This window comes from Xanthomonas sp. WHRI 10204 (genome assembly GCF_040202875.1).
In the GTDB taxonomy this organism is placed as follows: domain Bacteria; phylum Pseudomonadota; class Gammaproteobacteria; order Xanthomonadales; family Xanthomonadaceae; genus Xanthomonas.
The window spans coordinates 1-57,248 of record NZ_JBEGDW010000001.1; the positions used below are offsets into that span (position 1 = coordinate 1).

Genomic DNA, 57,248 nt, shown 5'->3' on the forward strand with positions numbered 1-57,248 from the left:
CAGTCCAACTGGACTGAGGGTTTCTTTTTGCCTGGGCGTTAGGAAAATACTCCGCAAGCCCGCCAAATCCGCGCCGGGCCGCGTGCCGGCGCGGAAGTGGCAGGCCTGACGTCTGACTAGCCGTGGAGCCAGCGCGCTACAAGCGCGGTTGATGTAAGGGCAGTATTGATCGCGAAACTGCCGCAGCCAGGCGACGACGCACACATATGCGTCGCTTATAAACTCTCGATCGCAAACCCTCGGCTGCTCCTGGAGACCGCTATCTGATAGCTGGCCGACCGCCGCTCGATTGCTTTTCTGCATGCCGACCTCCAGCCGCACGCGACCTGCAAACAGAGAGGTGCTGCCCGTGAGGCGCCGCCCGCGCTGCAAGGGGCGACTTCATGCCAGCGGAAGGTGACGCTGCCGCTGCAACACGTCGGCGAGTGAGCTCGGCATAGCGTGTGACACTGACACTGACACTGACACTGAGGCATTGAGGCATTGAGGCATTGAGGCATTGAGGCATTGAGGCATTGAGGCATCGAGGCATCGAGGCAGACGAACGATCATCGATCGAACTTTATTGATCAACCTCGCTGCATTTGGTCGAATCCGACAGAGGTGAGGCTGCTGCCGGCATTCCACCAGCTAAAAAGCTTTTTAAACGAGGGCGTGCCGAACGGTGCCGCGAAACCAGGCCGCAGTGACCGGATGACCCGATACATTCCACGACGCCAACCTAGATTGGCGACCCAAGGCGCCTGGCTTGCTGGCCGCTTCATACGTGAATCGGCGGCACTTGATCGACCTGTTTCTCTCCCAGGCATAAAAAAACCCCGCTCTCGCGGGGTTTTTCTTGCCTGGCTGTGGATCAACCAGCCCTTCTTCAATCACCCAGTGTCAGCAGCGAGGCGTTGCCGCCTGCTGCGGTGGTGTTGACGGTGACAACCTTCTCTGTGGCGAAGCGCAGCAAATAGTGCGGGCCGCCGGCTTTTGGGCCGGTGCCGGAAAGGCCTTGACCGCCGAAGGGCTGGACACCGACGACGGCGCCAATCTGATTACGGTTGACGTAGACGTTGCCGACGGCGACGCGGGATGTAATGCGCTCGATGGTGTCGTCAATGCGCGAATGCACGCCCAATGTCAGGCCATAGCCAGTGGCGTTGATCTGGTCGATAACGGTGTCGAGCTGGTCGGCTTTCCAGCGAATCACATGCAGAACGGGACCGAAAACCTCGCGTTGCAACTGGGTGAGCGACGTCAGTTCATAGGCGCGCGGGGCAAAGAAGCTGCCTTGCGCGGTGACGTCTTCCAGCTTAGTGGTTCCGATGAGGCGTGCCTCACGGTCCATGCGAGATGCGTGATCGTCGAGGATCTTGAGCGCATCTGCATCGATTACTGGGCCAACGTCGGTCGAAAGCAAGCCAGGGTCGCCGATCTTCAGCTCGCCCATGGCACCGGCGAGCATGGTCATGACCTTGTCGGCGATGTCGTCCTGGACGAACAACACGCGCGCCGCCGAGCAGCGTTGCCCTGCGGAGATGAAGGCGCTGGAAATTGCATCCTTCACCACGGCTTCGGGCAGCGATGACGAGTCGGCGATAAAGGCATTCTGGCCACCGGTCTCGGCGATCAGCACGCCGATAGCGGCATCGCGCGCGGCCAGGGTGCGATTGATGATGCGCGCGGTTTCGGTGGAACCGGTGAACGCCACGCCCGCCACGCGCGGATCGTTGGTCAATGCAGCACCCACGGTGGCGCCGTCACCAGGCAGGAATTGCACGGCGGCTTCCGGTACGCCGGCTTCGTGCAGCAACTTCACTGCCGCGTAGCCGATCAGATTGGTCTGCTCGGCGGGTTTGGCGATCACGCTATTACCGGCAGCGAGCGCGGCGGCGACCTGGCCCAGGAAAATCGCGAGCGGGAAATTCCAGGGGCTGATGCAGACGAACACGCCGCGACCGTGTAATTGCAGTTCATTGGACTCGCCGGTCGGTCCGGGCAGGCGCTCGGGTGCGCCAAATTGTGCGCGTGCCTGGCCGGCGTAGTAGCGCAGGAAGTCGACTGCCTCACGGACTTCGGCCACAGCATCGGGCAGCGTCTTGCCGGCTTCCTTGACGCAGATCGCCATGAACTCGGGCATGCGCGCCTCTAACAAGTCGGCGGCGTGTTCCAGGATGGTGGCGCGGCTTGCCGCCGGGGTACGGTTCCAGCCCGGTTGGGCTGCAGCGGCTGACGCCAGCGCCTTCTGCACTGTTGCAGGGTCGGCCGGTTGCCAGTGCCCCACCGTCTCGCGGCGATCGGCCGGGTTCAGCACAGCTTCGCTCTGGGTACTGATCACCGCACCCGGTACCAGCGGCGCTGCCTTCCACGGTTTGACGGCGGCGTTGAGTTGCTCGGCCAGCTGCCGCAGATCGTTGTCGTTGGCGAGATTGGCGCCCATGGAGTTCTTCCTGTTCTGGTTCTGGCTGCGCAACAGATCGGTCGGCAGCGGGATCTTGGGGTGCGGGATGGAGACAAACGACGACACCGCCTCGACTGGATCGCGGATCAGGTCTTCGATGGCGACGTCCTCATCGGTAATGCGATTGACGAAGCTGGAGTTGGCGCCGTTTTCGAGCAAACGACGCACTAGGTAGGGCAGCAGATCTTCATGCGAGCCGACCGGTGCATACACACGACACGGCAGCCCCAGACGATCGGCAGGAATCACCTCGGCATACAGGTCATCGCCCATGCCGTGCAGTTTCTGATGCTCATAGGTCTTACCCACTGAAATCGCACGTACCGCAGCGATGGTCTGCGCGTTATGAGTGGCGAACATCGGATACAGCGCGTCGCTGTGCGCAAACATGCGACGTGCGCAGGCCAGGTAGGAGACGTCAGTGTTCTGCTTGCGCGTAAACACCGGGTAGCCGGGGTGGCCTTCGATCTGTGCACGCTTGATCTCCGCATCCCAATAGGCGCCCTTGACCAGACGCACCGGAATGCGTCGGCCAACGCGCCGCGCCAGGTCGGCCAGGAAGTCGATCGTATAGGGCGTGCGCTTCTGATACGCCTGCACCGCCAGGCCATAGCCTTCCCAGCCATCCAGCGACGGGTCGGAAAAGGTGGCCTCGATGATGTCCAGCGACAGCTCCAGGCGATCGGCCTCTTCGGCATCGACGGTGTAGCCGATGCCATACGACTTGGCCAGCTGCGCGAGTTCCAGCACGCCGGGCACAAGTTCGGCCATCACGCGTGCGCGCTTGGCATGTTCGTAGCGCGGATACAGCGCAGAGAGCTTGATCGAAATGCTGGGCGCGGCGAACACATCGGTGCCGACGAAACTGCCGCTACGGCCGATCGCATGGATGGCATCGCGATACGCCTGCAAATAGCGCTGCGCATCCTTCATGGTCAATGCGCCTTCGCCGAGCATGTCGAACGAATAGCGGTAATCGGCGTTGTCGCCCTTGCGCGAACGCGACAACGCCTCGCCGATCGTGCGTCCCATGACGAACTGGTGGCCCATGATCTTCATCGCCTGCCGCACGGCCAGACGAATCACCGGCTCGCCGACGCGGCCGATCAGGCGCTTGAAGGCACTGGGCACATCGGCGCGGGTAAGGTCGTTGAGCTGCACCAGCCTGCCGGTGAGCATCAAGCCCCAGGTCGATGCATTGACCAGCACCGAGTCGCTGCCGCCCATGTGCTTCTTCCAGTCCGCATCGCCGAGCTTGTCGCGGATCAGCTTGTCTGCGGTGTCCTGGTCGGGAATGCGCAGCAGCGCCTCGGCCACGCACATCAGCAGCACGCCTTCCTCGCTGCCCAGATCATACTGGCGCATGAAGGCTTCGATCGCGCCCTGATCCTGTGCGCGTGCACGCACCCGGGTGACCAGATCGGCGGCGAGTGCCTGCACCTTGGCCTGCTCTGCGGCCGGCAAGCGCGCCTGGTCGAGTAGTTCGTGCACGTGCTCGGCTTCGTCCTTGAGCCAGGCAGCGGTGATGGCAGCGCGCAATGCGCCGGGCGCGGCCGGTAACTCGGGCGCGAGCAGCGGGTGCGCGGCGGCGGTGGAGGCAAGCGAGTCGAGCTGAGCGTTCATGCGAAAGGTGCCTGGGAATCCTTGCGCATTCTAGAGAGCCGGAGCACCCGCACACTTGTGTGGAAGCGGCAGCTTTCCCGCCGTTTTGTGCAGGTCGCCCAAGGATGTGATGGTGGACCCGCTCACGGGCCTGTGCCGTCCGCTGTTTGAGTGAAGTATTTGATTTATGCGCATTTTTAGCTGCACTGCAGCAATTTGCTGATCGGCGGAAACGCTTGCCGCATGCGTTCGCGCGGGTCTACCATCGGGCTGTTCCCGCAGTCCGCTGCGTGTTGCCAATGATCGAAGTGCTGCCGTTGATGTCCGAAGGGGTTGGGACGCAATTGCGGTTGCGACCTCCGCGGGCGCTATCGGCCAGGCAATTCGTGCTGTTGTTCGCAGTTCTGTCCGGAACGATGTGGGTCTTTGCGGGCCTGGGGTGGTGGACCGGTAATGTATTCGCGCCGGTATTCGCCCTGTTGCACAGTGGAATGGTGGCGCTGGCGCTACGTCAGTTGTGGCGAAGTGGCGAGCGAGAAGAAGCGATCCGGGTAGGGGAGACCGCAGTTGAGGTGTTTCCGTCCGGGCATGCGCCACCAGCGTTTCAGGCACATCCGCACTGGGTGCGGTTATGCATGGAACGCGACGACAGGGTGCTGTTGGTGAGCAGCGGCAGGCAGATCGAGATCGGAAGTTTTCTCGGGCCGGCCGAACGTGTGGAACTGGCAGATACCCTGAAACGCTTGCTCGCGGCCGCCAATGGCCGTCACCGATGACGTAAGGGTCTAGGCAATGACGCAACGCAGCAGCTGGAAGTCGACGTACACAAGGTTGGGCCTGGCGATGGCAGCGCTGGTCGGCGCACCGGGCGCCTGGGCGCAATCGGCCGATCCCAAGGAATGGCAGCTCAATATGGGCCGCGGGGTGACGCAGACTGCACGTATGGCCTACGAGGCGCATATGGTGGCGCTGTGGGTGTGCGTGGTGATCGGCGTCCTGGTGTTCGGGGCGATGGGCTATGCGATGTTCAAGTTCCGCAAGTCCAAGGGCGCGGTGGCTGCACAGTTCAGCCACAACACGCGGGCCGAGGTGCTGTGGACGGTGATTCCGGTGTTGGTGCTGATTGCGATGGCGTGGCCGGCAACGGCCAAACTGATTGCGATGTACGACACCCGCGAGTCGGAAATGACCGTCAAGGTCACCGGCTATCAGTGGATGTGGAAGTACGAGTATCTGGGCCAGGGCGTGGAATTCACCAGCCGTCTGGCGCGCGAGTCGGACCGCATCCGGCAGAGCGGCGAGCGCCCTACTGCGGCGTCGCAACCGCATTATCTGCTCGATGTCGATAATCGCCTGGTGCTGCCGGTCAATACCAAGATCCGCTTCGTGATCACCGCCGACGACGTGATCCATGCGTGGTGGGTGCCTGCACTGGGTTGGAAGCAGGACGCCATCCCGGGCATCGTCAACGAGGCGTGGACCAATATCGAGCAGCCGGGCGTGTATCGCGGCCAGTGCGCGGAGTTGTGCGGCAAGGATCATGGCTTCATGCCGATCGTGGTCGAAGCGCTGCCCAAGGCCGAGTTCCAGCGTTGGCTGGCATCGCGTCGCAGCGCCACACCTGCAGCGCCCGCGGCATCGACGGCAGCAGCCCCAGCAGCAGCGCCCACGCCCGCAGCACCAGCGACAGCACCTACCGGTGAGGCTGCACCCGCGGTGGCACCGGCAGCACAAGCTGCCGCACCGACCGCCGCTCTCTAATACCGCTCGCAACCGCACCGCTTCACAGAGGTCGTTCCGTCATGGCGCATACCGCAGTCGATCACCACGGACACCATCAGCCCGGCTTCGTCGAGCGCTGGTTCTTTTCGACCAATCACAAGGACATCGGTACGCTGTACCTGCTGTTCTCCTTCGTGATGTTCATCATCGGCGCGGCGATGAGCGTGGTGATCCGCGCCGAACTCATGCAGCCCGGCCTGCAGTTCGTCAAGCCCGAATTCTTCAACCAGATGACCACCGTGCATGCGCTGGTGATGATCTTCGGTGGGGTGATGCCGGCCTTCGTCGGTCTGGCGAACTGGATGATTCCGTTGCAGATCGGCGCGCCGGACATGGCATTGCCGCGCATGAACAACTGGTCGTTCTGGTTGTTGCCGGTCGCCTTTACCTTGTTGTTGTTGACCTTGTTCCTGCCCGGTGGTGCACCAGCCGGCGGCTGGACGCTGTATCCACCGCTGTCGCTGCAAGGTGGCTACAACGTGGCCTTCAGCGTGTTTGCGATCCACGTGGCTGGTGTCAGCTCGATCATGGGGGCGATCAACATCATCGCCACCGTGCTCAACATGCGTGCGCCGGGCATCGATCTGCTCAAGATGCCGATCTTCTGCTGGGCCTGGTTGATCACCGCGTTCCTGCTGATCGCGGTCATGCCGGTGCTGGCCGGTGCGGTCACCATGTTGCTGACCGACAAGTTCTTTGGCACCAGTTTCTTCAACGCGGCCGGCGGCGGCGACCCGGTGATGTACCAGCACATCTTCTGGTTCTTCGGGCACCCGGAGGTGTACATCATGATCCTGCCGGCGTTCGGCGTGGTCAGCGAAATCATCCCCACCTTCAGCCGCAAGCCGCTGTTCGGCTATCAGGCGATGGTCTATGCGATCGCCGCGATCGCGTTTTTGAGCTTCATTGTGTGGGCGCACCACATGTTCACCGTGGGCATGCCGCTCGGTGGTGAGATCTATTTCATGTTCGCCACGATGTTGATCTCCATCCCGACCGGGGTGAAGGTGTTCAACTGGGTCAGCACGATGTGGAAAGGCTCGCTGACGTTCGAATCGCCGATGCTTTGGGCGGTGGCGTTTGTGATCCTCTTCAGCATCGGTGGTTTTTCCGGCCTGATGCTGGCGATCGTGCCGGCGGACTTCCAGTATCACGATACGTATTTTGTGGTGGCGCATTTCCATTACGTGTTGGTCACCGGCGCGGTGTTTGCCTTGATTGCAGCGGTGTACTACTGGTGGCCGAAGTGGACCGGGCGCATGTACAACGAGGCCTGGGCCAAGTTCCATTTCTGGTGGACGATGATCTTCGTCAACCTGTTGTTCTTCCCGCAGCACTTCCTCGGTCTGGCCGGCATGCCGCGGCGCATCCCCGACTACAACGTGGTGTTTGCCGACTGGAATCTGGTCAGTTCGATCGGTGCGTTCGGCATGTTTGCTACGCCGTTCCTGATGGCCGCCATTTTGCTTGCGTCGCTACGCAGCGGTGCCCGCGCCGAAGCGCGCGCCTGGGAAGGTGCAAAGGGGCTGGAGTGGACGGTGCCTTCGCCGGCGCCTGCACACACCTTCACCGTGCCGCCAGTCATCAAGCCTGGAGATCTTGCGCATGAAGACATCGGCCACTGAGTCGGCGTCGGAGCCGGCGGTGACGCGTCTACTTTCCGCTGCCGAACGGCAGGCGCAGCAGCGTCGCGCGGTACGCCGCACGGCAATCACGGTGGCGATCATTGCGTTGCTGATCTATGCCGGCTTCATTGCCTCGGGCGTCATCGGCCGATGACTGCGCGCGCGCCCACGCATGCGCCAACCGCCGGCTTGTTCAAGCTGCTGGGCGTGGTGCTAGGCGTCTTCGTGCTGACCTTTTCCCTGGTGCCGCTGTACCGCATCGCGTGCGAAAAAGTCTTCGGCATTCGCATGGAGCGCGCACCGGGTAGCACCCGCGAGGGTGCGTCCAATGCGGTGGGCGCTGGCAAACGCACGGTGCGGGTGGAGTTCGATGCCGGGGTCAATTCCAAACTGCCCTGGACGTTTCATCCGGAGCAAATGACGATGGACGTGGTGCCGGGCGAGCTCAACGAGGCACTGTATTTCGCGCGCAACGACAGCAAGCGGGCGGTGGTGGGTAGCGCAGTGCCGTCGGTTGCGCCGGCGCGTGCGTCGGGCTATTTCAACAAGACCGAATGTTTCTGTTTCACCGCGCAGACGTTGCAGGCCGGGGAGACGCGCGACATGCCGCTGCGTTTCATCGTGGACCCTGCGTTGCCTGCGGAAGTCACCACGATCACCTTGTCCTATACGTTCTATCGCAATGACGCGCTGACCTCGGAACTGCAGGGCGGTGCCGTGTCCGGCACGCCGCGCGCGGCGCCGTAACCTTCATCCACCCGTACCACGACACGGAAGCAACGCCATGGCCGATCACAGTCCCAACGCCGATGCGTATTTCGTCCCGACGCAGAGCAAATGGCCCTTTGTCGGGTCGATTGCGATGTTCGTGATGATGATTGGCGTGGCCAGCTGGCTCAACGACGCGGCATGGGGGCGCTGGACATTCTTCGCCGGCATGGCGATGTTGCTGGCGACCTTGTTCATGTGGTTTGGCGATGTCATCCGCGAGTCCAACGCCGGCAACTACAACCGCCAGGTGGACGGCTCGTTCCGCATGGGGATGGTGTGGTTCATTTTTTCCGAGGTGATGTTCTTCGGCGCCTTCTTCGGCGCCTTGTTCTACACGCGCGTGCTGACGCTGCCCTGGCTGGGTGGCGAAGGCGATGGCGTGATGACCAACGAGCTGTTGTGGAACGGCTATTCCGCTGCCTGGCCGACCAATGGTCCGGGCACGATCGGCGGGCAATTCCAGACCATTCCGGCCTGGGGATTGCCGCTGATCAATACGCTGATCCTGCTCAGCTCCGGTGTGACGCTGACCATTGCGCATCACGCACTGAAAGGCGGCCGGCGCGGTGCGCTGCTGCTGTGGTTGGGATTGACGGTGCTGCTGGGTTGCGTGTTTTTGTTCCTGCAGGCAGAGGAATACATCCACGCCTACACCGAACTCAATCTCACGCTGGGCTCGGGAATTTACGGCTCCACGTTCTTTATGCTCACCGGCTTCCACGGCATGCATGTGCTGTTGGGCACGATCATGCTGGCGGTAATGTGGCTACGCGCGGCCAAGGGCCACTTCAGCCGCGACAACCACTTCGCCTTTGAAGCGGCCGCATGGTACTGGCACTTCGTCGACGTGGTGTGGCTAGCGCTGTTCCTGTTCGTGTATGTGCTTTGAAGGCGGGGATTGGGGATTGGTGATTTGGGATTCTCAGAGGTGCTTCTGCGTTTGCGGTTACCAACCCCTAGTGCCGAATCCCTAATTCCAGCTCCTCAACGGCTGATGCCATGCAGTTCGGAGGGAAAGGATTGATGATTTGGGATTCGCAAAGGCGCTTCTGCGTTTGCTGTTACCAATCCCCAATGCCGAATGCCGAATGCCCAATGCCCAATCCCAGCTCCTCAGCGTCCGATGCCATGCGGCTTGATCCAGCCGGTGTAGATGCCGATGATCACGATGGCGATCAATGCGACTGACAATCCAATGCGCCAGGTCAGTGCATTGACGGTGCGTTTGGTCTGGCCGCGGTCGGTGAGCAGGTAATACAGACCGGCACCCAGGTTCCACAGGATCACGATCAGGAAGGCGACAATCAGCAGCGTCTTGAGCGAATCGTTCACAACAGCCCCGGTGGTCGTCGACGTGGTCCGGGCATTGCACGCTTTTTTGCGTCGCTTGTCATGACGCGCAAGCACACGGCGGTGTTGGGTTGGGCGCTGGCCGTGCTGGTCAGCGCGGGGTTTGTTGCGCTCGGGCAGTGGCAATTGCAGCGCATGCACAGCAAGCAAGCGTTGTTGGAACGCGCCGCGCATGTGCGCGAGACACCGTTGACCCTGGTGCAGGCAGTGGCCGCGCGGCAGGAGTTGGCGTGGGTGAGCGGACGCGTACGGTTCTTGCCGCAGCAGGTGCTGCTGGACAATCAATTGCATGCCGGACGTGCCGGTGTGCGCGTCTACCAGCTCGCCGCGGCGCAAGGCACATCGCATACGTTGCTGGTCGACCTGGGCTGGTTGCCGCTGCCGGCGAATCGGCAACTGCCGACCATCACTGCACTGGAAGGTACGCGCGACCTGCAGGGGTTGTTGAGCGCGCCGCCGTCATCCGGTCTGGCAATCGGGCCGGCGCTGGCGCCCACCGCCACGTCCAATACCTGGCTGGCGACACGGCTGGATGTGCAGGCGGTGCGCAGCACCCTGGGAAGGCGCGACATTTCGTCGCAGGTATTGCGCCTGGATCCAGTGGTGCCGGTCGGTTACGAGCGCGATCTGGAGATGCTGCCGAACACGTTGCCACCCGCGCGGCACTTGGGTTACGCGGTGCAATGGTTCGGTCTTGCCGCGGCGGTGCTGGCCACTGCAACGCTGCTGACGTGGCGTGCGCGGCGCCGTCGGCGGCGCGGGCACTGACCCGCGCGGCATGAGAAAATCGCCGGCATGACCTCTCCTACAACGGCCACGCCGCACTCGGTCAAACGCGGCCGCAGGATGCTGATTGCCCTGGCAGTGCTGTTCTTCGGCTCGATGTTGCTGGCCGGCGTGCTGCGCTTCTCCGGTTGGCAGCCGGCGTCGATGCGCAACAACGGACAATTGCTCAATCCGCCCGCCGACCTGCGTGCGCTGGTGCCGGTGCGCGCGGACGGGAAACCGTACGCGTGGGCACCTGGCGAGCGCATCTGGCGGATCGCGTTCGCACCACCGGCAGACTGTGCGCAGCAATGCGTGGCATTGGCCGCGGAACTGGACAAGGTCTGGCAGCTGCTTGGGCATCGCGCCGACAAGGTGGAGGTGCTGTGGATCGGCACGCCGCCTGCCGGTCTGCCGCCGATGCCGGCCTTGCGCGTCCTGCGTGACGATGCCTCGCTGCGGCGCGCACTGCCGCGTGGCAACGATGCGGCCGGCGTGCCGGTGTATGTGATCGACCCCAACGGCTTCGTGATCCTGCGCTATGCCCCGGGTTTTGACCCGGCCGGCTTGCGTGCGGATCTGGTCAAGCTGCTGAAATTGATGTGAGCCCGTCTCGATGAATCTGTTTGCGCCACCGGCATTGTTCCGCCACTTCCACCGCATGGCCTGGCTTGCGGCGCTGTTCACTGCGAGCACGATTTTGTTCGGCTCGTTCGTGCGCCTGTCCGATGCCGGCATGAGCTGCCCGGACTGGCCGACCTGCTATGGCCGCGTCACCTGGCCGCAGACTGCCGACGAAGCCAATACGCATGTGGCCAGCAAGATTCGCCCGCTGGAATCGCACAAGGCCTGGCGCGAGCAGGTGCACCGCTTCCTGGCCGGCGCGCTGGGCGTGGAAGTGTTGGTACTGGCGCTGCTGGCCGCGCGTCGCCGCCGCATGGGCATTGCGCAGGTTGTGTCGGCAGCGGCGCTGGTGGCGCTCTCGATCCCCTTGTACATGTCCGGCTGGCACACGCTGGCGATGGGTGTGGCAGCCGCGGGCGAGGCGATCCTGCTGCTGGCGGCGCTGCGCTGGAGCAATATCGATCTGGCACGTGCCGGCGTGCTGACGCTGGCGGTGGTGATCTTCCAGGCGCTGCTGGGCATGTGGACGGTGACGCTGCTGCTCAAACCCATCGTGGTGATGGGCCATCTGCTCGGCGGCATGCTGATGTTTTCGCTGCTTGTGTGGATGGCGTGGCGGGCGACCCATTTGCCGATCACGCTGGCCGACGCTTCGCGGCTGAAGTGGCTGCTGCGTCTGGGCGTGGCGGTGCTGGGCCTGCAGATCGCGCTGGGCGGCTGGGTCAGCTCCAACTATGCGGCGCTGGCCTGCGGCGGCGGTAGCTGGTCTGCGGACAACTTCCCGCGTTGCGTCAGCCAATGGTGGCCGACGCATGATTTCCGCGAAGGCTTCACGCTGTGGCGCGGGATCGGTGTGGATTACGAAGGTGGCGTGCTCGATGGCGCGGCGCGTATCGCCATCCAGATGGCGCATCGGTTGTGGGCAATCGCGACCGCGCTGTATCTGTGGTGGCTGGCGTGGCGCCTATCGCGTTCACCGGGGATGCGCGTCTGGGCGACGGCGCTGGCGGTGCTGGTGGCGGTGCAGGTGACGCTGGGCATGCTCAACGTCAAGCTGGCCTTGCCGCTGGAAGTGTCGGTGCTGCATAACGGTGGCGCGGTGGCATTGCTGTTCGTGCTGGTGTCGCTATTGGCGCGGCTGCGCGCGCCGGAATGAGCATGGCTGTCAGTGCACGCGATTATTGGGATCTGACCAAACCAAAGGTGGTGGCACTGATCGTGTTCACCGCGCTGGTGGGCATGTTCCTGGCCATTCCCGGCGTACCGACCTGGGCACAGGTGCGTGCGGGCACGTTGGGGTTTGTAGGGATCTGGCTGGCCGCCTCGGCGGCGGCAGCAATCAATCAATTACTCGATGCCAAGATCGACGCGCAGATGGCGCGCACGTCCTGGCGTCCATTGGTGGTGGGCAAGGTACGGCCGTGGCAGGTGATGGTGTTTGCCAGCGTACTGATCGTGATCTCCATGACCATGCTGGTGGTCTGGGTGAACGTCATCACCGCGGTGCTGACCTTCGCCTCGATGATCGGCTATGCGGTGATCTACACCGTCTACCTGAAACGGGCGACCTCGCAGAACATCGTGATCGGCGGGCTGGCCGGCGCCACGCCGCCGATGCTGGGCTGGGCGGCGGTGACCGGGCTGCCGACCACGGCCGACTGGATCAATGCCTCGATCCTGGTGCTGATCATCTTCATCTGGACGCCGCCGCACTTCTGGGCGCTGGCGATTTTCCGGCGTGCCGATTACGCCAAGGCGGCGATCCCGATGTTGCCGGTGACCCACGGGGTGCCGCACACGCGCAAGCAGATCCTCATCTATACGATCGTGTTGGCGATCGTGACGCTGCTGCCGGTGGCAGTGGGCATGAGTGGGGTGTTTTATCTCGGCGGCGCGGTGGTGCTCAACGCGGTGTTCCTCTGGTATGCGTGGCGCATGCTGGACCCGCCGGACGAATTGTTTTCGATGAAGATGTTCGGCTATTCCATCGTGTATCTGATGGCGTTGTTCGCCTTCCTGATGGTCGATCACCTGCTGTTGCCGTGGGTGCGGTGAGAACCGCGGCAGAAATCTGAGGCAGCCCGATTGCCGCTGCGCAGATGCCTGCCGGGTTGTGCTGGCTCAGCTTAGCCAGCTACTGCACGCGCTGGTGTTCTTGCTGTCGCAGCTGGCCTGCATTTTCTGCCGGAGTCGTGCCAGCACCGCGTTGCCTTCCTGGTGATGCTGCTTGCTCCAGGTTTTCAATGAGGCGCCCAGCCGGTCGAAGCGCTGACGGGTGCGCTGACGGTAGCCATCGGACTGTGCGGCCAGCTCGCCGATCACCTGGGTGGCGGCTGCTTCAATGCCGGCGGTGTCGTCGGGGCTAAGCCGGATCAGTCCGTCCACATACATCACGCCCCACTGCATGCGGGTCGCGGGGCCGTCGGCAGTTTCATAGCCCTTCTTGAGCCAGGACGCCGCGGTCTTGCGATCGCCGCGTTCTTCGGCGAGCTGGGAGAGTTCCGCCATGTAGTAGTACGGGGTCTTGCTGCGTCCCAGTTCGGCCAGCAGCAATTGCTCGGCGGCGCTGCTGTCGCCTACCCCGCTCAACAACGAAGCCGCGCCGCTGATGATGGATTGCCGTTCCTCGGCGGTCTTGGCCGCGTCTACTGCCGTTTGCACGCGCTGGTGCACGGCAGCGACCACCGCTGCCGGCAACGGCGGTTGTGGTCCCTTCGGCTCGGTCTCGGTCGGCTGCCCTTGTGCAAGGCGTGCAAGTTGCATCTTCGCGTACGCAGTGCCCAAGCGGTCGCTGATCGACACGCTGGTATCGGCATAGACGGTGTCCAATGCCTGATCGAGCTTGGCCGACAGGGCGGCACGTTCGCCGGCGTCGGTGCTGGCCGCACCGACCAGACGCGCGGCGACGTAGCTCAGCGTGCCGAGGTTCGCGCGCAGTTCGGCCGGATCGGCCAGGATCGCTTCCAACAGGGTGCGATAGGCCGGGTCTGGCGCGGGGGGCTTTTCTGCTGCGGCCAGCGCCGAGAGCGCAAACCGGTGTTGCAGTGCCGGTTGCGGGGCGGCCTTGGACAGGCGTGCGAGCAACCCGGCGGCGTCATCGGCCTTGATCAGCCGGTCGTCCATGCCCCAGGCATAGTTGCTGAGCACGGCCCAGTCGTCCGCGCCGAGTTCCTGCGGTGCGCGCTGCGCCTTGTCCAACAGCTGTTTGACGGTGGTGGTGCTGGTGGCCGCCACCCGCAGTACATCGGCAAGACGGGCGTTGTCGCTATCGCCGGCCAGACGGGTGATTTCGCTGCGGTCCGCGCGTAGCACGATGATGGTCGGGTAGCCCTTGATGCCGAATTGCTCGCCCCAGGCCTGCGCGCCTTGCGAGTCGCCATCCAGGTGCACCGCGACGAACTGCCGCGTGCGCGCGATGAATGCCGGATCCTTGAACAAGGTGGCCTTCAACTGGTTGCATGGTGGGCACCAGGCCGCGCCCCAGTACAGCAGGATCGGCTTGCCGCTTTCCTTGGCTTCGGCAAACGCGTCTTCGATGTCGCCTTCGTGCCAGGCGATCCCGGTGTCTGCGGCAGGTGCGGCGGCGGGTGTGATGTGTGCGGGCGCCGACGGTGGCGCGGGCTTGTCGCAGGCGGTCAGGGTCGCAAGCACCGCAAGCAGTGCGATCAAGGATGGGGAAGGGCGTCGGCGGGACAGCTTCATGGGATCACCAGGGGAGGCGGCAGGGGATGGATCAGCGACTCTGGCGAGCGGGGCTGCGCCCGCGCCGATGGAGGTCATGACCGTTGTATCTCTGCACACACGCCGGCAACGGCATCCGATGCGAATTGTTGTTACGCGCAGCGCACCGGTCTGGGTGCGTTCGACGGCCAGCGCACGGCCCATCGTGCGGGCGCAGGCGATCGCATCGGCGCCGCCTGATTGCCGGGGTTCCCGCTTCAGTGGCGGCCGGTGGCCGGCGGCGGATCGCCCGGCGCGCTACGCGCGTAGCGCGCGGCCACGAACGCGCACACGATCAGCTGCAACTGGTGATACAGCATGATCGGCAACACGATCGCACCCAGGCCGCCACCGGCAAACATCACCTTGGCCATCGGCACACCGGTGGCCAGGCTCTTTTTCGAGCCGCAAAACACAATGGCGATTTCGTCGGCGCGGTTGAAGCCAAGCCGGCGCGCAAGGAAGGTGATCGACAGCATGGCCACTGCCAGCAACAGCGCCGCAGCGCCCAGCACCGCGAGCAATGCCGGCAATGGGGTCTTCTGCCACAGTCCTTCGTTCACCGATGCGCTGAAGGCGGTGTAGACCACCAGCAGGATGGTGCCCTGGTCGGTGTAGCGCAGCACCGCGCGATGGCGCTCGACCCAACCGCCGATCCACGGGCGCATGAAATGGCCAGCCAAAAACGGCACCAGCAGCTGCAGCAGGATCTTGCCGATGGCCTCGGCCGGGTGCGCCATCGCGCCCTGGCTGCCGACCATCGCGCCCATCAGCAACGGGGTGAAAAACACGCCCAGCAAGCTGGAAAGCGAGGCCGCGCACACCGCGGCCGGCACGTTACCGCGCGCCATCGAGGTGAAAGCGATCGACGACTGCACCGTGGAGGGCAGTGCGCACAAGAACAGCACGCCGATGTACAGCTCCGGCGTCAGTGCGATATGCGCCACTGGCTTGAACAACAGGCCGAGCAGCGGAAATAGCACGAAGGTGCAGGCCAGGATCACCAGATGCAGGCGCCAATGCAGCGCGCCGGCCTTGACCGCTTCGCGCGACAGCCGTGCGCCATGCAGGAAGAACAGCGCAGCGATCGCCACATCGGTGACATCGTCCATGATCGCGGCGGCAGCGCCGGAGACCGGCAACAACGAGGCGAGCGTGACCGTGCACAGCAGCGCGAGGGTGAAAGGGTCAATGCGCAACCGCGCCAGCAGCTTCTTCATCGAGATCCGACGGTATCGCGCGAACGTGCGCGGGGAGCGGATCATTCTACGACGCGTGAGGGCGCTGCCTAAGAGCGGTCAACACAACGACTGCGCAGCCGGCAGACGCGCGCGGCCGGTACTCGGTGCGGCATGTGCCACTCGGACAATCCGGTTCCGAGCGCGTCGTCCACACCCGTCTGACGACTGCTCGCTACGTGTTGTTAGCCGCTCTAAGCCTGAGTCGTTGTTGCCGCCAGTGTCCCCGCGGGGTCTCAGCGCTGCGGTTCGGCGCCGAGTTGCTTGCGTACTGCCGCTTCCAGCGATGGCTGCATGCCGGCATCGCGCCCGATCTGCAGCGCCTGTTCCGTGCTGGCTCCTTCGCGTGCGGCGAGCAGGGCCAGCAGCGCGCCGGCGCGATTGCCGCTGGCGCAATGCAGTAACACCGTGCCCTGCTGTTGTTGATTGAGCACCCGCTGCAAGGCGCGTGCGGTCTCTGGCGTGAGTGCATCGGCGTTGCGGATCGGCAGGCGGACATAACGCAGACCCAATGCGTCGGCGGCTGCGATTTCGTCGTAGCCGCGTGGCTCTTCGGGAGCGCGCAGATCGATCACGGTGGTGACGCCCTGGGCAGCGGCATCGCGCAGGTGTGCCTGCGTGGGCTGGCCGGAACTGATGAGATTGCGAGCGGTGCCTGTGGGCGTTGTCTGCGCGAACGCGGCGCCGCTGAGCAGCGCAATGCACCAGGCCGCATGGCGTAGGCACTGGAACATCACAACGCTGCGAGCGCTTTGAGCAACTCGCGCATTTCGTATTTGTCGGTGTTGTCCAGGCCCTGCGCGCGCTGTTTGGTCTGCAGTTCTTCCACGCGCTGACGCAGTAACTGTTTGTCGAGTTGGGCGACGACGTCGTGCAACTCGATCGCCCAGCTGTGCTCGTCGCCGGGGAGCTCCTGCGCGGCCAGCTTCTGCAGCGCAACCAGTTCCTCGCGGTCGGCGAAGTGTTCCAGCAGCGCGCCGGTGCTGATTTCCGGGCGTTGCCGCACCAGCGCCAGCAGCTCCATCAACAGCTCGATGCCGGGCAGGCGCAACCCAGAAAAATCGTGGTCGCCTTCCAGGCTCATCGCCAGTGAGGGTTGTTGCAACAGAATGGCGATCGACGCACGCACCAGGCTGCGTTTCTGCGTGGGCGCCGCCATGCGCACAGGCGGCCGCGCTTTGGACGAGGACTGCTGCGCGGACATGCTCGCACCGACGCCGGTCATGCGCGCCAGTTCCTGCTTCATCAGATCGCCGAAGGCGCCTTCGGGAATCTGCGCCAGCATCGGCTTGGCACGCTCGGCCAGGCGCGCTTTGCCATCGAGCGTGTGTAGATTGATCTCGCGCGACATTTCGTCGAAGAAGAATTGCGACAGCGGCGTGGCCTGTTTCAGGCGCTGATCGAACGCCTGCGCACCTTCCTTGCGCACGATGGTGTCCGGGTCTTCGCCATCGGGCAGGAACAGGAAGAACGCTTGGCGGCCGTCCTTCATGCGCGGCAGCACCGATTCGAGCGCGCGCCACCCAGCCTTGCGCCCGGCATTGTCGCCGTCGAAGCAGAAGTACACATCCGGCGCATTGCGGAACAGTAGTTCGGCATGTTCGGGCGTTGTGGCGGTGCCCAACGTGGCCACTGCCTGGGTGACGCCGAACTGGAACAGCGAGACCACGTCCATGTAGCCCTCCACCACGATCAGCCGCTCGATCTTCTGGTTGGCCTGGCGCACCTGCCACAGGCCATACAACTCGCGGCCCTTGTGGAACAGTGCGGTTTCCGGCGAATTGAGATATTTCGGGCCCGGGTCGCGGCCATCGGCCGGCGCGCCCATGATGCGACCGCCGAAGGCGATCACCCGGCCACGGCGATCGAAGATCGGGAACATCACCCGATCGCGGAATTTGTCGTAGACATGGCCGCGGTCGTTCTTGGAAAACAGCCCGGCGCGTTCGAGCACGCTCATGCGGCGCGCATCGGTGCCCAGGGTGTCCTTCAATGCGCTATAGCCATCGGGCGCATAGCCGATCTGGAAACGCGCGCGGTTGTCGGCGTCCACGCCGCGCCCATCCAGATACTCGGCCGCGCGCGCGCTGCCTTCGAGCTGACGCTGGAAGAACTTGGTGGCCGCTTCCAGTGCCGAATACAACTCGCGGCTGTCGTCCTGCTGCTGCGGCGTGCGCTGCTGCGTATCGCGCGGTATTTCCATGCCGGCGCGCTTGGCCAGCTCGTCGACCGCATCGAGAAATTCGAGGCGGTCGTAATTCATCAAGAAGCTGATCGCCGTGCCATGCGCGCCGCAGCCGAAGCAGTGATAGAACTGCTTGGTCGGCGAGACCGTGAACGAGGCCGAGCGCTCGTCGTGGAACGGGCAACGCGCCGAATACTCCTTGCCCTGACGCTTGAGCGGCACGCGGCCGCCCACCACTTCGACGATGTCGGTGCGTGCAAGCAGTTCGTCGATGAATGCGTCGGGGATGCGGGCCATCCCGCTAGGATATCGCAGCGGCCAGCGGCCGCCTTGTTTTAGAGGACGTCGGTATGCGCTAGCGATGCCCGCATCAGCTCACGCTCAGCTGTGCTGCGACGACGTCCGCTGCGGGGCTGCGGAAACCGCCTGCGCATCGGCTGGCGGCACGATGATCGGCGGGTGCTCCGGGTCCACGCCTGCTTCGCGCAACTTGCGATGCGAGCGCACCCGCTCGTCGATCACCGCGGTGATCAATGCACCGACGAAGAACACCACCGAGGCGTAATACATCCACACCAGCAGGATCACCAGCGTGCCCATCGAGCCGTACGCGCTGCCGGGTGCCGCGGTGGCGATATACACGCCAATGGCATAACGGCCCAGTGCAAACAGCAGTGCGGTGATGATGCCGCCCAGGAACGCCTGGCGCCAATCGACCGTGCGGTCGGGCAGATAGCGATACAAAAACGCGAACGCCAACGAATACAGGGCCAGCGTGGTGACGTAGCCCACGGCCGGCAGCACCGACGGCAGGCGCGCAAACACCACCTGCAACGCAGTGGTGGCGATCATCGACACGATCAGCAAAAAGCCCAACGCCAGAATCACGCCGAACGAGAACACGCGCTTTTTCAGCCACGCCATCAGGCCGTCCAGCCGCTCTTTGTCGGTACGGAAAATCAGGTTCAGCGCGTTCTGCAACTGCGCAAACACCGCCGTGGCGCCGATGAACAGCAGCAGCGTGCTCCACAAGCCCGCCAGTGAGCCCACGCCGGGCTGAGCGGTGGCGTTGCGGATGATGGTCTGCGCGACTTCGGCCGCGCTGCTGCCCGCCAGTTGCGCAACCTGCTGCACCAACGCCTCCTGCGCAGGCGGATACAGCGAGGCCGTCAGCCACAACAGCAGCACCAGCAGGGGTGCCAGCGACAGGAGTGCGTAAAACGACAACGACGCGGCCTGCGTCATGACGTCGATTTCGATAAAGCGGTTCAGCAGGGCCATCGGCACGCTGCGCTGCAGACGGCTCACATGCTTGTGCAGATAGGCGGTTGAAAGCGTCGTCACCGGCGGGAACATCCTTGGCGCATACCGTTGTGCGCGCAGGTGGGTCGGAGCAAGGCCGGTATGCGGAAGAACCTTGCCCACGCCTGCGCTGGCGCACCCGTTCTAGCAGGGCCTGCTCGAAGGAGGGGTGAAAGCGCGCGCGTGGCGGTGCTGCGTGAGTGGGTTTGCGCGCGATGCGAGGGCGCAGCATGCGATGCAGCCGCTGGGTCGCGCCGTTGGTGACAGCGCTGGGGCTGCGACGTACGCGGCGTTTGGCGGGCGATGCCTGCAACGGTGGTGACGCGCGGGAGCCAGCCCGGACTGCGGCAACCCAACTGGGGGCCAGCATCTGCAAGGGGAAACCGGCCGATGACGCATCACCGACGCGTTACAGCCCGACACCACACACCGTCCGCAGTGCCCCGGCCGTTGGCGCAGGGCACTGCGGACGCGTGGATCAGCCTGCCAGGTGCTGCTTGACCAGGGTGGAGACCAGGCCCATGTCGGCCTGACCGGCCAGCTTTGGTTTGAGTGCGCCCATCAGCTTGCCGATGTCGGCCGGGCTGCTGGCACCTGTTTCGGTGATGGCGGCCTGGATGGCGGCGACGATTTCGGCTTCGCCCATCTTGGCCGGCAGGTAGCGTTCGATCACCACGATTTCCTCGCGCTCGATCTGCGCCAGGTCCTCACGTGCGGCGGCTTCGAACTGGGTGACCGAGTCCTTGCGCTGCTTGACCATCTTGTCGAGCACGGCGATCACTGCGGCGTCGTCCATCTCGATGCGCTCGTCCACTTCCTTCTGTTTGATGGCGGCGTTGATCAGCCGGATCACGCCCAGGCTGTGCTTGTCGCCGGACTTCATGGCGGCCTTCATGTCATCGGTGAGCTGCTGCTTGAGGGGCATGTGGTGACTCCTGGTTACGTGGTGAGGGGGTGCCGACGCGCTGCGGCTGGCAACGCGCATCGGCGAAACAGACGGGGCGGGCGAGAGGGCTGTGCCCGGCGTGGGGCCGGCGGCGCATCGCCCATGACGGGTTCGATCCGGTCAGCGGACCAATACAAAAAGCCGGCGACGCTTGCGCGTGCCGGCTCTTGGGTTCTCTTTCGATGAGTCGCGCCTACAGCGCAGACCCACCGGCAAGAACCGCGTTCGATCAGTACAAGCGCTGGCGCTTGGTGACGTCGCGCGAGGAACGACGCAACTGACGCTTCACAGCAGCGGCAGCCTTGCGCTTACGCTCCTGGGTCGGCTTTTCATAGAACTCGCGCTTGCGGGTTTCGGCCAGCACGCCGGCCTTTTCGCAGGTGCGCTTGAAACGGCGGAGCGCAAATTCGAAGGGCTCGTTCTCGCGGACTTTAACGCTGGGCATGGGTTCTCCAGATAATGGGATTTCCGTCCGGGAGCCCCGGGCGGGTGCGAGCGGACTCGCGTGACGGAATTTCCGGGTTGCCCCGGCGAGCCGCGCATTATAACGACTTGCCAACGACCTGCAAGCCCCTGCTGAAATTTGTGTCGAGAAGCCCGCCAGAGCGTGCGTTTGCGCCCGATCCGGCGCTGCGGATGCGGGCGCGCAGCATATCGCCAGCGGCGCATCTGCGCAGCACAAAAGCTGCGAAAATAGACGCTTGTTCTGCTTGCCGAGCTGCCGTGAAAGTCCTTGGGATCGAATCATCGTGCGATGAGACCGGCGTGGCGGTCTACGACACCGCCTTGTCCGGCGTGCCGGCGCTGCGCGCCCATGCGGTCTACAGCCAGATCGCGCTGCATGCCGAATACGGCGGCGTGGTGCCGGAGCTGGCCAGCCGCGACCATGTGCGCAAGCTGCTGCCGCTGATCCGTCAGACCCTGGACGAGGCCGGGTTGCGCATCGACGAACTGGATGGGGTGGCTTACACCGCCGGCCCGGGCCTGGTCGGCGCACTCTTAGTAGGTGCCGGCGTGGCGCGCTCGCTGGCCTGGGCGCTGGACGTGCCGGCGATCGGGGTGCATCACATGGAAGGCCATCTGCTGGCGCCGTTGATGGAAGACGACCCGCCGCAGCCGCCGTTCGTGGCGCTGCTGGTCTCCGGCGGGCACACCCAGCTGGTGTCGGTGAAGGCGCTCGGGCATTACGAGGTCCTGGGCGAGACCCTGGACGATGCGGCGGGCGAGGCCTTCGACAAGACCGCCAAGATGATGGGCCTGCCGTATCCGGGCGGGCCGCAGCTGGCGGCCCTGGCCGAAACCGGCACGCCGGGACGCTATAAGTTCGCGCGGCCGATGACCGACCGGCCGGGCCTGGATTTCAGTTTCAGCGGGCTCAAGACCCAGGTGCTGCTGGCCTGGCGCGCCAGCGACCAATCCGACACCACGCGGGCGGATATTGCGCGCGGCTTCGAAGATGCGGTGGTGGAGACGCTGGCGATCAAATGCCTGCGCGCGCTGGATGCGGCCGGCTGCACTACGCTGGTGGTGGCCGGCGGGGTGGGCGCGAACAAGCGCCTGCGCGCGCAACTGCACGAGGCCGCGCAGCGTCGGGGTGGCCGGGTCTGCTTCCCGCGGCCGGCCCTGTGCACCGATAACGGTGCCATGATCGCCTTCGCCGGCGCGCTGCGCCTTGAGGCTGGCGAGCGTGCCGGGGCCGAGGTGCATGTGACGCCGCGCTGGGATATGGCGAGCTTGCCGCCGCTGGCGGCGCGGGAATCGGAAATGGGGAATCGGGAATAGTTAAGAGCTTTACTCCGACCCTGTCCGTCCTGTCCGTCCTGTGCGCCGTGCTTTTGCTCCTCCCCATTTCCTATTTTCGACTCCCGATTCCCCATGGATAAAGTGTTTATTGAAGGTCTGGACATCGATGCGCTGATCGGCATCTACGACTGGGAGCGGCGGATCCGGCAGACCTTGCGGTTCGATCTGGAGATGGGGTTCGACAACCGCATTCCGGCGGCCAGCGACGACATTGCCGATACCTTGAACTACAAGGCGGTGAGCAAGCGCCTGATCGAATTCGTGCAGGCCTCCGACTTCGGGCTGGTCGAAACGCTGGCCGAGCGCTGCGCGGCGATCGTGCTGGACGAGTTTGGCGTGCACTGGCTGCGGCTGAAGCTGAGCAAGCCCGGCGCGGTGCGCGGCGCGCAGGCGGTGGGCGTGATCATCGAGCGCGCACGCCCGGACCTGAAGATGACAGACCACTCGTAGCGGACTGCGGGCAGGCGATGACGTCGATTCCTAGCGACAATGCGTCCGCAAAGCGTGCGCTAGATGTCTCCAATCCCGAATATCCGCTCCCGAAACTTGCATCATCGCGGTCGCGTCAGGCTAGAATTGCCGGCCATGTAAACGTTTTCTCAAGGATCTCATGGCTGCTGATCGCATCGAAACCCTGATTGCCCGGATGACCGTCGAAGAGAAGGTCGGACAGTTGGGTGTGTTCGCCGACATGGTGCGGCCGTTCGCACCGGACGTGAATCCCGAAGCCAATGTGCTCAACGCCGATGAGGTGCTGCAGCAGGTGCGGCAGGGCAGGGTGGGCTCGCTGTTCAATGGCGTCGGCGCCGCGCTGGGCGTGCAGATCCAGAAGGTGGCGGTCGAAGAAAGCCGCCTGGGCATCCCGGTGATTCTGGCCGCGGACGTGATTCACGGCATGCGCACGGTGTTCCCGATCCCGTTGGGCGAAGCGGCCAGCTTCGAGCCCGAGTTGGCCGAGCGCACCGCGCGCGCCACCGCGATCGAAGCCACCGCCGCCGGCCTGCACTGGACCTACGCACCGGCCGTGGACATCGCGCGCGACCAGCGCTGGGGCCGTGGCGCGGAAGGTGCCGGCGAAGACGTATTACTGGGCGCCGCATTTGCCGCCGCGCGCGTGCGCGGTTTTCAGGGCAGCGACCTCACCGCCGACGATTGCCTGCTGGCCACGCCCAAGCACTTTGCCGCCTATGGCGCGGTGGCGGCGGGCATGGAATACAACACCGTCGATATCGCACCGCAGACGCTGCGCGATGTGCATCTGCCGCCGTTCAAGGCCGCCTTCGATGCCGGCGCCTTGACGGTGATGTCCTCCTTCAACGACATCAACGGCGTGCCGGCCAGTGCCAACCACGAGTTGCTGACCGAGATCCTGCGCGGTGAATGGCAGTTTCCGGGCGTGGTGATTTCCGACTACACCGCCGATATGGAATTGATCGCGCACGGCTACGCCGCCGATGAGCGCGATGCGACCAAGAAGGCGTTTCTGGCCGGGTTGGACCTGAGCATGCAGAGCGGTTTCTATGCCGCGCATCTGCCGTCGCTGGTGGAAAGCGGTGAGGTGCCGATGGCCACGCTGGATGCCAGCGTGCGTCGCATGTTGCAGCTGAAAGAGGCCATTGGCCTGTTCGACAATCCGTATCGCTCGCTGGACCCGGCGCGCGAAGCCGATAACGCTCACTTGCCTGCACACGATGCGTTGTCGCGCGATGCGGCGCGGCGTTCGATCGTGTTGCTGAAGAACGACGGCGCGCTGCTGCCGCTGAAGAAGAGCGGGCAGCGGATCGCGTTGATCGGCCCGTTCGTGCAGGACCGCGAGAACATCGAAGGGTGCTGGACATTATTCGGTGACAAGGCGCGTTACGTGACCCTGGAGCAGGGCGTGCGCGCCGTGGTCGGCACCGACGATCTGAGCGTTGTGCAGGGCTGTGGCCTGGAAGAGGCGCTGCCGGGCGGTATTTCGGCGGCCATCGATGCCGCGCAGGCCGCCGATGTGGTGGTGCTGGCACTCGGCGAGCCGCAGCGCTTCAGTGGCGAGGCGCAGTCGCGTACCGACATTACTTTGCCGCCGGCGCAGCAAGCGCTGGCCGAAGCGGTTGCCGCCACCGGCACGCCCATCGTGGTGCTGTTGCGCAACGGCCGCGCGTTGGCGCTGCATGGCGCCGTGCGCGACGCCGAGGCGATTGCGGTGACCTGGTATCTGGGCACCCAGACCGGCACCGGTGTGGCCGATGTGTTGTTCGGCGACTACAACCCGTCCGCGCGTCTGCCGATCAGCTTTCCGCAGGTCACCGGGCAGCAGCCGTATTTCTACAATCATCTGCGCACCGGTCGTCCCGAGCTGCCGACCTTGTCCGAATACAAGGCGCGTTGGCGCGAAATGCCCAACGAGCCGCTGTATCCGTTTGGGCATGGTCTGAGCTACACCACGTTTGCGTATGCGCAGCCGCAGCTGAGTGCCGCGCAACTTGGGTGGGACGACACGCTGACCATCACCACGCGCGTGACCAATACCGGAACCGTGGCCGGCGAAGAAGTGGTGCAGTTGTATGTGCATGATCGCGTGGCAAGCCGGGTGCGCCCGGTGCGCGAGCTCAAGGGGTTCCGCAAGGTGTTGCTGCAACCTGGCCAACACAGGGATGTGGTGTTCACGCTGACGCGCGAGGCGCTGGCGTTTACCAATCCCAAGGGCGTGTTCGGTGCCGAACCCGGCGTGTTCGATGTGTGGGTGTGCGCGTCGGCCAAGAGTGGCGAAGCGGTGACATTCGAGTTGCTTGGCGCCTGAGTGCGCTGATCAAGGCGGTGGTGTGCCGTCGCGTCGATAGGCGGTCTGTTGCAATGAGAGCGCGTGTAAGACGTGACCAACGTCACTGACTGCCGCTTGTGCAGGTAGCGGCAGGTAGCGCGTGATGGGGCAGAGGGAGCGTGGCCTGGCCTGCTGTCGCAGCGTAGGTGCGTGTTGAGATCGGCGCACCCATGCATCACGCGTTGAGGCCATCGTCGCTGCGGAGACAAGCGCGTCCCAGCGCGATAGCGCACAGGCTTACGCGGGCAGTGACAGATTGCGTGCGTGGCGCATGCAGCGCGCCGACAAGACAGAATCGCCGCCATTGATGTGACTGTTGAGCACTGCAGAACGCGCGCCGAGATGCCGCGGTGCACTGCCTGCGCGCATCGACGCGCAGGCAGTGTCGGCACTGGCCTATCTCAGGCCGCTCACGCGTCGTTTTCGACCGCAGCCTTGCTCTTGGGTGTGAGCTTGAGCAGACGACCGGTACTGCCGCTGGCTTCGTCTTCCAGCAACCACAGGGCGCCGTCGGGACCTTGCTCCACTTCGCGGATGCGTGCGCCCATGTCGTAGCGGGCCACTTCGCGTGGCTGATCGCCGAGCGAGACCTGCACCAGCGCCATCGACGACAGGCCGCCGATAAAGCCCTGGCCGCGCCACGCCGGGAACTGCGCGCCGTTGTAGATCACAAAACCTGCCGGCGAGATCACTGGAGTCCAGCTGATCTTGGGCGCGGCAAACTCCGGGCGCGTGTTGTGGTCGGGAATCGGCCTGCCGTCGTAATGGTCGCCATTGGAGACGATCGGGTAGCCATAGTTGGCGCCGCGCTGGATCAGGTTGAGCTCATCGCCGCCGGCCGGGCCCATCTCGTGTTCCCACAACCGGCCCCTGCCGTCGAATGCGATGCCCAGGATATTGCGATGCCCCAGCGACCACACCTGTGCAGCCACACCACCCTGCGCGGCGAACGGATTGTCGGCCGGTACGCTGCCGTCGTCGTTGAGGCGGATCAATTTGCCGAGATTGGCTTTCATGTCCTGCGCCGGATCGAACTTCTGGCGCTCGCTGGAGGTGATCCACAGCTTGCCATCCGGGCCGAACGCGAGCCGATGGCCGAAGTGGCCATTACCGGACACCTTGGGGCTCTGACGCCAGATCACCTTGAGGTCGGACAAGGTGCCGCCGCCGGTAGCATCCAGTGTGAGCTTGGCGCGCGCGACTGCCGCGCCGCGGATGTCGCCCTGGCCCGGTTCGGCGTAGCTCACATAGACCAGGCCATTCTTGGCGAAGCGCGGATGGGCCAGAACATCGCCAAACCCGCCCTGGCCGCCGTAAGCGACCGCCGGCACACCGGTCACGGCGCTCTTGCGATTGGTCTTGGGGTCCAGACGCATCAATGCGCCGCGCTTTTCGCTGACCAACAGCGTGCCATCGGGCAGGAAGGTCATCGCCCAGGGTTCGTCGAAGTCGGCAACGGTGGTGGCCTGGAATGGCCATTGCGCCTTGGGAATGGAGGCGGCCGGGGCGGCCGCAGGTGCGGCCAGCGCGGCGCCGGTGGCGAACAGGGTGGCCGAACAGGCCAGAGCAAGCAGACGACGGACAGACATGAGGTCCTCCAGGGGATAGGCACGGTCACGCTGCAGCCCTCCCACAACGTGTTCCGCGTCGGGTTTTCAAGTACCTTACACGACGCTAGCGGGGCCGCCCTGTCGCAGATCACTCTCCGCAGGTCGGCCGCGTCTCACATCGTTGTTTCATCCTGCAGTTTCACCATGAAAAGGAGTTTCCATGGCCACGCAAAAAACCTCGCCCGCCTTTATCGCTGCGTCGTGGGCTGCCTTGTTGGCAGGCAGCGCTGCGTATCTGATCGGCTTATGGAACGCGCAGATGTTGCTCAACGAGAAGGGCTACTACTTCACGCTGCTGTTGTTTGGTCTGTTCGCCTCGGTGTCATTGCAAAAAAGCGTGCGTGACCGCGCGGACGGGATTCCGGTGACGGGTCTTTACTATGCCATCTGCTGGTTCTCGCTGATCATCGCCCTGGTGCTGCTGGCGATCGGCCTGATCAACGCAACGTTGCTGCTGAGCGAAAAAGGCTTTTATGCAATGGCGTATGCGTTGAGCCTGTTTGGCGCAGTTGCCGTGCAGAAAAATACGCGCGATGCGATGGATGCAGACGCAACCCAGCACACCTCGCGGGTTGCACCGCCGCCGCTCGACTGACGGGCGACTCTCCTTGATACAACAACGCCACCTCGACGGTGGCGTTGTTTGTTTACGGCTTTGGCTTGCTGTCGCCCGAGACGAAATCCGCTGCGTTTTCCCACGCGCGCTTGACGGCGTGACGTGCCTTGCTCCAACTCAGGCCATCGGTGCCGCGCTTGGCCTCCCAGTCGCGATGCAGTTCGGCTTCGACCTGATCGTAGGCACGCGCATTCTCGCGGATACGTGCTTCATGCCCGACCAGATAGGCGCTTTCGTAATCTTCGTAACGGTCGCCTTCGGTGTAATACGGCTCTTCAGTAAAACGTTCACGCCAATAGCTGGATACGTTCTGGCTGCGGTCTTCGTCCGGCGCGCGGCCTGGAATCTGATACGGCACGTTCATGCTCGTCTCCGTCATTGCGAATGTGCGGACCAACTTAGGTAGCGGCGTGTTAACAGCGCGGCACGCGGGGTGACGGTGGGATCAAGACGTGCCGCAGATGCGGTGATGCGTTGGTCGGTAGCGAATTGGCTGCGCTTGGGTGCACGCGATGCGTTTCAAACCGCTGCCGACGCTGCCTCATACGGCAGCGGTTTGGCGCCGGCAGCGACGATTGAGGGCTCCGCGGCCTGCAGCGACTGTTCGTCGGCATCGATGACGACCAAGATGCGTCCGGATTCGATTTCGTCCTCGAACTGACGACGCACCGGGTCGGGCACGGTGGCGCCGATCAGGGCCGACGACCAACTGCCCACCAGCGCGCCGGCCAGTGCCATGACGCCAACGCCGGCCAGGGTCAGGCCGATTGGCGGCACAGCGACTGCCACCAGGCCTGCCACCAACCCGGCCGCGCCACCGGTGGCCGCGCCGCGCGCTGCGGCCGGCACAAAATCGGTCTTGGCATCCTTGCGCTCGTCCGGCACGTCGTGCAGTTCGATATCCGAGCGGGCGATCAGCGACAACGCCTCATTGTCGATGCCGGCGCTGCGTGCGGACTGCAGTACGCGTTGCGCGCTTTCAAGATCGGGTGTGCTGTAGACGCGACGCAGTTTCATCGCAAGCTCCCATGCAAGTGAGAGCGCAGCGTTGAGCGTGCCCGGTTAGACCTGCGTGAGCGCGGCGCGAGCGTGTTGCGAAGCTGCTACACCGTCTTGCGCGGAAACAGGTAAAACGCCCAGCCCACCAGCAATGCCACGCCTGCCGCTGCCAGATTCTGCCAGCTGGCGCTGGCCAGCAAGCCGAGCGACAGCAACAACGCAGCGACGGGAATGAGTGGGCCTCCCGGCAACCGTAGCGTGTCGGTACGCTGCCGATAGCGGCGCGCCAGCACGATCACCGCCGCCGCCGTGCCGATGTAGGCGAACAAGCGCGTGACCATCGACAGCAGTGCCAGCTGGGTGAACGAGCCCGACAATGCGAGCGCCAGCGACAACACGCCCTGGGTGAGCACCGCGGCTGCGGGGGTATGAAAGCGCGGATGCACGCGTGCCAGAAACGCCGGCCCGTACCCGTCCTGCGCGAGCGCGAACAGAAAGCGCGGACCGAGCATCACTGTGTTGCTGGTCGTGCCCAGGATGGAAATGGTGGCGCCCACGGTGAGAATCAGCGCCAGCGCCTCGCCGCCGAAGCTGCTGGCCGCATCCGCCAACGGGGTGGGCGAGGCCGCCAGATTGGGCAGCGTCCCTTGCGCGACAACCTGTACGGCTGCGTAGATCACGGTCACCGTGACGATCATGGTGATGAGCGCAAATGGCACGTCGCGGCGCGGGTTGCGGTATTCGCCGGCCGCTGCAGGAATGTTTTCGAAACCCGCATACGCAAACAGCAGCAGCAGAGCGGCCTCGCCGAGATTGCCCAGGTCGCGCAGGTCAGGAGATTTGCCGGCAAACGCCCACGACCAGTCCACATAGAACAGCCCGATTGCCACGAACAACAGCAACGGCACCAGTTTGCCGATCACCAGGGCGATGCCGGTGCGCGCAGCCGACTTGACGCCGATGACGTTGATTGCGGTCAGCACACCTAGCGAGCCGACGACGACCAAGGTGCGCGCCCATGCATCGGTGGAAGCGGTGGGCCAGAACCGCGCCACCGCATCGGCCAGCCCGTTGCTCAAGGCCGCTGCCGAACTGATACGGGTGAGCCAGATCATCCAGCCGATCTGAAACCCGACAAAGGGGCCAAACGCTTCACGCGTGTAGAGGTAACTGCCGCCGGGCGTATCGAAATAGCTTGCCGCCTGCGCGTAACACAGCACCAGCAAGGCCACCGCCAGCCCGGCCAGCATCACCGCCCACAGGCTCATCGGCCCCAGCAGTGCCGCGGTGGCTGCGGGCAACAGATAGATGCCGCTGCCGATGACATCGTTGATCGATAAGCCGACGATCTGCCAGCGGCTGACTACACGCACCAGGCCGGTGCTATCGGACGGGGGCGCTGGCGTGCTCATGGTGCGGCCTCGACCAGGTCAGGCAACTGCCACTGCGCTTGCAGGCGCGCATAGTCGGCGCGCGGCAGCAACACGAAGAGCGGCTTGTCCGCGGGTTTCAACCAGGCCAGCAGACGCTGCATGTCTGCCGGCTGCATCGCCGTGCAGCCGGCGGTGAACTGCCCCGGAGTGCGCCACAGATGCGCAAAGATGCAGCTGCCGCGCCCGGCAATATTGTTGGGGTTATGCGCGATGACGAAACCTTCGCGATACCGCGCATCGCCGGGATGGCGCAGGTCCAGGCGCATCGGCTCGGTGGAACCAGCCACCGCCGCTTCACCGACCTGCGCGGCATCGACGATGCGGTTGTACAGCGGCGAGCTGGGCACATCCATGCAGTAATGCGTGGCGCTCATGGCCTGATACGGCATGGCGCTGTCGATGCTGGCGGAATAGCCAAATGCCGGGCCGATGGCAAAGACCCCGGCCGGGCTGCGGCCATCGCCTTCGCGCTTCTGTGGGCCTTGCGATTGCGCCGGGTGCAGACCTTCGCCCCAGGCGCTGCCATGCCGGCCGAGTGCGACCGCGAAGCCTGGCGCGGCCGGCGTCCATTGGCCATCGACACGCTTAAAGGTCTGCAGCCGCGCCTGGGTGCTGTTCCAGTCCGGCGTGGTCACCACGATCAGCGCGCGTGCCTGCTGCAGCGCCTCGATCGGTTCGCCTGCGGCGGCGCCATTGCTGCACAGTGCCAGCGCCAGGAGCAGGGTGGATCGCAACAGGATGGCAAGGCGCATGCGGGCTCCGGACGGCAGGGGACGAACTGGTGAGAGTGGCGATGCATCTGTGTGGATGACGGTACGCCTACCGTAACCGATGGTGTCGGGTGGGGCAGGCCTACTGTACCCAGCAATGCGCGTGTGTGGCGCATGGCGCTGTCGACTGCATGTGTGTCTTTGCAGTGCTGCGCTGGAATCACCATCGCTGCGTGCGTCGTTTTTCTACGGCATGGATCGCGCAAGCGGCTGGTTGGGGAATGCGCATATTCCTAATCGCGTGCTCGGTTGCTTGCCGCCCGACATGTCGCTTGCAACGGCCAGGTCAGTCGGGCAACAGCTCCAACCCGCGGATACGGCGGATACCCAGCCCCGGCGAATCGTCGATATGGATCTGCGCCTCATCGAACTGCACGCCGCCCTCGGTGGGGTCGAACTGCCCCAACGCCGGCGCATCCAGATCGGCCAGGGTGATGCTGTCTGCCTTTGCTACCGCCAGATGCACGGCTGCCGCAACGCTGATGCTGGATTCGATCATGCATCCGATCATGCACGGCACGCAGTACAGCGCTGCGATATCGGCGATGCGGATGGCATTGGACAGGCCGCCGGTCTTCATCAGTTTGATGTTGACGATGTCGGCTGCGCGACGCTGGAGAAGGTCGATCACCTGCGGTGGAGAGAACACGCTTTCGTCGGCCATCACCGGGGTGTCGATACGCGCGGTGACGAAGGCCAGGCCATCGATATCGGCGGCCTTGACCGGCTGTTCAAGCAATTCCAGCACGATGCCGGCGTCCTCCAACGTACGCATGCTGCGCACCGCCTGTTTGGGTGTCCAGCCCTGGTTGGCATCCAGGCGCAGCGATGCGCGCCCATCGACGGCTGCGTGGATCGCCTTGACGCGTTCCACATCCGATGCGCTGTCCTTACCCACTTTGATCTTCAGCGATCGATAGCCGCGCGCCAATGCCGCCTGCGCCTGCGCGACCATGATGTCGATGCTATCGGCACTGATGGTGATGTCGGTGGTGATGCGCGGCGTGCCGCCACCGAGCAACTGATAGAGCGGCGCACCGAAAGACTGCGCCCATAGATCGTAGAGCGCGATTTCCACCGCGGCCTTGGCGCTGGTATTGCGTTCCAGCGCGTGCTGCACCAGACCGCATAGCCGATTGAGATCGGCCACATCCTGGCCGATCAGCCGCGGTGCGATGCACTGCTGGATCGCGGCAATGATGCTGCCGTGCGTATCGCCGGTGATCGGCGCGGTCGCCGGCGCCGCGCCGTACCCGATATGTCCGCTATCGGTTTGCAGCAGCACCACCACGTCTTCGATCGCCTGCACGGTGCGCACCGCGGTTTTGAACGGTGTTTTCAATGGCATGCGCAGCATGCCGAGGCGGAAGCCGGTGATCTTCATGGGGAGCCGATCGGCGCGATGCGCTGGATGCGAGTGATGTGATCGATGAAGGGTGTGCCATCGGTGGCCAGCAATGGCAACAGCGGCGTCACCGAAACGCCGTTCAAGCGCGCGCGCTGCACACTGCCATCGGCAGCGCGATAGTTGGCGCCGGCGACATCGTGAATCACCCACGGTGTGCCGCGCTCATGCCCGATCACCAACATCACGTGGCCAGGGATATAGATCAGGTCGCCGATGCGCAGCAGCGCCAGCTGCTGCAGACGCTGCGGTCGCGGCGCGCGTGCATCGAACGCAACAGTGCGCAGCGCCGGGCTGCGCGCCTGATCGCCGGTATTGCGCGGCAGCGCAATCCCCAGACTGCGATAGATATCCAGCACAAACCCACTGCAATCGCGGGCGTCGTAATCGTTGCCCCAGCCGTAGCGTTCGCCCAGAAACTTGAACGCCTGGCGCAGCAACGCGGCATCGGTCGCGGGCAAGGGGCCAATGTGCACATCGGCGCCGCGCGGGATCAGGGCAGGCAGCAATTGCAAGCGACCATCGGTATCGCGCACTGGGAGTTGCACTACGTGGGCAGCCAGCGGCAGTTGTCCGTTGACCAGCTGTTGCGGTTGCCAATCGCCATGCAAGGGCAGGTTGGTGCCCATGTCCAGCGACAGTGCCGAGAGGGCAGGCAGTTCGGGGGTGTACGCGGTTTGCACGCGTGCACCGGTGACGAGTATGCGTGGGCTGCGGTGCGCGTACTGCAGCACCTGCTCGCGACTGCCTTCGGCGATCTTGTCGGCAGCGATCCACGCCGCGTAGTTGGCCGCAAGCACAAACCGCCACGCGCCATCGGCACTGGTGTGCAGCACAGCTACCGGCGTGCCTGGATACAGCGCGGACTCCTGAAAGCGGTCGATATCAAGATCGTCGGGACTGGTGAACACGCGCTGGGAGGTAGGGAAGGTGCGCAGTGCCGCGCGCCGGACGACCAGTGCGAAGTGCGGTGCCACGTTTTCAGGAATAGCGTCCAATGCCAGCGTGTGGCGCAGCTCAGACAGGCGCGCTGCGTCGATACGATTTCCATCCGTACCGTACAGCGCACGGGTTGGTGGCGCCGACAGCGCCTCGATCCGCGCTCGCACTGCAGCGCCGGGCATGACCTCGGGCAGCTGCGACAGATCGTGCATGGACGCATCGTCGCGCAACAGGCGGGCATTGAAGGCGGCGATCTGTGCGGCATTCAAGTGCGGCGCCTGCGCTTTGCTGCTGCGCTGTATCCAGTAGTCCGGCGTCAGCTGCGCGTCGCTGACGGCGAAGTGTGCGGCTTGCGAAGCGCGCATGCTCGCGGGCGCGGCGCCGCACGGCAGCGCGAGTGCGATCAGCAGCAACGTCAGCAGGCGGCGCAACAGTGGCATGAAAAGCTCTGGATGAATGCATGTGGCGTGCAGTGCAGCGTGGAGAGAACAACAGCGTGCCGGCCTCCATTTGCTGCAACTGCGAGCCTGATCAGGAGTGTACGCGGGACGCCTCGCGGTGCGGAGACTGCCAGCGGCGATCGCTCTGCAACGTCGCGCGATTCCAAGGGTGTGATGACGTGCTGCTGCCATGGGAGACGCGTCGGTCGAGTGGTCGTTGCCGCGCGCCTTGCCGCCGCGCCAACGCTGGCGCGTTGCCTTGCCGCCCGCACGTGCGGCACTCGGCAGACGATGACATGGCCGAAAGCTGCATGCCGCACCGGTCGCGGGCGAAGGTTTGCGACCAGTCACACACGACTGCAGCGGCTGTCAGCGGACGCGGCCACGACGCGGAATCGGCATCGCCTCTCGTACACTGCAGTTGTCCGTGTCTGTGCCCATCTGGCGATTGGTTGCCAGATGGTGTCAGCCGCCCTGAATGCCCGTCAAGAGAAACCCGATGTCGCCTATTTTTCAATCGTGTTCATCGGCCTGGCTGCGGGCGCTGGTCTGCTTGGTCGCTGTGTCGCTGGGTGCTTGCGCGCATGCACCGCAGCGCAACCCGCTTGCGCAGTGGGTGCCGTCGCCTAATTACGACACGCGGCGGCCGATCCTGATCGTGCTGCACTTTACCGACCAGCACTCGGTGCAGCAGAGCCTGAGCACGCTGCGTGGACGCAACAGCGGCGGCCGCGTCAGTGCGCATTACCTGATCGGCGAGGATGGGCAGCGCTACCAATTGGTCAGCGACGCGCAGCGCGCCTGGCATGGCGGCTCCGGTCGCTGGGGCACCATCACCGATATCAATTCGGCTTCGATCGGCATTGAACTGGACAACGACGGCAGTGAAGCGTTCGCGCCAGCGCAGATCGACAGTCTGCTGGTGTTGCTGCAAGACCTGTGCACGCGTCTGCGGATCCCGCGCACCCAGATCGTCGGTCATGAAGACGTCGCTCCTACACGCAAGAACGACCCGGGCCCGCTGTTTCCCTGGAAACGCCTGGCCGGTGCCGGCTTCGGCCGCTGGCCCGCGCCGGACGCTCCGCCGGCACCGGCAGGCTTCGATCCCTGGCAGGCGCTTGCGTTGCTTGGCTATAGCCTCGACGACCCCGCCGCCACGCTGCAGGCCTTCCATCACCACTATCGCGGCAACAGCGCCAGTACGCTGGATGCCGAGGATCTGCGGATCCTGCATGCGTTGACACAACTCACCACTTCACCCGCTGTGCTACTGACTCCGGGCGAGCTCGAAGCCAAGTGACGCGGTGCATCATCGCGCGGGAAGGCGGGTTCCATTGGCGGCAGAGCGGGCCGCGTTAGGTGTGGAAGGAGTTGGGCGCCTTTCTTGATTGCTGCGCTTTTGTAAATCCACTGGATCTGCAGCGCATTCTTGATAGGATTTTCCCCCGCCAACAATTGAAAGGATGTCGCGTGATGAGTCTCAGGAAGACAGCACTGTGGGCGGCAACGATGCTGGTCCTTGCCGGTTGTTCGGACAAGGCCAGCGACACGGCACAGGCCGGCGCGCCGCCTGCGCCTACCGAGACGGCAGCCGCAACACCGACGACGTCTCCCGCAGCGCAGCCACAGCAGGTGGCCGCCGAGGTGCCGGCTCCTGGGCAGGTGCTGAACGACGTTTATGGAATGAAGGGCGACGGCTCAGCGTCCTACACCGTCGACAACGGTGCGCTGGCCACTTTCTGGTATGGCTATCGCTTCGACTTGGGTGGCAAGCACTACTACACCGGCTTCGCCAATGCCGGGCCCGGAAAGTATGGCAAGGCAGAGGAAAGCGACGGCCCAGATCCCGGCGCTGGGGTCAGCATTAGCCAGGCGACGTATGTGCTGGACGCAGTGGACGGCAAGCCGACCTGGACGCTGTTTCACGCCCAGCAGTGGGCCGGCGATTTCGGCGCGAACGAGAAAGCCGATCCGCTCGATGAGAAACGCAAATCGCAAAGCACCGAAACCAAGGACGGCCACCTGCTTCTGGCGGTGCCGACCACACGGTTCGCAACCGGCGTCAGCAGTCTGGGCTTCGCTATTTTCAGCTTCGACCCGAACAAGAACGACCTCGGCGATTACAAGGGCTGGGTTTACTTGGGTACCGTTGCGACCGGTGAAGACAACAGTGCAGCGTGCGACGACGGCGGGACGATGAAATGCGCCTCCAGCAGCGGGACGCTGAGCTTTGAACCGGACAAGACTGTTTCCATGCCGACGCTGCGCGTTGTCATGACAGGCACTGCCGTCTCCGGTCCAGGCAAGGTCCGTGTCCTGGACGCCGCCGATACGGTGACCTACACCTTCGACGCGTCCAAACAGCAGTACACCCCGCCGCTGGATCAGTGAGCACCTTCTGCCATCTGGCTTTTCGGCGGATGCGCCGGCCAGATGGCGGTAGCTCGAAGAACTGGTTAAGCTACTCCAACGGGGCCTGATGTTCAGGCGGGTTATTCGTGAGCGGCAATGGATGCTGCACTCGCCCGATAGACCGGATGAAATTGCCGGTTTGTGGCTTGCCAAGCGCAGCCACCATTGCCGCCCCCGGTGCCGGGGCTGGACTTGATCGTTATTGTCCGTTCCACCCCACAAGCAGCTGCGCTGCCTGTGGGCCGCGCCGTGTATGTGGAGTCACAGGATGGTGGCATGCGGCGGCCGCAACCGGCAGCAGTGCACGTCAGCTGGAGGCTTTCGTCTTCTTAACGACAACAGGATGTTATGGCTATGTCCAGTGAAAAAGCGGTCGTCGCAGTGACCGATGTGGCGCCCTACGCAGTTAGTGTGCTTTATCTGATTTACGGCATTGACGGAGATGGGGCTACCTCGTACGAGATCGATAATGGCGCGGTGGCAACCTTCTGGTGCGGTCAGCATTTCGAGCTTGAAGGCAAGCATTACTACACCGGCTTTGCGTACGCGTCGCCGAACAGGTATGGCAACGACCCTGCAGAGACGTTTCCAGATCCAGGCCAAGGCGTGTTCATCAGCCAAGCCACCTTTCAGCTGGTCGCGCCGGGCAGTGAGCGGCCGTGGATGCTGTTCCATGCGCAGCAGCACGTAGGCACCTTTGGCGGCTACGAGCGCGCCGATGCATTCGATGACAAACGTCCAACCCAATCGTTTGTACTGAATAACGGGCATCTGTTATTGGCAGTGCCGACGTCCAGCTTCAGTAATGGCGTGACCAGCAATGGACTGGCCTTGTTTACGTTCGATCCTTACAAGAACGATCTGGGCGATTATCAGGGTTGGGTCTACCGCGGCACGCTTGCGGCAGGTGAAGACAACGGAGCCTCTGTGGATGAAGAGGGTGGCGTTCCGCATGTCACCAGTACGGGAAATTTGCGTGTGCAATTCGATACAGATGCAGCCATGCCCGCGTTGGAGATCGCACTGCAAGGTACCGTCATCGCCGGCTCAGGTGAGATCCGCGTGCTTGGAGCAGGAGACATCGTGCGCTACGGCTACGACCAGCCAAGCGGCCAATACGTGCCTGTTGCAGGTTAAAAGTAGGGCGGTGCGGACGCTGCAGCTGCCGCATTGCGAAGTAAGAATGTTGCATCAACAGTTTTGTTAACCGCGAACTCAAGCTAAAGGACGAGCTCGGTTGACTCTGGCGGCACATGCCGCTGTTTCTCAACCTCAAGGAGTAAGACGAGATGGCCCGCGATTACACGAAATCCGAAAACTTGAACATCATCGAAAGCGAAGCAAAGCAGCGCCACATTCCGGTGGATGACTTTATGCGGTTTGCCTATATCGAAACCGGCGGAAAGTTCGACGAACAAGCCAGCCGTGGACCAAGAGGAGCCAAGGGCTTGTTCCAGTTTACGCCTGGTACTGCCGAGGCCTACGGTATCCGTGGTCAGGAACTCGACGCGGTCGCGAATACGGATGCGGCGGCACGGTTGTATCAGGACAACCAGAAGTCACTGACTCGGCAGCACGATCGCGACCACAATCCTTATCTGTCTGGCAAGCCGCAGCCGGATGGCCTGGACATGTATATGGCGCATCAGCAAGGTGCTGCCGGGTATCGCTCGATCCAGGCTGCCGTTGCTACCGGGGATTTCGTGCGAGGCGACACGCGCTCCAACATCCTCAACAATGTTCCTGGCGAAAAAGATCGGGCCGGTGCAAAACAGTTTGAGGCATACACCGGCTCGTCTCTGGCAGACTTCAAGAAGATGTCCGATCAGGATATGGCCAAGACCTTCGTCAAGTATTGGGACACCAAATTCGACCATATCTCGATCCCCGAAAAGGGTATCAAGCCGGTCTCTCCGGGTCAGACGCCGGATCGAGCACCTGAGACAGTGCCGCAGCGGACCCAGACCCCGACGCAGGCCACGCCAGCTGCACCCAAGCAAGATGCACCCAAGCAAGATGCTGATGGCATCAAGCTCACCGCCGCGCACGCGATGGGCATCGAGCATGACGATGTGAAGTACGCCATCAACATCAAGGGTCACAAGCTTTACCACCCCGGCGTGGACGGCAAGCATCTGGATCAGGGCTATATCGACTGCTCCGGGTGGGTGACCGAGCTGCAGAACGCCACCATGCGCGAGATCAATCAGAAAGCCGGCCAAGACGTGTTTGGGCGTCAGGATATGCTCGTGCAGGGCATGACCGGCTCGGGCGGCATCGTCAAGAAGGCCTTCGACAGTTCCGGGGTGCTACTGCAAGGCCAGGATGTATTCAAGCCGGGAGCGTTGAAGGAAGGCATGGTCATCGGCGTGGATGCCGGTAATACCAAGCACGAGCACTGGAAAGGCATCGACCACATCCTGATGGTGGTGCGTGATCCGAAGAGTGGCGAGCTGCAGGTCAGTCAATCCAGTGGCACCAAGGGTGTTAACACCCTGCCGCTGGACGATTATCTGGCAGCGAACAAGAACGCAAAACTATTTGTATCCGATCCTATCGCCAAGGCACGCGAACTTCTGCAGGACAGGCAGCAGACGCAGTCTCACAGTCAGGACGCACGCGATTCACTGAAGCCAGGCCAGCAGGGAAGCGATGTCAAGGACATGCAGCAGAGCCTGATCGCACTGGGCATCAAGGACAACAGCGGCAACCTACTCAGCGGCACCGGTTTCTATGGCGACAAGACCAAGGAAGTTGTCGCAAATCTGCAGCGCGAAAAGGGTATCGAGCCGACCGGGATTGCAGACAAAGCAACGCTTGAGGCACTGAACAAGCAGCAGGCCCAGGGTAAGTCGGCTACTGATCCGGGGCGTCACACCACTGCTGCCGTCAGCGATAACCCGCTGATGAAGCAGGCGATGGACCAACTTGAAAAGCATGGTCCCAATGGCGGTTTCAAGAATCGTGACGAAATGCAGCGGGCGGCTGGTCAGGTCGCGTTCGAAGCCAAGGTCAGCGGGATGTCGCGGATCGATGATCTGGTGGCAAGTACCGACGGCAAGGGTTTGATTGCGGTGCAGCGCAATCCGAACAATCCGCTCGACGTCAATCGTGCGTACGTGGACAAACAGCAGGCCGCAACTGTGCCGCTGGAGCAGAGCCAGCAGCAACTGGCGTCCGAAACTCAGCGGCAAACGCAGGAAGACCAGCGAACGCAGGCGGCAACGCAGGCTGCTCCGTCGCGGTAAGCGTTTGATATCGACCGTGCCTCACCAGGCGCGGTCGGTATCACGGAGGCCTTACATATCGACGTGGCGCACGATGAACGCGTCACGCCACGGCGGCTTTGTAACAACGTGGGCGGCGCCGTGTGAAGTCGCAACGCGCGAGGCGTTGGTTGGTGCACGCGTATTGCCGGCATCGCCAGGATGAGTTGCCTGAGTGGATGCATTTGAGCAGTGCCAGGGACCTGATCCGCATCTCGCATCTCAAGTACCAAATCTCAAGTCCCGGAACAAACAGGCTCGGGTCGGACCACCCAGGCAACAGCGAACTGCCGCAACCCTGACACGACCTATAGTGTCCAGATGGAGGTCGGCCTGCGTAGACCGCGTCAGCCACAGATCGCCCAGGCAACTCCTTGTACGTTGATCGCCTATGCTTCGCAAATGGCGCACACCCCTCCAGTCCACATTCCAACGGTGCCTTCGGGCTGCCAGAAGCCTGCACTGCGGTGGCTGTTACTTACAGGTTTGTTGGTAAGCACATGCTTCGCTGCCACCGCAGCGCCGGTCATTTCGCCGGCGACCACTGCTGCAGAAGCTGGCCTGATCGATGTGCGCACGCTTGCGCCGGAGATCGTCGTCGACATGCGCTATGCGGGAAGCGACAACTTCACCGGACGCGTGGTGCCTGGGTATCTCGCGCCGCGGTGTTATCTGTTACGCCCGGCAGCCGAGGCGTTGGCCAAGGTGGCGCGTACGCTCAAGGCGGCGGGATATCGCTTGCAGGTGTTCGACTGTTATCGGCCTGTGCGTGCGGTGCATGCATTCGTGGCATGGGCGGCGGATCTGCAGGATCAATCGACCAAGCTGCAGTACTACCCACGTGTGGACAAGCGGGCGCTGTTGGGCGACTACATCGCCGAGACCTCTGGACATAGCCGCGGCGCGACCCTGGACCTGGGCTTGCTCGACTGCCGGCGCGGTGCGTGTGATGCGGTGGAGATGGGCACCGACTTCGATTTCTTCGATCCGCGTGCGCATACCGATGCACCCGAGATCAGCAGCGCGCAGCGTGCGCATCGCCAGCGCCTGTTGCGTGCGATGGCCGCCGAGGGATTTGCCAACTATCCGATGGAATGGTGGCATTTCACCTTCCGTCCCGAGCCCACGCCTGATACCGCTTACGATGTACCGGTGGACTGAGCGCGCCCACGCTCAGCCGCAACGGCTGCCGGTCTGGTTCTACGCGTGCAGTCGGTCCATCACTCGTACACTGCGGTCTTTGGCGCGGTGTTTGCCGCTTGGCCGGCCAACCGTCACGGTGCGCCTGCTGCTTGAGGAATCGTCATGTCCGACCCGGAACGCTTTTTGGATATTGCCTGCCCGTATTGCGGGGAGTGGATTACGCTGACGCTGGATCTCAGCGGTGGCGATCAGCAGTACATCGAAGATTGCCAGGTGTGCTGCAAGCCGATTTCGGTCAACGTGCAATGGGACGAGGATGGCGAGGCGCAGGTGACCGCGCGTGGTCAGGACGACTGAAGCGGCGTTGCCGACCGGACCTTTGCTCTCAGAGGCAGCAGATCGGGTGACCTGCCGTACTTCCCTTCATGCAGGTGCCTGGCACGCAGCCGCCGCTGCCTCGTTCGCGCGCTCGTCCACCAATTCGGCTTGCGCCCGGAACCCTTGCCCTTAGCCGCTAGACTGGCATGCCTGCTGCCTGGATCGTCACGATGAATCTGCCCCTGCACTTCGGCCTGCTCGGTTCGCTGGAGGCCGGCCTGATCGCGCTGGTGCTTGGGGTGCTGTTGTTCGCCGCGGTCGAGTACATCGGCCGACGTCTGCAATTCACCCACGGCCACACGCTGGGAATCGCCTGCCTGCTTGCCGTGGCCATCGGTGCCGGCTACGACATCTGGAATCTCGTCTACACCAGCATTGTCCGGCTGGAGTCGCCGCTATATGCGCGGCTGGCATTGGCAAAGATTCACGACCCCAACGAACTGGGCTCGCGCGTCGTCCTCGAAGTGGCCGGTGCGATCGCCGGCGTTGTCGTGGGTTGGAAACTGTTCAGTTCTGGAAGCTGGGACGACGACATCCCGAACGCCTGAGACGTATCGAAAAAATGCGGCGCAGTTCGCAAAAATTTCCACGTTGAATGCGCTGCTTCTGTTTGACTCACCAGCCGCTAACAGGCGGCTACGCACAACGCTCGGCGCTGTGGTTAAAAGGATGTTTTGCGGGAAATCAGCGCAGGTTGAGCGTTCATTTGCGATGGGTAGGGTGGTGCCATGTGCGGCGATACCGTGCATTCCCAAGCCAAGGAGACCACCCAAATGAAGAATCGCAACCGCATCTCGCTGCTCGCCGCCACTGCCGCTCTTGCTGCCGCTCTGGCGCTGCCGGCCATGGCGCAAAGCACCTCTCAGGATGCCGCAGCGCAGTCGGGAAGTTCGGCAACCGGAGCTCCGACCGGTAGTTCGAATTCCGGCGGTGGTGGGCAAACCTGGGCCAGCGTGGATACCGACAGCGACGGCGCGATTAGCAAGCAGGAAGCGCAGGTCAACGCAGGGCTCGCACAGATCTTCGATCAAGCCGATGGCAATACCGACGGCAAGCTGACCCCGGATGAGTACAAGGCATTCGTCGCCAAGCAGCAGGGTGGTGGCGCAGCCGGTTCGCAGGGGAATTGATTGGCACCGTCGCGAGACATCCCTTGGATTTCTATCGATCGAAGAGGAGTTGCGTCTAGATGAGAAACAGCGAATGAGCCGCTTGCCGTAGAGCAGGCGCGCCATCGATCAGGATGGACACACGGGAGCGACCTGCCAGGGTCGCTCCCGTTTTCTTTACGTCATCCCCGTTACGGTGACACGGTCCAACTCTGGCCTTCTTCCCATGTTGCAGCTGCGCGTTACCTTACTGGCCGGCCTGTGCAGTCCGCTGCTCGCGTTCGCCGCGCCGCCGGAGTTGCCGCCGGCCACCGCGCAGCAACCGCTTGCGCCGCCTGGCAGCAATGCTCCGGCCATGTCGCCGTTGCCGATCGAGCCGCCGCCTCCTGCAACGACTCCGCTGTTACCCACCGATCCCTCTGGTCCGCCCCGCGCCCGGAGCGGTGCCGAGTCCTCCGTGGCGTCGCCTGCCGGGACGCTGGCGCCGCGCAGCTTCCGCAGCCTGGATCGTGATGCCGACGGCTCGCTGACGCCGACAGAGGCCGCTGCCGACCCGATCCTGCGCGAGAAGTTCGGCGACTTCGACAGTAACGGGGACGGACGCCTGTCGCGCGATGAATTTGCCAGCTATCAACCCGGACCGGGCGATGCCGCGGGCGACTGACCGCAGCAGCGCTGCGGTGCGCTGCTAGACTTACGCGATGACTTCTTTTGCACAGCGCGACGGCCAGGCGATTCAACTGGTCGGCTTCGATGGCGACGATACCCTCTGGAAAAGCGAGGACTATTACCGCAGCGCCGAAGCGGATTTCGAAGCGATCCTGGCCGGCTATCTCGACCTGGGCGACAGTCGCATGCAGCAGCACCTGCTGGCGGTGGAGCGGCGCAACCTGAAGGTGTTCGGTTACGGCGCCAAGGGCATGACGCTGTCGATGATCGAAACCTCCATCGAACTGACCAACGCCCGCATCGACGCACGCGACATTCAGCGCATCGTCGAGATCGGACGCGCCACGCTGCAGCACCCGGTAGATGTGATCGCCGGGGTGCGCGAGGCGGTCAGCGCCATCGCCGCCGACTATGCGGTGGTGTTGATCACCAAGGGTGACCTGTTCCATCAGGAGCAGAAGATCGCGCAGTCCGGCCTGACTGATTTGTTTCCGCGAGTCGAAGTGGTGTCCGAAAAGGACCCCCAGACCTACGCGCGCGTGCTCGGCGAATTCGACCTGCCGGCGCAGCGTTTCGTGATGATCGGCAACTCATTGCGCTCCGATGTGGAGCCGGTGCTGGCGATCGGCGGCTGGGGCATCTACACCCCCTACGCGGTGACCTGGGCGCATGAGCAAGAGCACAGCGTCGCTGCCGACGAGCCGCGTATGCGCGAAGTGCCCGATGCCGCAGGCTGGCCGGCCGCCGTGCATGCGCTGGATGCACTGGCTAGGCGGCACGCGCTAAGCTAAGCGCCGCGGCACGCGTCTGCGGTTAGAAGGAACGGTCGCGACCGCTTGGGGGGCGTACTCCGTGCCGACTCGCCTTAAACGGTCGCACTGCCGTGGCAATGGCTGGATCTTCCACGTCAGCTGCAGTGGCCAGGGCGGTCGTTACTGCGTCGCCGGTTTGCATATGCTACGAATCGACATGCGGGCACATTGCAGTGCCCGTCAACAGGACGTTCCGGCCAGCAGGCGTGCATGGCCGACTTTGGAGGGATTGCCCATGAACATGTTGTCCGTCACCCATCGTGCAGTGCTGGCCGTTGCGCTGGGGCTGCTCGCCGGCACCACGCCGCTTGCGGCTGCCGAGCTCGAAGAAGAAATCATCAACCCCAGCGAGGTGATCTTTCGCGACGGGCAGCCATACTACGAAGATGCGGGCGACTATGTGCGTCTTCGCACGCGCAAGGTGGGTGGGGAGATCGTGTATTTCCGCACCGTCCGCTTCGACAGTGAACAAGGCTATGTGGATGCGCACGGTGAGAGCATCGCGAAATTGCAGTCCCGCCCGACTGCAAGCGACCGCAGTTCTGCGTTTTCGGCCGATCGATATTCCGACGTCCGCTACGGCGGTGGCTATGGCGGTTACGGCTATGGCCGCGAACTACGGTTTGGTGCATCGCGCAACCGTCCGTATGGGCAGATCTACTACGGCAACGGCCTGTATGGGCCGGACCCGTACAGCAGCCCGCACAACCGCGATGCGCGCCAGCGTTACATCGGTCCCGGCTACGTGGGCTCTTGCGATCTGAGCGGCTGCCGCGAAGTGCGCACCATCGGCTTCTACGATCTGCGCTGACACGCGTATGGCCTGACACCGGCGCGAGCATGCGGCATCATCGGGGCATGCCTGTCTTACGCTCACCTCGGTTGCGATCGCTGCCATTGCTGGCGGCCCTGCTGGTTCCGGTGCCGGCGCTCGCGCAGGGCGTGCCTGCGCCTGATGCCGGTAGCCAGGCGCAGGAGGTCGCGCCGGCGGTGATGCCCGGTACCGGCGATGCGTGGGTGGACCAGCATCTGGCCGACATGGGTAGCTATGCGCAGCGCTACCCCGACAGTTTTATCGATGAGGTGGCGCGCTACACCCAGACCCCGCGCGGCTACGTGCAGGCACTGTTGCAGGTGCACGGCTGGCATGCCGGCGACATCTATTTCGCCTGCGCGTGGGCGCACACGGTGCAACTGTCGTGCCGCGACAGCGTGCGCGCCTACACACGCGATCATCATGACGGGTGGGCAGGCGTGATCACACGGCTGTCGGTGGAGCCGGATAGCGCGCATGTCCGCGCGCTGCGGCATGCCATCGTCGCCAGTTACGACCGCTGGGAACGGCCGATCACCCTGGACGCGCTGCTGCGTCGCCAGCTCGGCGATCATGCACAGCGGCTGGAGGCTGCGCGCGAGTCCAGCGAAGCGGCCGACGCCGCAGCGCAGGCGGGGTTGTAACGCGCAAGACGTGTCGCCGGCCCAGGCGCCCCCGGCTGTCTACGCGCCAACGCGCGGATGCGATGCTGCCGTGCAGCTGGTCGCCGCAGGGCGTGGTCGGCGAGAATGCGCTAACGCTGGCATCGGCCGGCCTCTGCCAAGACCACGCCATGCGCGATACCGTGTTTGTCTCTCCCGATCACATTCGCAGCCTGTTCGCGCAGGCGATGTCGGACATGTATCGCACCGAGGTGCCGTTGTACGGCGACCTGATGACGCTGGTGGCGCAGGTCAACGCGCAGGTATTGGACGCCGACCCGGCATTGGCGGCGCGGCTGCAGCGCAACGATGAGCGCGCACGGTTGGATCTGGAGCGGCACGGCGCCATCCGGGTCGGCACGGCGGCCGAACTGGCCACCTTGGGTCGCCTGTTCGCGGTGATGGGCATGCACCCGGTGGGCTATTACGACCTCTCCGTGGCAGGCGTGCCGGTGCATTCCACCGCGTTCCGCCCGATCGACGAGGCAGCGCTGTCGGCCAATCCGTTCCGCGTGTTCACCTCGCTGCTGCGGCTGGAACTGATTGAGGACGCCGCGTTACGCGCGCAGGCCGCGCAGATCCTGGAGCAGCGGCAGATCTTCACCAGCGGTGTCGTGGAGTTGATCGAACAGCGCGAGCGTGTCGGCGGGCTGGATGCCGAGCAGGCGCAGCGCTTCGTGGCCGAAGCGCTGGAAACCTTCCGCTGGCATGGCGATGCCACGGTGTCGTTGCCCACCTACCGCGCGCTGAGCGATGCGCACAAGTTGATTGCCGATGTGGTGAGTTTCCACGGCCCACATATCAATCATCTGACGCCGCGGACCTTGGATATCGATGCGGCGCAGGCTCAGATGCAGCGGGCCGGTATCGATGCGAAGGCGGTGATCGAAGGGCCGCCGCGTCGGCGCGTGCCGATCCTGCTGCGCCAGACCAGTTTCAAGGCGCTGGAAGAGCCGGTGGGCTTTGTCGGCGACGGCGGGCAGCCCGAGCACGGCACGCACACCGCGCGCTTTGGCGAGATCGAACAGCGCGGGCTTGCGCTGACGCCCAAGGGCCGCGCGCTGTACGACGCGCTATTGGCGCAGGCGCGCGATGCCGAGGGTGCCGGCAGCACCGGTGTCGATTACGCCACACGCCTGCAAACCGCGTTCGTGGCCTTTCCCGACGACGAAGCGCTGCTGCGTCAGGAAGGGCTGGGCTATTTCCGCTACGCGCTGACCGATGCCGGCCGCGCCGATCCGGCCCAGGTAGCTGCAATGCCCGGGGAAACCGCCATCGCGCTCGGCCTGGTCAGTGCCGATCCGATCATCTATGAAGATTTTTTGCCGGTCAGCGCGGCCGGCATCTTCCAGTCCAATCTTGGCGGTGCCGAGCAACGCGCGTACGCCGCGCATTCGAGCAAGCGCAGTTTCGAGCAGGCGTTGGGCGCGCAGGTGCATGACGAGTTCGCGCTGTATGCGCAGCTGGAACGCGCATCGTTGCTGGCGTTGGTGGTGTAAGGCAGCACCAATCGACGGTATCAGGTGGGTGTGTGAGGTAGCGGTATCCCGCAGTTTCAGTTGCTGCATGCGATATCGCCCAACTGCATGCACGACGAAGGGCGACTGATAAAGTTCTCAACGCTGTCTCGATAGCGGCAGCGTGTTGGCCACACGCCCCTGCTTTGACGAATGAGTTGGTGTTGGAGGGAAGTGACATCGATCGGATAGACCTAAGCTGATCAGAGCGCACCCAATCGAACTACCGCGCTCCATCCCCTGCTTGTAACCACGCACACCGACCATCTCTACTGGTCCTTGCCCGCCCACCGTCGCGGAACCTTGCGCGGCATGGATACCGCGTAAGAGCTGACAAGGACGTACTCGCAGCGTGTCCCGCGATGGTGGGCGGGCAAGGGCGCTGCAACGCAGCCGAAGATTATCTGCTCTGCACCCGACGGCATCTCAACACCGTTCGATTACCTCTCAAGGCGACCGGGATCTTGAGCTTCAGCGTTGCTTGGATGTTCCGAAGCCGAGTGCGTCGAGGGCGCGCTGCCCTCACCGCTGGCGGGACACGCCGTGAATCCGTCCCTGGAGGCTCGGTGGCGGCATCCATGCCGCCACACGGTCCCGCAAGCGGCGAGGGCATCGCACCTACCAACGTGGTCGTGTGCTGATGGAAACCAAAAAGCCTGTGACATCTGCCTGGCGATGAGCTTAGAAAAAAATCAGCGCGATCTGTGAACCAAGAAAAGACCGCACACGTCTGGCGGGTGCAGTCTTTTGCCAGTTGCCGCTCAGTGCGCCGCCGCCGCCGGGCGACGTGCCGCCGCGCGTTCGGCACGGCGTGCGCGCGCACGCGCGCGGCGCGCTTTCCAGCGCTCGCTCAGGCACGAGAAGATCACATACAGCGCCGGGGTGCTGAGCAAGGTCAGGCTCTGCGAAAACACCAGGCCGCCAATCATCGCGATACCGAGCGGGCGGCGCAGTTCCGAGCCTTCGCCCAGGCCCACCGCCAGCGGCACTGCCGCCAGGATCGCCACCATCGTGGTCATCATGATCGGGCGGAAGCGCACGATCGACGCCTCGCGTGCGGCCGCGCGCGCATCCATGCCATGCACGCGCTGCGCCACCAAGGCGAAGTCGATCATCATGATCGCGTTCTTCTTGACGATGCCGATCAGCAGCACCAACGCAATCATCGAGATCACCGACAGCTCGGTGTTGGTGAGAAACAACGCCAGCAGCGCGCCGACACCGGCGGCCGGCAGCGTGGACAGGATGGTCACCGGGTGGATCAGGCTCTCGTAGAGCATGCCCAGCACGATGTAGACGGTGAGCACGGCAGCCAGCAACAACACCCCCATCGAATTGGGGCTGAGCTGCACATTGAAGCTGTTGTCGCCGCTGAGGCGGATGCCGTCTGGCATGCGCAATCCGTCCACCGTGGACTTGATGATCAGATCCGCCTCGCCGGTGCTCACGCCCGGGGCGAGGTTGTAGCTCAGATCCATCGTGGTGTACTGGTTTTCGTGGATGATCTGCGGCGGCGCCAGCCCTGGGGTCTGGGTGGCCACCGCGGTAATCGGCACCATCTGCCCGGCACGGTTGGGCACGAAGATCTGATCCAGCGCCTTGGGCGTGGCGGTCTGCGAGGGCAGTGCGTTGACCACCACGCTGTACTGGTTGAGATCGGAGTAGATGGTGGAAATCGAGCGCTGGCCGAAGGCGCCATACAACGCGCCGTCGATCGCACCGACCGTGATCCCCAGGCGCGCGGCCTTGGCGCGGTCGATCACGATGTTCTGGCGCAGCCCGGCGGTATCCACATCGGTGCCGACATCGCGCAGGCGTGTGTTTTTCTTCAACGCCGCCTGCAGCTTGGGCAGCCATTGCTGCAGCTGTGCAAGATCGTTGCCCTGTAGCGACACGCGGTATTGCGCGCCCTGGCTGGTGCCGCCGCCGCCGTCGCTGGGCAGGTCCTGGATGGCGCGCAGGCGCAGGTCCAGATCCGGGTAGCGGTCGGCTTTGGCGCTCAGGCGTGCGACCACCTGTGCGGTGGTGTCGCGGCGGCCCTCATTGCGTTTTTTCAGCTCGATATTGAACGAGGCGCTCGACCCCTGGCGGCCGGAGCCCAGCCGCGCGCCCACGGTTTTTACCGCCGGGTCGGCCATCAGCATGTCGGTGATGCGGCGCTGGCGGCTGACCATGTCGGCGAACGACACCGTGGCGCTGGAATTGGCGCGGCCCCAGATCAGGCCGGTGTCCTGCGCGGGAAACGAGCCTTTCTTGACTGCGCTGCCCAGAAAAATGGTGGCGGCGATCAACAGCAACGGCGTCAGCGACAGCAGCAGTGCGTGGCGCAACGAAAAGTCCAGCGCCACGGTGTAAATGGCGAGCATGCGCTCGTGCATGCGGTCCAGCCAGGCGCCGAAACGGCCGGGTTTTTCGGGCTCGGTATGCGCCGACAAGAAGCGGCTGCACAGCGCCGGGGTCAAGGTCAGCGATACCAGCATCGACACTACGATCGCCGCCACCAGGGTCACGGTGAATTCGCGGAAAAACGCGCCGACCATGCCGCTGGCAAACAGCATCGGAATGAACACCGCCACCAGCGAGGCAGTGATCGACACGATGGTGAAGCCGATCTCGCGCGCACCGGTCAGGGCGGCCTCCAGACGTGGCATGCCTTCGTCCAGATGCCGCATGACGTTTTCGATCACCACGATCGCGTCGTCGACCACAAAGCCAATGGCGATCACCAGCGCCAGCAGGCTCAAGTTGTTCAAGGTGAAGCCCAGCACGTACATCACCAGCGCCGAGCCGGCCAGCGACAACGGCACGGTGACTGCGGCAATGAGCGTGGGCGCGAGCCGGCGCAGGAACAGCGCCATGGTCAGCACCACCATCGCCAGGCTGATCATCAGCGTGGCCTGCACCTCGTGCAGCGAGGCGCGGATGGTGGGCGTGCGGTCGAAGTAGGGCGTGAGCGTGGTGCCGGGCTGCAGGTAGGCGCGCAACTCGGGAATCTGCGTTTTGACCTGGTCCACGGTCTCGACGATGTTGGCGCCGGCGCGGGTGAAGGCATACATCACCACCGCCGGTTTGCCGTTGAACCAGGCGGCTTGATACGCATCCTGCTGGCCGTCGTAGACGGTGGCCACATCGCCCAGCCGCACGATGCGCCCGTTGGATTGGGTGGAGATCGCCAACTGCGCGAAATCGGCGGCCTTGGCCACCGAATCGTTGGCGATGATGGCCATGGTGGTGTTGCCGTCGGACAGGAATCCGGTCGGCGAGGTGACGTTGGCGGCGCGCACCGCGTTGCGTAGGTCGTCCGGGGTCAGCCCGAGTGCGTTGAGCGCACGCAGGTCCACGTCCACGCGCACTGCCGGCGTGGACGCACCGGCGATATCCACCGAGCTGATGCCGGTGATCTGGCGCAAGCGCTGCGCCAGCAGCGAATCGGCCACGTTGTAGAGCTCATCGGCCGACTGGGTGTCCGAGGTCAAGGCGATGGCGATGACCGGGTCGTCGTTCGGATTGGCCTTGGAGTAAATCGGCGTGCCGAGCCCGGAAGGTAGGTCCGATTGCGATGCATTGATCGCGGTCTGGATGTCCTGCGCGGCCGAATCGATGTTGCGATTGCTCTGGAATACCAGCACCACCAGGCTGCTGCTCTCCGAACTGGACGAGCGCATGCGGTCGATGCCGGGCAGCTGGCCCAGGTGGCGTTCCAGCGGCGCGGTGACGGTGGAGGCCATGGTGCTGGCATCGGCGCCGGACTGCGTGGCGTGCACGAAGATCACCGGGATCTGGATGTTCGGCAATGCCGCCACGCCCAGCCGTAGATAGCACATCAATCCGATCACGAACAAACCGATCGCCAGCAACGAGGTGCCGATCGGGCGCTTGATGAAGGGCGCGGAGATGTTCATGCCTGTGGCGCCGGGAATCGGGAATCGGGAGTCGGGAATCGGCAAGCAAGGCCAACGCAACGCCCGGGTGCGCGCGTGGGCAGGCGAGGCCGCAGGCCGGCAATCCGATCAGCAATCGCTGCACCAGTCCTCATGCAGGGCGCTCCGAGGTGGGTGCGGGGTTTGCGCCATCGCGGCGTGCGGCACGCTGCGCGCGCCATGCCCGCAAGCGCTCACCGGCGCGTTCCATGTACAGATAGATCACCGGTGTGGTGTACAGCGTCACCAGCTGCGACAGCAGTAAGCCGCCGACGATGGCGATGCCGAGCGGGCGACGCAGTTCCGAGCCGATGCCGGTGCCCAGTGCCAGCGGCAACGCGCCCAGCATGGCGGCGGCGGTGGTCATCATGATCGGGCGGAAACGCAGCAGGCAGGCGCGGCGGATCGCCTCGTGCGCGTTGGCGCCTTCGCGGCGGGCGTCGATGGCGAAGTCGATCATCATGATCGCGTTCTTCTTGACGATGCCGATCAGCAGCACGATGCCGACGATGCCGTCCACCGACAGGCTCAGCCCGCACATCATCAACGCCAGCAACGCGCCGACACCGGCCGGCGGCAGCGTGGAGATGATCGTCAGCGGGTGGATGTAACTTTCGTACAGCACGCCCAGCACGATGTAGATCACCACGATCGAGGCCAGCAGCAACCACACGATATCGGTCTGACTGCCGGTGAATTCGGCCGCCTTGCCGACGAACTGCGCATGCACCTGGGTCGGGATCTTGAGGTCTTCGCGTGCCTTTTCGATCGCTGCCACCGCCTGCGACAACGAGTGCCCCGGCGCCAGATTGAACGAGATGGTCACCGCCGGCAGCTGTTGCTGGTGGCTCACCACCAACGGCGTGTTGGTGACCTTGGCTTGCGCCAGCGAGGCCAGCGGAATGATGCTGCCGGCGCCGACCACGATGCCGGTGTTCTGGTTGCCCACGCCGGTGGCGGTGGACGAGTTGGACGAGGTCACCTGGCCGAAGCTGGTGGCATTGGTGCCGGTCAGTGCGCCGCTGCCGTTGCTGGCCACCGCCAGCTGATTCATCAATGCGGTGCTGCTGCGGAATTCCGGCGCCACTTCAAGCACCACGCGATACTGATTGAGCTCGGTGAAGATGGTGGAGATCTGGCGCTGGCCGAAGGCGTCGTACAGCGTGTCGTCGATGGTCTGCATCGGCACGCCGAGCATGCTGGCCTTGTCGCGGTCGATGGTCAGCTCCAGCGCACGGCCCTGATTGGCCAGGTTGTTGTCCACATCGGCCAGCTCGGGCAGCTTGCGCATCGCCTCGGTCATGCGCCCGGCCCAGGTGGCCAGCTCGGTGCTGTCCACGTCCGAGATCGAATACTGGTATTCGGTGGCGGCCACGCGGGTGTCCAGGGTGACGTCCTGCACCGGCTTGAGGAACAGCGCCACGCCCGGAATGCCGGACACTGCCTTTTGCAGGCGCGGCAGCACCTCGTCCAGGCCGTCGCGGTCGCCGCGCGTCTTCAGCACGATCGACAACTGGCCCTGGTTGAGCGTCGGGTTCATGGTGCCGGCGCCGATGAAGGCGGCCACGCCGGTCACCGCCGGGTCTTTCTGCAGCGCGGCGGCCACCGCCTGGGTGCGCTGCTCCATTTGCGGGAAGGCTACGTTCTGGTCGGCCTGCACCACGCCGGTGATCAGGCCGGTGTCCTGCTCGGGCAGCAGGCCTTTGGGGATCGCCACGTACAGCACCACCGTCAACGCCACCGCGCCGATCGCCACCGCCAGGGTCAGCGGCTGATGCGCAAGCACCCAATCCAGGCTGCGCTCGTACGCGCCCACCGTGCGTGTCCACAGATTGCTCTTGCCGGCCGCTGCTGCGCGTTCGTGCGCGTCCTCGCCTTCGGGCAGGGCGTCGGGCTTGAGCAGGTAGGCACACATCATCGGCGTCAGCGTCAGCGACACCAGCATCGAGATCACCACCGCAATCGACAGCACCCACGCAAACTCATGGAACAGCCGCCCGGTGACGCCCGGCATCAGTAGCAGCGGCAGGAACACCGCCACCAGCGACACGGTCAGCGACAACACGGTGAAGCCGATCTGCTTGGCGCCGATCTCGGCCGCTTCCGGGCCCGTCTTGCCCTGTTCGATGTAGCGCACGATGTTTTCGATCATCACGATCGCATCGTCGACCACGAACCCGGTCGCCACCACCAGCGCCATCAGCGACAGGTTGTCCAGCGACATGCCGGCGAACGCCATCACCCCGAAGGTGCCGGCCAGCGACAGCGGCACTGCCACCGAGGGAATGATGGTGGCCCACAGCCGGCGCAGGAACACGAAGATCACCGCCACCACCAGCGCGATGGTCAGCACCAGGGTGAACTTCACCTCGTGCACCGAGGCGCGGATGGTTTCGGTGCGGTCGGAGAACACCTCCAGATGCACGTCGGCCGGCAACACCGATTGCAGCTGCGGCAGGATGCTGCGGATCTGCTCCACCGTCTGCACGATGTTGGCGCCGGGCTGGCGGCGGATTTCCAGCAGCACCGCCGGCTTGCCATCGGCCCAGGCGGCGAGCTGGTCGTTTTCTACCCCGTCCACCACGTTGGCCACATCGGCCAGCCGCACCGGGCGGCCGTTGGCGAAGCTGATTATGGTCTCGCGGTACTGCGCCGCATCGGTGAGCTGGTCGTTGGTGCCGATGCTGTAGGACTGGGTCTTGCCGTTGAGCGAACCCTTGGGCGCACTGACATTGGTCTGGGTCAGCGCGCTGCGCAGCGACTCCATGGTCAGGCCCATGTTCGACAGCTGCGCCGGGTTGACCTGGATGCGCACGGCCGGGCGCACGTTGCCGGCGATCGACACCAGGCCCACGCCCGGCACCTGCGACAGGCGCTGGGCCAGGATCGCATCGGCGTAGCGGTTGACCTCGCGCAGCGGAAGCGAATCGGAGGTGAGCTTGAGGGTGAGGATGGCCGCATCGGCCGGATTGACCCGGTTGTAGACCGGTTGATACGGCAATGACGAGGGCAGGGTGGCCTGGCGGATCGCCGCCTGCACGTCCTGCGAGGCGATGTCGATGTCGCGGTCCATCGAGAACTGCAGAATGATCGTGGACAGGCCCGCCGACGAGTCGGAGGTCATCATCTGCAGCCCGGAGATCTGCCCGAACTGGCGTTCCAGCGGCGTGGTCACCAGCGAGGCCATGGTGGTCGCGTTGGCGCCGGGGTACTGGGTGGTCACGACCAGGCTGGGCGCGTCGATTTCCGGCAATGCCGACACCGGCAATTGCCGGTAGCCCAGGATGCCCAGCAGCAGGACGCCCGCCATCAACAACGAGGTGGCGATGGGGCGGCGGATGAAGATGGTCGAAAAGCCCACGGGGGAGTCCTTGCTGAAGACGTCAATCGGTGCCGGCGCGCAGGGCGCCGACGCGCACTGGCGGCGGGGTGTCCCGTCGCCAGTGGTCAGGCATTAGCGCGGGCCGCCGCCACGTCGGCCGCCGCTGCCGCCGCCCTTCTGCTTGTCCTGCGCCGCCTTGAGTTCGGCTTCGGTGGGCTCGGGCGGGGTTTCGCCCGGCTTGAGCGCGCTGACCTTGCTGCCCGGCTTGAGCCGGAACTGGCCTTCGGTGACCACGCGCTCGCCGGGCTTGAGGCCCTTGGTGACCTGCACATGGCTGTCGTCCACTTCCACGCCCTGCACCACGGTGCGCATCTGCGCTGTGTTGTCGTTGCCCACCACGTAGACGTAATCGCCTTCAGGGCCACGCTGCACGGCCTGGGTCGGCACCACGGTGCCGCCGGAGATGGTGCGCAGTTGCAGCCGCACGTTGACGAACTGCCCCGGCCACAACGCGTTGTCGGTGTTGTCGAAGATCGCGCGCGCGCCGAAGGTGCCGCTGTCGGCGGCGATGCGGTTATCGATGACATCCAGCTTGCCGTCGCCGCTGATGACGTGGGCATCGCCGCGGTCCAGCGCCGCTACATCCAGCGGGGTGGCCGCCTGGCCGCTGCGCACCGCCTGCAGCTCGCGCTCGGGCAGGTTGAAGGACACGTAGATCGGGCGGATCTGGGTCAGCGTGACGATGGTGGAGCTGGCGCTGACGATATTGCCAACGTCCACGCCACGGATGCCGGCAATACCGTCGATCGGCGCGGTGACGCGGGTGAACTGCAATTGCACCTGCGCCGAGCGCATCTGCGCATCGTTGGCCGACACCGCCGCCTCGTACTGCGCCACCTGGTTGCGTTGGGTGTCCAGGTCGGTGCGCGAGACGTATTGCTTGTAGGCCGGGTCGTTGGAGCGCTGGTAGTTCACCCGCGCCGTCGCCAGCAACGACTGATTCTGCCGCTTGGCCGCCAGCGCCTGGTCGTAGCTGGCCTGCAAGGTGCGCGGATCGATCTGGGCCAGCAGCTCGCCCTTCTTCACTTCCTGGCCTTCCTTGAAATTCAGGCTCATCAGCTGGCCGCCGACCTGCGGGCTGACCGTGACCGTGTTGAGCGCGGTCACGGTGCCCAGCGCGCTGGCATAGACCGGCACGTCCTGGGTCGTGGCGGGCACCACCGTCACCGGCACCGGGCCGCTGTTTTCAGTGCCATTGCCATCCGGCGCGTCCGCCTGCTTGCCGCGATTGCCCCCGCCCATCATCCGCATTGCGACAAACACCACGACGAGCACCGCTACGACCAGCAGTGTGATCTTCCAAAAACGCGACATGCGACAACTCCTGAGGGCGGGCCGGGCGCTTGGGGCGACCGTGGGGCGGCATTGCGAAGCATATCGTTGCGTCCGGGCAATTGAGCGTTACTGAAGTAACGGCTCATCGAACGAAACGCCTGCATGGTTCACGGATGCGTGCAGCGGCAACGCGTCAGAGGCGCTGCGGTTGACCGCCGGGCTGAATCGGCCCCCACCATGGCCCGGGAGCCGGTGGCGCCGGCCAACCAGGCCTTCGCCACCGGCCACGCTGCGCTCTGGCGGTGCGGTGCACTACAGTGAAGGCCATTCATTGGAGGATTCTCGATGCGCCATTCCCGCCTGCTGACCAGCGCGCTGCTGCTGGCCCTGCCTACGCTTGCCGCCGCACAGGCCGCGCCACGGCCCGAGGTCCAGACCGTCGCCAGCACGTTGCAGCCCAAGGTGGTGCAGTGGCGCCGCGACTTCCACCAGCACCCGGAGCTGTCCAACCGCGAGGAGCGCACCGCCGCCACCGTGGCCGCGCAGCTGCGCAAGCTCGGCCTCAAGCCGCGCACCGGCATTGCCCATCACGGCGTGGTGGCGATCATCAAGGGCGGCAAGCCCGGCCCCAGGATCGCGCTGCGCGCGGACATGGACGCGCTGCCGGTCAAAGAGCAGACCGGGCTGGCCTTCGCCTCCAAGGCCACCGCCGAGTACCGTGGCGAGCAGGTCGGGGTGATGCACGCCTGCGGCCACGACGCCCACACCGCCATCCTGCTCGGCGTGGCCGAAGCGTTGGTGGGCATGCGCGAGCAGCTGCCCGGCGAAGTGATGCTGATCTTCCAGCCCTCCGAAGAAGGCGCGCCCGGCAACGAAGAAGGCGGCGCCTCGCTGATGCTCAAGGAAGGCCTGTTTGCCGACTTCAAGCCGCAGGCGGTGTTCGGCCTGCATGTGTTCTCCAGCGTGCAGGCCGGCAAGATCGCCGTGCGCAGCGGTCCGCTGATGGCTGCCTCTGACCGATTTGCGATCAAGATGATCGGCCGCCAGACCCACGGTTCGGCGCCGTGGAACGGCATCGACCCGATCGTGGCCAGCGCCGACATGATTTCCACCGCGCAAACGGTGATCAGCCGCCGCGCCAACCTGTCCAAGCAGCCGGCGGTGTTGAGCTTTGGCGCGATCAAGGGCGGCATTCGCTACAACATCATCCCCGACGATGTGGAAATGGTCGGCACCATCCGCACCTTCGACGAAGGCATGCGCCAGCAGATCTTTGCCGACCTCAAAAACGTGGCCGAACACACCGCCGCCGCACACGGCGCCAAGGTGGATGCCAAGGTGCCCGACCAGGACGGCAACCCGGCCACGGTCAACGACCCGGCCCTGACCGCCAGGATGCTGCCCAGCCTGCAGGCCGTGGTGGGCGCCGACAACGTGTACGAGCCGCCGCTGCAGATGGGCGCCGAAGACTTCTCGTTCTACGCCCAGCAGGTGCCGTCGATGTTCTTCTTCGTCGGCTCCACCGCCAAGGGGATCGACCCGGCCACCGCGCCCAGCAACCATTCGCCGCAGTTCCTGCTGGACGAGTCCTCGCTGGACGTGGGCCTGCGCGCGCTGTTGCAGGTGTCGCTGGATTATCTGCATCAAGCTGAGACAGGCTGAATCGGGAATCGGGAATCGTGTGTAGTTGCACGATTCCCGCTGATCGTTGCCAATCAAGTGGGTCGGCGGGCTGCTTGAAGACCCGCTGATGCTGTCGCCAGCTCGGTGCTCCAGCGTTCGCCATATAGCTCAGGGCCAGTCGGCTCGGCCTAAAATGGCGGGATGAATACCCCAGAAGATTCCACCCTCGGTCGTGAGGTCGCTTACCCCAGCGGCTACGATCCGTCGCTGCTGTTTCCCATTCCGCGCGCTGCCGGTCGCGAGGCGATCGGCCTGACCGGCGCGTTGCCGTTCATCGGCCGCGACCGCTGGCACGCCTACGAGCTGAGCTGGCTGGATGCACAGGGCAAGCCGTGCGTGGCCACGGCTACCTTGCATGTGCCCTTCGATTCGCCGTCGTTGATCGAATCCAAATCGCTCAAGCTGTATCTCAACTCGCTCAACGCCACGCGCTTCAACAGTGCCGAAGCGGTGCGCACGCGCATCGTCACCGACCTGTCCACGCGTGCCGGCGCCGATGTATCGGTGGAATTCGGTTTGCCGCCGATCGATGCGGTGGGCGAAGGCGAGTCGATCGATACCCTGGATGTCAGCATCGACGATTATGGCCCGCCCAATGCGGCGTATCTGCGTGCGCAGACAGCGGCGGCCGTGGAAGAAGTGCTGACCTCGGCATTGCTCAAATCCAATTGCCCGGTGACCGGCCAACCGGATTGGGCCAGCGTCACGCTGCGCTATCGGGGCGCGCCGATCGACCGCGAAGGCCTGCTGCGCTATCTGGTGAGTTTCCGCGACCACGCCGAGTTTCATGAGCAATGCGTGGAGCGTATTTTCAATGACGTACTGACCCGTTGCGCCCCTGAGTGGCTGGTGGTCGAGGCGCGTTACACCCGGCGTGGCGGGCTGGATATCAACCCGCTACGGAGCTCGCCCAGCGTGCCTACGCCGCTGTCGATCTTTCGCGATTTGCGCCAGTAATCGGTCGCGTTCGAGGATCGCGCCAGCTTCACGGCGGCGCGATCCACGCTTAACAGCGCTCCGCGCACCCTG

At 64.2% G+C, this 57,248-nt stretch carries 48 protein-coding genes and 1 other RNA gene; 30 read left to right on the forward strand and 19 right to left on the reverse strand.

What is annotated here, in order from left to right; genetic code table 11:
* Window positions 1–868: 868 nt before the first annotated feature.
* Window positions 869–4,069: a bifunctional proline dehydrogenase/L-glutamate gamma-semialdehyde dehydrogenase PutA gene (gene putA, locus ABQZ00_RS00005; protein ID WP_323539441.1), complete on the reverse strand. Its 3,201-nt coding sequence runs from the start codon at window positions 4,067–4,069 to the stop codon at window positions 869–871.
* 278 nt (window positions 4,070–4,347) lie between these two features.
* On the opposite strand from putA, the gene ABQZ00_RS00010 reads away from it, so the two are divergent.
* Genes ABQZ00_RS00010 through ABQZ00_RS00035 form a run of 6 tightly spaced genes read left to right on the forward strand, consistent with a single transcriptional unit; the run spans window position 4,348 to window position 9,115 of the window.
* Window positions 4,348–4,824 carry a DUF2244 domain-containing protein gene (locus ABQZ00_RS00010; RefSeq protein ID WP_055847435.1) on the forward strand — a complete coding sequence of 159 codons (477 nt, stop codon included), beginning with the start codon at window positions 4,348–4,350 and terminating at the stop codon, window positions 4,822–4,824.
* A gap of 16 nt (window positions 4,825–4,840) precedes the next feature.
* Window positions 4,841–5,809 (forward strand): cytochrome c oxidase subunit II, encoded by a 969-nt coding sequence (gene coxB / locus ABQZ00_RS00015; protein ID WP_323539440.1) that lies wholly within the window; start codon window positions 4,841–4,843, stop codon window positions 5,807–5,809.
* 41 nt (window positions 5,810–5,850) lie between these two features.
* Window positions 5,851–7,455 (forward strand): cytochrome c oxidase subunit I, encoded by a 1,605-nt coding sequence (gene ctaD, locus ABQZ00_RS00020; RefSeq protein ID WP_323539439.1) that lies wholly within the window; start codon window positions 5,851–5,853, stop codon window positions 7,453–7,455.
* Window positions 7,436–7,609 (forward strand): hypothetical protein, encoded by a 174-nt coding sequence (locus tag ABQZ00_RS00025; protein WP_323539438.1) that lies wholly within the window; start codon window positions 7,436–7,438, stop codon window positions 7,607–7,609. The genes ctaD and ABQZ00_RS00025 overlap by 20 nt, the downstream gene beginning before the upstream one ends.
* Window positions 7,606–8,202: a cytochrome c oxidase assembly protein gene (locus ABQZ00_RS00030; RefSeq protein WP_115514114.1), complete on the forward strand. Its 597-nt coding sequence runs from the start codon at window positions 7,606–7,608 to the stop codon at window positions 8,200–8,202. Before ABQZ00_RS00025 ends, ABQZ00_RS00030 begins: the two co-directional genes overlap by 4 nt.
* A 37-nt stretch (window positions 8,203–8,239) precedes the next feature.
* A complete protein-coding gene (locus ABQZ00_RS00035) occupies window positions 8,240–9,115 on the forward strand; it encodes a cytochrome c oxidase subunit 3 (RefSeq protein WP_039408675.1) in 876 nt (291 codons plus the stop codon).
* A gap of 224 nt (window positions 9,116–9,339) precedes the next feature.
* Here ABQZ00_RS00035 and ABQZ00_RS00040 read toward each other — a convergent pair whose 3' ends face one another.
* Window positions 9,340–9,558 carry a twin transmembrane helix small protein gene (locus tag ABQZ00_RS00040; RefSeq protein WP_005996896.1) on the reverse strand — a complete coding sequence of 73 codons (219 nt, stop codon included), beginning with the start codon at window positions 9,556–9,558 and terminating at the stop codon, window positions 9,340–9,342.
* Between the two features lie 60 nt (window positions 9,559–9,618).
* Here ABQZ00_RS00040 and ABQZ00_RS00045 point away from each other — a divergent pair, with 60 nt between their 5' ends.
* Genes ABQZ00_RS00045 through cyoE form a run of 4 tightly spaced genes read left to right on the forward strand, consistent with a single transcriptional unit; the run spans window position 9,619 to window position 13,020 of the window.
* Window positions 9,619–10,344 carry an SURF1 family protein gene (locus tag ABQZ00_RS00045; protein WP_323539437.1) on the forward strand — a complete coding sequence of 242 codons (726 nt, stop codon included), beginning with the start codon at window positions 9,619–9,621 and terminating at the stop codon, window positions 10,342–10,344.
* A gap of 27 nt (window positions 10,345–10,371) precedes the next feature.
* Window positions 10,372–10,947, forward strand: a complete 576-nt coding sequence (locus ABQZ00_RS00050; protein WP_323539436.1) for a redox-active disulfide-containing membrane protein — start codon at window positions 10,372–10,374, stop codon at window positions 10,945–10,947.
* Between the two features lie 10 nt (window positions 10,948–10,957).
* Window positions 10,958–12,121 (forward strand): COX15/CtaA family protein, encoded by a 1,164-nt coding sequence (locus tag ABQZ00_RS00055; RefSeq protein ID WP_055847452.1) that lies wholly within the window; start codon window positions 10,958–10,960, stop codon window positions 12,119–12,121.
* Window positions 12,122–12,123: 2 nt separating this feature from the next.
* Window positions 12,124–13,020 carry a heme o synthase gene (gene cyoE, locus ABQZ00_RS00060; RefSeq protein WP_055847455.1) on the forward strand — a complete coding sequence of 299 codons (897 nt, stop codon included), beginning with the start codon at window positions 12,124–12,126 and terminating at the stop codon, window positions 13,018–13,020.
* Window positions 13,021–13,086: 66 nt separating this feature from the next.
* Here cyoE and ABQZ00_RS00065 read toward each other — a convergent pair whose 3' ends face one another.
* On the reverse strand, window positions 13,087–14,667 hold the full coding sequence (locus ABQZ00_RS00065) for a thioredoxin family protein (RefSeq protein ID WP_323539435.1): 1,581 nt from the start codon (window positions 14,665–14,667) through the stop codon (window positions 13,087–13,089).
* Window positions 14,668–14,903: 236 nt separating this feature from the next.
* Window positions 14,904–15,950 carry a bile acid:sodium symporter family protein gene (locus tag ABQZ00_RS00070; protein ID WP_055847460.1) on the reverse strand — a complete coding sequence of 349 codons (1,047 nt, stop codon included), beginning with the start codon at window positions 15,948–15,950 and terminating at the stop codon, window positions 14,904–14,906.
* An 87-nt stretch (window positions 15,951–16,037) separates the two neighbouring features.
* Between ABQZ00_RS00070 and ABQZ00_RS00075 the strand changes: the two genes are divergently transcribed.
* Window positions 16,038–16,114: non-coding RNA, sX9 sRNA (locus ABQZ00_RS00075), on the forward strand.
* A gap of 45 nt (window positions 16,115–16,159) precedes the next feature.
* Here the strand turns inward: ABQZ00_RS00075 and ABQZ00_RS00080 are convergent.
* The 5 genes from ABQZ00_RS00080 to rpsU form a co-directional block, all read right to left on the reverse strand.
* Window positions 16,160–16,657 (reverse strand): fused DSP-PTPase phosphatase/NAD kinase-like protein, encoded by a 498-nt coding sequence (locus tag ABQZ00_RS00080; protein ID WP_115529087.1) that lies wholly within the window; start codon window positions 16,655–16,657, stop codon window positions 16,160–16,162.
* Window positions 16,657–18,405, reverse strand: a complete 1,749-nt coding sequence (gene dnaG / locus ABQZ00_RS00085) for a DNA primase (protein ID WP_323516845.1) — start codon at window positions 18,403–18,405, stop codon at window positions 16,657–16,659. Before dnaG ends, ABQZ00_RS00080 begins: the two co-directional genes overlap by 1 nt.
* 84 nt (window positions 18,406–18,489) lie before the next feature.
* Window positions 18,490–19,452: a YihY/virulence factor BrkB family protein gene (locus ABQZ00_RS00090; protein ID WP_503064229.1), complete on the reverse strand. Its 963-nt coding sequence runs from the start codon at window positions 19,450–19,452 to the stop codon at window positions 18,490–18,492.
* Between the two features lie 436 nt (window positions 19,453–19,888).
* Window positions 19,889–20,335: a GatB/YqeY domain-containing protein gene (locus ABQZ00_RS00095; RefSeq protein WP_055847470.1), complete on the reverse strand. Its 447-nt coding sequence runs from the start codon at window positions 20,333–20,335 to the stop codon at window positions 19,889–19,891.
* 250 nt (window positions 20,336–20,585) lie between these two features.
* Entirely contained in the window at window positions 20,586–20,801 is a 216-nt protein-coding gene (gene rpsU / locus ABQZ00_RS00100) for a 30S ribosomal protein S21 (RefSeq protein WP_002808376.1), read from the reverse strand.
* Window positions 20,802–21,079: 278 nt separating this feature from the next.
* Between rpsU and tsaD the strand changes: the two genes are divergently transcribed.
* The 3 genes from tsaD to ABQZ00_RS00115 all read left to right on the forward strand — a co-directional run bounded on the left by tsaD (window position 21,080) and on the right by ABQZ00_RS00115 (window position 24,941).
* Entirely contained in the window at window positions 21,080–22,138 is a 1,059-nt protein-coding gene (tsaD, locus tag ABQZ00_RS00105) for a tRNA (adenosine(37)-N6)-threonylcarbamoyltransferase complex transferase subunit TsaD (protein WP_323539433.1), read from the forward strand.
* A gap of 93 nt (window positions 22,139–22,231) precedes the next feature.
* On the forward strand, window positions 22,232–22,609 hold the full coding sequence (gene folB, locus ABQZ00_RS00110; RefSeq protein WP_311239998.1) for a dihydroneopterin aldolase: 378 nt from the start codon (window positions 22,232–22,234) through the stop codon (window positions 22,607–22,609).
* A gap of 160 nt (window positions 22,610–22,769) precedes the next feature.
* A complete protein-coding gene (locus ABQZ00_RS00115; RefSeq protein ID WP_323539432.1) occupies window positions 22,770–24,941 on the forward strand; it encodes a glycoside hydrolase family 3 N-terminal domain-containing protein in 2,172 nt (723 codons plus the stop codon).
* 431 nt (window positions 24,942–25,372) lie between these two features.
* Here the strand turns inward: ABQZ00_RS00115 and ABQZ00_RS00120 are convergent, their stop codons facing one another.
* Window positions 25,373–26,551, reverse strand: a complete 1,179-nt coding sequence (locus ABQZ00_RS00120) for a PQQ-dependent sugar dehydrogenase (protein WP_115529081.1) — start codon at window positions 26,549–26,551, stop codon at window positions 25,373–25,375.
* A 181-nt stretch (window positions 26,552–26,732) separates the two neighbouring features.
* On the opposite strand from ABQZ00_RS00120, the gene yiaA reads away from it, so the two are divergent.
* Window positions 26,733–27,167: an inner membrane protein YiaA gene (yiaA, locus tag ABQZ00_RS00125; protein WP_055847483.1), complete on the forward strand. Its 435-nt coding sequence runs from the start codon at window positions 26,733–26,735 to the stop codon at window positions 27,165–27,167.
* A 52-nt stretch (window positions 27,168–27,219) separates the two neighbouring features.
* Here the strand turns inward: yiaA and ABQZ00_RS00130 are convergent, their stop codons facing one another.
* The 6 genes from ABQZ00_RS00130 to ABQZ00_RS00155 all read right to left on the reverse strand — a co-directional run bounded on the left by ABQZ00_RS00130 (window position 27,220) and on the right by ABQZ00_RS00155 (window position 33,177).
* Complete coding sequence (locus tag ABQZ00_RS00130; protein ID WP_055847486.1) at window positions 27,220–27,552, reverse strand: hypothetical protein; 333 nt, start codon at window positions 27,550–27,552, stop codon at window positions 27,220–27,222.
* Window positions 27,553–27,707: 155 nt separating this feature from the next.
* A complete protein-coding gene (locus ABQZ00_RS00135) occupies window positions 27,708–28,205 on the reverse strand; it encodes a hypothetical protein (protein ID WP_323539431.1) in 498 nt (165 codons plus the stop codon).
* Between the two features lie 86 nt (window positions 28,206–28,291).
* The gene (locus ABQZ00_RS00140; protein ID WP_323539430.1) at window positions 28,292–29,599 is read right to left on the reverse strand and encodes an APC family permease; all 1,308 of its coding nucleotides are present in this window, start codon (window positions 29,597–29,599) and stop codon (window positions 28,292–28,294) included.
* Window positions 29,596–30,372 carry a L,D-transpeptidase family protein gene (locus ABQZ00_RS00145; protein ID WP_323539429.1) on the reverse strand — a complete coding sequence of 259 codons (777 nt, stop codon included), beginning with the start codon at window positions 30,370–30,372 and terminating at the stop codon, window positions 29,596–29,598. Before ABQZ00_RS00145 ends, ABQZ00_RS00140 begins: the two co-directional genes overlap by 4 nt.
* A gap of 304 nt (window positions 30,373–30,676) precedes the next feature.
* Window positions 30,677–31,774 carry a dipeptide epimerase gene (locus ABQZ00_RS00150; RefSeq protein WP_323539428.1) on the reverse strand — a complete coding sequence of 366 codons (1,098 nt, stop codon included), beginning with the start codon at window positions 31,772–31,774 and terminating at the stop codon, window positions 30,677–30,679.
* Entirely contained in the window at window positions 31,771–33,177 is a 1,407-nt protein-coding gene (locus tag ABQZ00_RS00155; RefSeq protein ID WP_323539427.1) for a C40 family peptidase, read from the reverse strand. The genes ABQZ00_RS00150 and ABQZ00_RS00155 overlap by 4 nt, the downstream gene beginning before the upstream one ends.
* 499 nt (window positions 33,178–33,676) lie before the next feature.
* Here ABQZ00_RS00155 and ABQZ00_RS00160 point away from each other — a divergent pair, with 499 nt between their 5' ends.
* The 13 genes from ABQZ00_RS00160 to hglS all read left to right on the forward strand — a co-directional run bounded on the left by ABQZ00_RS00160 (window position 33,677) and on the right by hglS (window position 45,941).
* On the forward strand, window positions 33,677–34,477 hold the full coding sequence (locus tag ABQZ00_RS00160) for an N-acetylmuramoyl-L-alanine amidase (protein ID WP_323539426.1): 801 nt from the start codon (window positions 33,677–33,679) through the stop codon (window positions 34,475–34,477).
* A gap of 173 nt (window positions 34,478–34,650) precedes the next feature.
* Entirely contained in the window at window positions 34,651–35,568 is a 918-nt protein-coding gene (locus ABQZ00_RS00165; protein WP_323539425.1) for a hypothetical protein, read from the forward strand.
* 375 nt (window positions 35,569–35,943) lie between these two features.
* Window positions 35,944–36,726 (forward strand): hypothetical protein, encoded by a 783-nt coding sequence (locus ABQZ00_RS00170; RefSeq protein ID WP_323539424.1) that lies wholly within the window; start codon window positions 35,944–35,946, stop codon window positions 36,724–36,726.
* A 152-nt stretch (window positions 36,727–36,878) separates the two neighbouring features.
* Window positions 36,879–38,837, forward strand: coding sequence for an XVIPCD domain-containing protein (locus tag ABQZ00_RS00175; RefSeq protein ID WP_323539423.1), 1,959 nt, complete (start codon window positions 36,879–36,881; stop codon window positions 38,835–38,837).
* Window positions 38,838–39,344: 507 nt separating this feature from the next.
* Entirely contained in the window at window positions 39,345–40,016 is a 672-nt protein-coding gene (locus tag ABQZ00_RS00180; protein WP_503064230.1) for a M15 family metallopeptidase, read from the forward strand.
* Between the two features lie 144 nt (window positions 40,017–40,160).
* Window positions 40,161–40,355: a CPXCG motif-containing cysteine-rich protein gene (locus tag ABQZ00_RS00185; protein WP_055847510.1), complete on the forward strand. Its 195-nt coding sequence runs from the start codon at window positions 40,161–40,163 to the stop codon at window positions 40,353–40,355.
* Between the two features lie 191 nt (window positions 40,356–40,546).
* Window positions 40,547–40,924: a hypothetical protein gene (locus tag ABQZ00_RS00190; protein ID WP_323539422.1), complete on the forward strand. Its 378-nt coding sequence runs from the start codon at window positions 40,547–40,549 to the stop codon at window positions 40,922–40,924.
* A gap of 225 nt (window positions 40,925–41,149) precedes the next feature.
* A complete protein-coding gene (locus tag ABQZ00_RS00195; RefSeq protein WP_055850209.1) occupies window positions 41,150–41,506 on the forward strand; it encodes an EF-hand domain-containing protein in 357 nt (118 codons plus the stop codon).
* A gap of 238 nt (window positions 41,507–41,744) precedes the next feature.
* Window positions 41,745–42,149, forward strand: coding sequence for an EF-hand domain-containing protein (locus ABQZ00_RS00200; protein ID WP_323539442.1), 405 nt, complete (start codon window positions 41,745–41,747; stop codon window positions 42,147–42,149).
* A gap of 37 nt (window positions 42,150–42,186) precedes the next feature.
* Complete coding sequence (locus tag ABQZ00_RS00205) at window positions 42,187–42,945, forward strand: HAD family hydrolase (protein ID WP_323539421.1); 759 nt, start codon at window positions 42,187–42,189, stop codon at window positions 42,943–42,945.
* Window positions 42,946–43,201: 256 nt separating this feature from the next.
* A complete protein-coding gene (locus tag ABQZ00_RS00210; protein ID WP_115563039.1) occupies window positions 43,202–43,777 on the forward strand; it encodes a hypothetical protein in 576 nt (191 codons plus the stop codon).
* A gap of 29 nt (window positions 43,778–43,806) precedes the next feature.
* Entirely contained in the window at window positions 43,807–44,424 is a 618-nt protein-coding gene (locus tag ABQZ00_RS00215) for a hypothetical protein (RefSeq protein ID WP_323539420.1), read from the forward strand.
* Between the two features lie 149 nt (window positions 44,425–44,573).
* Window positions 44,574–45,941, forward strand: a complete 1,368-nt coding sequence (gene hglS, locus ABQZ00_RS00220; protein WP_323539419.1) for a 2-oxoadipate dioxygenase/decarboxylase HglS — start codon at window positions 44,574–44,576, stop codon at window positions 45,939–45,941.
* Between the two features lie 779 nt (window positions 45,942–46,720).
* On the opposite strand, the gene ABQZ00_RS00225 is transcribed toward hglS, so the two are convergent.
* From ABQZ00_RS00225 to ABQZ00_RS00235, 3 genes are all read right to left on the reverse strand, one after another.
* Complete coding sequence (locus tag ABQZ00_RS00225) at window positions 46,721–49,861, reverse strand: efflux RND transporter permease subunit (protein WP_323539418.1); 3,141 nt, start codon at window positions 49,859–49,861, stop codon at window positions 46,721–46,723.
* Between the two features lie 130 nt (window positions 49,862–49,991).
* Complete coding sequence (locus ABQZ00_RS00230; protein ID WP_323539417.1) at window positions 49,992–53,240, reverse strand: efflux RND transporter permease subunit; 3,249 nt, start codon at window positions 53,238–53,240, stop codon at window positions 49,992–49,994.
* A gap of 93 nt (window positions 53,241–53,333) precedes the next feature.
* Window positions 53,334–54,575, reverse strand: a complete 1,242-nt coding sequence (locus ABQZ00_RS00235) for an efflux RND transporter periplasmic adaptor subunit (protein ID WP_311240238.1) — start codon at window positions 54,573–54,575, stop codon at window positions 53,334–53,336.
* Between the two features lie 306 nt (window positions 54,576–54,881).
* Here ABQZ00_RS00235 and ABQZ00_RS00240 point away from each other — a divergent pair, with 306 nt between their 5' ends.
* Together ABQZ00_RS00240 and queF are read left to right on the forward strand one after the other, a co-directional pair.
* The gene (locus tag ABQZ00_RS00240) at window positions 54,882–56,198 is read left to right on the forward strand and encodes a M20 family metallopeptidase (RefSeq protein ID WP_323539416.1); all 1,317 of its coding nucleotides are present in this window, start codon (window positions 54,882–54,884) and stop codon (window positions 56,196–56,198) included.
* 162 nt (window positions 56,199–56,360) lie between these two features.
* Entirely contained in the window at window positions 56,361–57,176 is an 816-nt protein-coding gene (gene queF / locus ABQZ00_RS00245; protein WP_115514083.1) for an NADPH-dependent 7-cyano-7-deazaguanine reductase QueF, read from the forward strand.
* Window positions 57,177–57,248 lie beyond the last annotated feature (72 nt).

What these genes read in the sequence shown, in the direction of transcription:
- ABQZ00_RS00160 (WP_323539426.1), top strand. Translation starts at nt 33,677, where the DNA reads ATGTCGCCTATTTTTCAATCGTGTTCATCGGCCTGGCTGCGGGCGCTG.
- queF (WP_115514083.1), top strand. Translation starts at nt 56,361, where the DNA reads ATGAATACCCCAGAAGATTCCACCCTCGGTCGTGAGGTCGCTTACCCC.
- cyoE (WP_055847455.1), top strand. Translation starts at nt 12,124, where the DNA reads ATGGCTGTCAGTGCACGCGATTATTGGGATCTGACCAAACCAAAGGTG.
- ABQZ00_RS00095 (WP_055847470.1), bottom strand. Translation starts at nt 20,335, where the DNA reads ATGCCCCTCAAGCAGCAGCTCACCGATGACATGAAGGCCGCCATGAAG.
- yiaA (WP_055847483.1), top strand. Translation starts at nt 26,733, where the DNA reads ATGGCCACGCAAAAAACCTCGCCCGCCTTTATCGCTGCGTCGTGGGCT.
- ABQZ00_RS00145 (WP_323539429.1), bottom strand. Translation starts at nt 30,372, where the DNA reads ATGCGCCTTGCCATCCTGTTGCGATCCACCCTGCTCCTGGCGCTGGCA.
- ABQZ00_RS00240 (WP_323539416.1), top strand. Translation starts at nt 54,882, where the DNA reads ATGCGCCATTCCCGCCTGCTGACCAGCGCGCTGCTGCTGGCCCTGCCT.
- ABQZ00_RS00010 (WP_055847435.1), top strand. Translation starts at nt 4,348, where the DNA reads ATGATCGAAGTGCTGCCGTTGATGTCCGAAGGGGTTGGGACGCAATTG.
- ABQZ00_RS00165 (WP_323539425.1), top strand. Translation starts at nt 34,651, where the DNA reads ATGAGTCTCAGGAAGACAGCACTGTGGGCGGCAACGATGCTGGTCCTT.
- ABQZ00_RS00120 (WP_115529081.1), bottom strand. Translation starts at nt 26,551, where the DNA reads ATGTCTGTCCGTCGTCTGCTTGCTCTGGCCTGTTCGGCCACCCTGTTC.
- ABQZ00_RS00190 (WP_323539422.1), top strand. Translation starts at nt 40,547, where the DNA reads ATGAATCTGCCCCTGCACTTCGGCCTGCTCGGTTCGCTGGAGGCCGGC.
- ABQZ00_RS00070 (WP_055847460.1), bottom strand. Translation starts at nt 15,950, where the DNA reads ATGATCCGCTCCCCGCGCACGTTCGCGCGATACCGTCGGATCTCGATG.
- ABQZ00_RS00115 (WP_323539432.1), top strand. Translation starts at nt 22,770, where the DNA reads ATGGCTGCTGATCGCATCGAAACCCTGATTGCCCGGATGACCGTCGAA.
- ABQZ00_RS00235 (WP_311240238.1), bottom strand. Translation starts at nt 54,575, where the DNA reads ATGTCGCGTTTTTGGAAGATCACACTGCTGGTCGTAGCGGTGCTCGTC.
- ABQZ00_RS00050 (WP_323539436.1), top strand. Translation starts at nt 10,372, where the DNA reads ATGACCTCTCCTACAACGGCCACGCCGCACTCGGTCAAACGCGGCCGC.
- ABQZ00_RS00175 (WP_323539423.1), top strand. Translation starts at nt 36,879, where the DNA reads ATGGCCCGCGATTACACGAAATCCGAAAACTTGAACATCATCGAAAGC.
- coxB (WP_323539440.1), top strand. Translation starts at nt 4,841, where the DNA reads ATGACGCAACGCAGCAGCTGGAAGTCGACGTACACAAGGTTGGGCCTG.
- ABQZ00_RS00185 (WP_055847510.1), top strand. Translation starts at nt 40,161, where the DNA reads ATGTCCGACCCGGAACGCTTTTTGGATATTGCCTGCCCGTATTGCGGG.
- ABQZ00_RS00150 (WP_323539428.1), bottom strand. Translation starts at nt 31,774, where the DNA reads ATGAAGATCACCGGCTTCCGCCTCGGCATGCTGCGCATGCCATTGAAA.
- putA (WP_323539441.1), bottom strand. Translation starts at nt 4,069, where the DNA reads ATGAACGCTCAGCTCGACTCGCTTGCCTCCACCGCCGCCGCGCACCCG.
- ABQZ00_RS00055 (WP_055847452.1), top strand. Translation starts at nt 10,958, where the DNA reads ATGAATCTGTTTGCGCCACCGGCATTGTTCCGCCACTTCCACCGCATG.
- rpsU (WP_002808376.1), bottom strand. Translation starts at nt 20,801, where the DNA reads ATGCCCAGCGTTAAAGTCCGCGAGAACGAGCCCTTCGAATTTGCGCTC.
- ABQZ00_RS00140 (WP_323539430.1), bottom strand. Translation starts at nt 29,599, where the DNA reads ATGAGCACGCCAGCGCCCCCGTCCGATAGCACCGGCCTGGTGCGTGTA.
- ABQZ00_RS00205 (WP_323539421.1), top strand. Translation starts at nt 42,187, where the DNA reads ATGACTTCTTTTGCACAGCGCGACGGCCAGGCGATTCAACTGGTCGGC.
- ABQZ00_RS00025 (WP_323539438.1), top strand. Translation starts at nt 7,436, where the DNA reads ATGAAGACATCGGCCACTGAGTCGGCGTCGGAGCCGGCGGTGACGCGT.
- ABQZ00_RS00030 (WP_115514114.1), top strand. Translation starts at nt 7,606, where the DNA reads ATGACTGCGCGCGCGCCCACGCATGCGCCAACCGCCGGCTTGTTCAAG.
- ctaD (WP_323539439.1), top strand. Translation starts at nt 5,851, where the DNA reads ATGGCGCATACCGCAGTCGATCACCACGGACACCATCAGCCCGGCTTC.
- ABQZ00_RS00065 (WP_323539435.1), bottom strand. Translation starts at nt 14,667, where the DNA reads ATGAAGCTGTCCCGCCGACGCCCTTCCCCATCCTTGATCGCACTGCTT.
- ABQZ00_RS00215 (WP_323539420.1), top strand. Translation starts at nt 43,807, where the DNA reads ATGCGGCATCATCGGGGCATGCCTGTCTTACGCTCACCTCGGTTGCGA.
- ABQZ00_RS00045 (WP_323539437.1), top strand. Translation starts at nt 9,619, where the DNA reads ATGACGCGCAAGCACACGGCGGTGTTGGGTTGGGCGCTGGCCGTGCTG.
- ABQZ00_RS00135 (WP_323539431.1), bottom strand. Translation starts at nt 28,205, where the DNA reads ATGAAACTGCGTCGCGTCTACAGCACACCCGATCTTGAAAGCGCGCAA.
- ABQZ00_RS00080 (WP_115529087.1), bottom strand. Translation starts at nt 16,657, where the DNA reads ATGTTCCAGTGCCTACGCCATGCGGCCTGGTGCATTGCGCTGCTCAGC.
- ABQZ00_RS00210 (WP_115563039.1), top strand. Translation starts at nt 43,202, where the DNA reads ATGAACATGTTGTCCGTCACCCATCGTGCAGTGCTGGCCGTTGCGCTG.
- ABQZ00_RS00130 (WP_055847486.1), bottom strand. Translation starts at nt 27,552, where the DNA reads ATGAACGTGCCGTATCAGATTCCAGGCCGCGCGCCGGACGAAGACCGC.
- ABQZ00_RS00195 (WP_055850209.1), top strand. Translation starts at nt 41,150, where the DNA reads ATGAAGAATCGCAACCGCATCTCGCTGCTCGCCGCCACTGCCGCTCTT.
- dnaG (WP_323516845.1), bottom strand. Translation starts at nt 18,405, where the DNA reads ATGGCCCGCATCCCCGACGCATTCATCGACGAACTGCTTGCACGCACC.
- ABQZ00_RS00170 (WP_323539424.1), top strand. Translation starts at nt 35,944, where the DNA reads ATGTCCAGTGAAAAAGCGGTCGTCGCAGTGACCGATGTGGCGCCCTAC.
- ABQZ00_RS00155 (WP_323539427.1), bottom strand. Translation starts at nt 33,177, where the DNA reads ATGCCACTGTTGCGCCGCCTGCTGACGTTGCTGCTGATCGCACTCGCG.
- hglS (WP_323539419.1), top strand. Translation starts at nt 44,574, where the DNA reads ATGCGCGATACCGTGTTTGTCTCTCCCGATCACATTCGCAGCCTGTTC.
- folB (WP_311239998.1), top strand. Translation starts at nt 22,232, where the DNA reads ATGGATAAAGTGTTTATTGAAGGTCTGGACATCGATGCGCTGATCGGC.
- ABQZ00_RS00225 (WP_323539418.1), bottom strand. Translation starts at nt 49,861, where the DNA reads ATGAACATCTCCGCGCCCTTCATCAAGCGCCCGATCGGCACCTCGTTG.
- ABQZ00_RS00035 (WP_039408675.1), top strand. Translation starts at nt 8,240, where the DNA reads ATGGCCGATCACAGTCCCAACGCCGATGCGTATTTCGTCCCGACGCAG.